The organism is Streptomyces sp. NPDC046335, assembly GCF_055587985.1.
The window spans coordinates 57672-114363 of sequence record NZ_JBVJFF010000019.1; the positions used below are offsets into that span (position 1 = coordinate 57672).

Annotated in this window: 48 protein-coding genes, 1 tRNA gene, 3 pseudogenes and 2 riboswitches (2 of these 54 only partly in view); of the genes and pseudogenes, 39 read left to right on the forward strand and 13 right to left on the reverse strand. The window is 71.7% G+C overall.

All coding sequences use genetic code 11. From position 1 onward, the window contains the following. The 8 genes from ACZ6JY_RS36155 to ACZ6JY_RS36190 all read left to right on the forward strand — a co-directional run. On the forward strand, window positions 1–2007 hold the 3' portion of the coding sequence (locus tag ACZ6JY_RS36155) for a type I polyketide synthase (RefSeq protein WP_469203025.1). 3624 nt of this gene lie to the left of the window's left edge; 2007 of the gene's 5631 nt are visible here — the last part of the coding sequence; the start codon falls outside the window, past its left edge; the stop codon is at window positions 2005–2007. Next, a complete protein-coding gene (locus ACZ6JY_RS36160; RefSeq protein WP_469203027.1) occupies window positions 1991–2947 on the forward strand; it encodes a DUF1702 family protein in 957 nt (318 codons plus the stop codon). Before ACZ6JY_RS36155 ends, ACZ6JY_RS36160 begins: the two co-directional genes overlap by 17 nt. Next, window positions 2944–3867 carry a DUF1702 family protein gene (locus ACZ6JY_RS36165; protein ID WP_469203029.1) on the forward strand — a complete coding sequence of 308 codons (924 nt, stop codon included), beginning with the start codon at window positions 2944–2946 and terminating at the stop codon, window positions 3865–3867. Before ACZ6JY_RS36160 ends, ACZ6JY_RS36165 begins: the two co-directional genes overlap by 4 nt. Window positions 3868–3973: 106 nt before the next feature. Then, window positions 3974–5281, forward strand: a complete 1308-nt coding sequence (locus tag ACZ6JY_RS36170; protein WP_469203031.1) for a cation:proton antiporter — start codon at window positions 3974–3976, stop codon at window positions 5279–5281. Beyond that, complete coding sequence (locus ACZ6JY_RS36175) at window positions 5278–6285, forward strand: DUF1702 family protein (RefSeq protein WP_469203033.1); 1008 nt, start codon at window positions 5278–5280, stop codon at window positions 6283–6285. Before ACZ6JY_RS36170 ends, ACZ6JY_RS36175 begins: the two co-directional genes overlap by 4 nt. Then, on the forward strand, window positions 6282–7208 hold the full coding sequence (locus ACZ6JY_RS36180; protein WP_469203035.1) for a DUF1702 family protein: 927 nt from the start codon (window positions 6282–6284) through the stop codon (window positions 7206–7208). Before ACZ6JY_RS36175 ends, ACZ6JY_RS36180 begins: the two co-directional genes overlap by 4 nt. A gap of 109 nt (window positions 7209–7317) precedes the next feature. After that, window positions 7318–8577 carry an NAD(P)/FAD-dependent oxidoreductase gene (locus ACZ6JY_RS36185; protein ID WP_469203037.1) on the forward strand — a complete coding sequence of 420 codons (1260 nt, stop codon included), beginning with the start codon at window positions 7318–7320 and terminating at the stop codon, window positions 8575–8577. Window positions 8578–8647: 70 nt separating this feature from the next. Next, on the forward strand, window positions 8648–8917 hold the full coding sequence (locus ACZ6JY_RS36190; RefSeq protein WP_469203039.1) for a 4Fe-4S dicluster domain-containing protein: 270 nt from the start codon (window positions 8648–8650) through the stop codon (window positions 8915–8917). A gap of 18 nt (window positions 8918–8935) precedes the next feature. On the opposite strand, the gene ACZ6JY_RS36195 is transcribed toward ACZ6JY_RS36190, so the two are convergent. Beyond that, window positions 8936–9868: a cation diffusion facilitator family transporter gene (locus ACZ6JY_RS36195; protein WP_469203041.1), complete on the reverse strand. Its 933-nt coding sequence runs from the start codon at window positions 9866–9868 to the stop codon at window positions 8936–8938. A gap of 75 nt (window positions 9869–9943) precedes the next feature. Then, window positions 9944–11035 (reverse strand): mechanosensitive ion channel family protein, encoded by a 1092-nt coding sequence (locus ACZ6JY_RS36200; protein ID WP_469203044.1) that lies wholly within the window; start codon window positions 11033–11035, stop codon window positions 9944–9946. Between the two features lie 499 nt (window positions 11036–11534). Here ACZ6JY_RS36200 and ACZ6JY_RS36205 point away from each other — a divergent pair, with 499 nt between their 5' ends. The 10 genes from ACZ6JY_RS36205 to ACZ6JY_RS36250 all read left to right on the forward strand — a co-directional run bounded on the left by ACZ6JY_RS36205 (window position 11535) and on the right by ACZ6JY_RS36250 (window position 22018). Next, window positions 11535–12632 carry an amidinotransferase gene (locus tag ACZ6JY_RS36205; RefSeq protein ID WP_469203046.1) on the forward strand — a complete coding sequence of 366 codons (1098 nt, stop codon included), beginning with the start codon at window positions 11535–11537 and terminating at the stop codon, window positions 12630–12632. Between the two features lie 186 nt (window positions 12633–12818). Then, a complete protein-coding gene (locus ACZ6JY_RS36210; protein ID WP_469203047.1) occupies window positions 12819–13952 on the forward strand; it encodes an ROK family transcriptional regulator in 1134 nt (377 codons plus the stop codon). 82 nt (window positions 13953–14034) lie between these two features. After that, a complete protein-coding gene (locus ACZ6JY_RS36215) occupies window positions 14035–15291 on the forward strand; it encodes an ABC transporter substrate-binding protein (protein WP_469203049.1) in 1257 nt (418 codons plus the stop codon). After that, window positions 15288–16232 carry a carbohydrate ABC transporter permease gene (locus tag ACZ6JY_RS36220; RefSeq protein ID WP_469203051.1) on the forward strand — a complete coding sequence of 315 codons (945 nt, stop codon included), beginning with the start codon at window positions 15288–15290 and terminating at the stop codon, window positions 16230–16232. Before ACZ6JY_RS36215 ends, ACZ6JY_RS36220 begins: the two co-directional genes overlap by 4 nt. Continuing rightward, a complete protein-coding gene (locus ACZ6JY_RS36225; RefSeq protein ID WP_469203053.1) occupies window positions 16225–17088 on the forward strand; it encodes a carbohydrate ABC transporter permease in 864 nt (287 codons plus the stop codon). Before ACZ6JY_RS36220 ends, ACZ6JY_RS36225 begins: the two co-directional genes overlap by 8 nt. A gap of 73 nt (window positions 17089–17161) precedes the next feature. After that, window positions 17162–18178 carry a Gfo/Idh/MocA family protein gene (locus tag ACZ6JY_RS36230; protein ID WP_469203055.1) on the forward strand — a complete coding sequence of 339 codons (1017 nt, stop codon included), beginning with the start codon at window positions 17162–17164 and terminating at the stop codon, window positions 18176–18178. Then, window positions 18175–19188, forward strand: coding sequence for a Gfo/Idh/MocA family protein (locus ACZ6JY_RS36235; RefSeq protein WP_469203058.1), 1014 nt, complete (start codon window positions 18175–18177; stop codon window positions 19186–19188). The genes ACZ6JY_RS36230 and ACZ6JY_RS36235 overlap by 4 nt, the downstream gene beginning before the upstream one ends. Window positions 19189–19272: 84 nt before the next feature. Further along, on the forward strand, window positions 19273–20628 hold the full coding sequence (locus tag ACZ6JY_RS36240) for a radical SAM protein (protein WP_469203060.1): 1356 nt from the start codon (window positions 19273–19275) through the stop codon (window positions 20626–20628). Between the two features lie 76 nt (window positions 20629–20704). Further along, a complete protein-coding gene (locus ACZ6JY_RS36245) occupies window positions 20705–21439 on the forward strand; it encodes an SDR family oxidoreductase (RefSeq protein ID WP_469203062.1) in 735 nt (244 codons plus the stop codon). A gap of 24 nt (window positions 21440–21463) precedes the next feature. Beyond that, window positions 21464–22018 (forward strand): GNAT family N-acetyltransferase, encoded by a 555-nt coding sequence (locus ACZ6JY_RS36250; RefSeq protein WP_469203064.1) that lies wholly within the window; start codon window positions 21464–21466, stop codon window positions 22016–22018. Window positions 22019–22030: 12 nt separating this feature from the next. Here ACZ6JY_RS36250 and ACZ6JY_RS36255 read toward each other — a convergent pair whose 3' ends face one another. Together ACZ6JY_RS36255 and ACZ6JY_RS36260 are read right to left on the reverse strand one after the other, a co-directional pair. Next, complete coding sequence (locus ACZ6JY_RS36255; RefSeq protein WP_469203066.1) at window positions 22031–23557, reverse strand: amino acid permease; 1527 nt, start codon at window positions 23555–23557, stop codon at window positions 22031–22033. Between the two features lie 62 nt (window positions 23558–23619). After that, complete coding sequence (locus ACZ6JY_RS36260; RefSeq protein WP_469203068.1) at window positions 23620–24612, reverse strand: hypothetical protein; 993 nt, start codon at window positions 24610–24612, stop codon at window positions 23620–23622. 273 nt (window positions 24613–24885) lie between these two features. On the opposite strand from ACZ6JY_RS36260, the gene ACZ6JY_RS36265 reads away from it, so the two are divergent. The 5 genes from ACZ6JY_RS36265 (at window position 24886) to ACZ6JY_RS36285 (ending at window position 31907) form a co-directional block, all read left to right on the forward strand. Then, on the forward strand, window positions 24886–26322 hold the full coding sequence (locus ACZ6JY_RS36265; protein ID WP_469203219.1) for an FGGY family carbohydrate kinase: 1437 nt from the start codon (window positions 24886–24888) through the stop codon (window positions 26320–26322). Continuing rightward, the gene (locus ACZ6JY_RS36270; protein ID WP_469203070.1) at window positions 26319–27749 is read left to right on the forward strand and encodes an FAD-dependent oxidoreductase; all 1431 of its coding nucleotides are present in this window, start codon (window positions 26319–26321) and stop codon (window positions 27747–27749) included. Before ACZ6JY_RS36265 ends, ACZ6JY_RS36270 begins: the two co-directional genes overlap by 4 nt. Beyond that, window positions 27746–28978, forward strand: coding sequence for an NAD(P)/FAD-dependent oxidoreductase (locus tag ACZ6JY_RS36275; RefSeq protein WP_469203072.1), 1233 nt, complete (start codon window positions 27746–27748; stop codon window positions 28976–28978). Before ACZ6JY_RS36270 ends, ACZ6JY_RS36275 begins: the two co-directional genes overlap by 4 nt. 142 nt (window positions 28979–29120) lie before the next feature. Beyond that, window positions 29121–30308, forward strand: a complete 1188-nt coding sequence (locus ACZ6JY_RS36280) for a thiolase family protein (protein WP_469203074.1) — start codon at window positions 29121–29123, stop codon at window positions 30306–30308. Window positions 30309–30392: 84 nt separating this feature from the next. Beyond that, a complete protein-coding gene (locus ACZ6JY_RS36285) occupies window positions 30393–31907 on the forward strand; it encodes a long-chain-fatty-acid--CoA ligase (RefSeq protein ID WP_469203076.1) in 1515 nt (504 codons plus the stop codon). A 44-nt stretch (window positions 31908–31951) separates the two neighbouring features. Here ACZ6JY_RS36285 and ACZ6JY_RS36290 read toward each other — a convergent pair whose 3' ends face one another. Both ACZ6JY_RS36290 and ACZ6JY_RS36295 read right to left on the reverse strand, forming a co-directional pair. Continuing rightward, window positions 31952–34045, reverse strand: coding sequence for an MDR family MFS transporter (locus tag ACZ6JY_RS36290; protein WP_469203078.1), 2094 nt, complete (start codon window positions 34043–34045; stop codon window positions 31952–31954). 220 nt (window positions 34046–34265) lie between these two features. Then, window positions 34266–34796 carry a DUF309 domain-containing protein gene (locus ACZ6JY_RS36295; protein ID WP_469203081.1) on the reverse strand — a complete coding sequence of 177 codons (531 nt, stop codon included), beginning with the start codon at window positions 34794–34796 and terminating at the stop codon, window positions 34266–34268. A gap of 110 nt (window positions 34797–34906) precedes the next feature. Here ACZ6JY_RS36295 and ACZ6JY_RS36300 point away from each other — a divergent pair. Next, window positions 34907–34980 (forward strand) — tRNA-Pro (locus tag ACZ6JY_RS36300). Between the two features lie 629 nt (window positions 34981–35609). Here ACZ6JY_RS36300 and ACZ6JY_RS36305 read toward each other — a convergent pair. Continuing rightward, window positions 35610–36752, reverse strand: coding sequence for an FAD-dependent monooxygenase (locus tag ACZ6JY_RS36305; RefSeq protein WP_469203083.1), 1143 nt, complete (start codon window positions 36750–36752; stop codon window positions 35610–35612). A gap of 169 nt (window positions 36753–36921) precedes the next feature. On the opposite strand from ACZ6JY_RS36305, the gene ACZ6JY_RS36310 reads away from it, so the two are divergent. After that, window positions 36922–37257: an ArsR/SmtB family transcription factor gene (locus ACZ6JY_RS36310; protein WP_469203085.1), complete on the forward strand. Its 336-nt coding sequence runs from the start codon at window positions 36922–36924 to the stop codon at window positions 37255–37257. 175 nt (window positions 37258–37432) lie between these two features. Continuing rightward, window positions 37433–37755: pseudogene (locus tag ACZ6JY_RS36315) on the forward strand (IS5/IS1182 family transposase); the annotation flags it as partial. Between the two features lie 66 nt (window positions 37756–37821). Here ACZ6JY_RS36315 and ACZ6JY_RS36320 read toward each other — a convergent pair. Next, window positions 37822–38252: pseudogene (locus ACZ6JY_RS36320) on the reverse strand (hypothetical protein). A gap of 717 nt (window positions 38253–38969) precedes the next feature. Between ACZ6JY_RS36320 and ACZ6JY_RS36325 the strand changes: the two are divergent. The 3 genes from ACZ6JY_RS36325 (at window position 38970) to ACZ6JY_RS36335 (ending at window position 42052) form a co-directional block, all read left to right on the forward strand. Then, window positions 38970–39437, forward strand: coding sequence for a MarR family transcriptional regulator (locus tag ACZ6JY_RS36325; RefSeq protein ID WP_469203087.1), 468 nt, complete (start codon window positions 38970–38972; stop codon window positions 39435–39437). A 939-nt stretch (window positions 39438–40376) separates the two neighbouring features. Continuing rightward, complete coding sequence (locus ACZ6JY_RS36330; protein ID WP_469203089.1) at window positions 40377–41336, forward strand: ABC transporter ATP-binding protein; 960 nt, start codon at window positions 40377–40379, stop codon at window positions 41334–41336. Continuing rightward, the gene (locus tag ACZ6JY_RS36335) at window positions 41333–42052 is read left to right on the forward strand and encodes an ABC transporter permease (protein ID WP_469203091.1); all 720 of its coding nucleotides are present in this window, start codon (window positions 41333–41335) and stop codon (window positions 42050–42052) included. The genes ACZ6JY_RS36330 and ACZ6JY_RS36335 overlap by 4 nt, the downstream gene beginning before the upstream one ends. Window positions 42053–42157: 105 nt before the next feature. Here ACZ6JY_RS36335 and ACZ6JY_RS36340 read toward each other — a convergent pair. Together ACZ6JY_RS36340 and ACZ6JY_RS36345 are read right to left on the reverse strand one after the other, a co-directional pair. Then, window positions 42158–42435: pseudogene (locus ACZ6JY_RS36340) on the reverse strand ((2Fe-2S) ferredoxin domain-containing protein); the annotation flags it as partial. A 290-nt stretch (window positions 42436–42725) separates the two neighbouring features. After that, window positions 42726–43715, reverse strand: a complete 990-nt coding sequence (locus ACZ6JY_RS36345) for a ferric reductase-like transmembrane domain-containing protein (RefSeq protein WP_469203094.1) — start codon at window positions 43713–43715, stop codon at window positions 42726–42728. Window positions 43716–43925: 210 nt separating this feature from the next. Further along, window positions 43926–44169, forward strand: a riboswitch (cobalamin riboswitch). A 332-nt stretch (window positions 44170–44501) separates the two neighbouring features. On the opposite strand from ACZ6JY_RS36345, the gene ACZ6JY_RS36350 reads away from it, so the two are divergent. The 8 genes from ACZ6JY_RS36350 (at window position 44502) to ACZ6JY_RS36385 (ending at window position 52600) form a co-directional block, all read left to right on the forward strand. Further along, window positions 44502–45161, forward strand: coding sequence for a GHMP family kinase ATP-binding protein (locus tag ACZ6JY_RS36350; protein ID WP_469203098.1), 660 nt, complete (start codon window positions 44502–44504; stop codon window positions 45159–45161). Next, entirely contained in the window at window positions 45158–46180 is a 1023-nt protein-coding gene (locus ACZ6JY_RS36355; protein WP_469203101.1) for a cysteine synthase family protein, read from the forward strand. Before ACZ6JY_RS36350 ends, ACZ6JY_RS36355 begins: the two co-directional genes overlap by 4 nt. Continuing rightward, window positions 46177–47415, forward strand: coding sequence for an ATP-grasp domain-containing protein (locus tag ACZ6JY_RS36360; protein WP_469203103.1), 1239 nt, complete (start codon window positions 46177–46179; stop codon window positions 47413–47415). The genes ACZ6JY_RS36355 and ACZ6JY_RS36360 overlap by 4 nt, the downstream gene beginning before the upstream one ends. Continuing rightward, entirely contained in the window at window positions 47408–48670 is a 1263-nt protein-coding gene (locus ACZ6JY_RS36365) for an MDR family MFS transporter (RefSeq protein WP_469203106.1), read from the forward strand. Before ACZ6JY_RS36360 ends, ACZ6JY_RS36365 begins: the two co-directional genes overlap by 8 nt. Continuing rightward, the gene (locus ACZ6JY_RS36370) at window positions 48639–49388 is read left to right on the forward strand and encodes a methyltransferase domain-containing protein (RefSeq protein ID WP_469203108.1); all 750 of its coding nucleotides are present in this window, start codon (window positions 48639–48641) and stop codon (window positions 49386–49388) included. The genes ACZ6JY_RS36365 and ACZ6JY_RS36370 overlap by 32 nt, the downstream gene beginning before the upstream one ends. Window positions 49389–49442: 54 nt before the next feature. Beyond that, window positions 49443–49623: riboswitch (cobalamin riboswitch) on the forward strand. Between the two features lie 30 nt (window positions 49624–49653). Then, window positions 49654–50697 (forward strand): ABC transporter substrate-binding protein, encoded by a 1044-nt coding sequence (locus tag ACZ6JY_RS36375; RefSeq protein WP_469203111.1) that lies wholly within the window; start codon window positions 49654–49656, stop codon window positions 50695–50697. Beyond that, window positions 50694–51812: a FecCD family ABC transporter permease gene (locus ACZ6JY_RS36380; protein WP_469203113.1), complete on the forward strand. Its 1119-nt coding sequence runs from the start codon at window positions 50694–50696 to the stop codon at window positions 51810–51812. Before ACZ6JY_RS36375 ends, ACZ6JY_RS36380 begins: the two co-directional genes overlap by 4 nt. Further along, entirely contained in the window at window positions 51809–52600 is a 792-nt protein-coding gene (locus ACZ6JY_RS36385) for an ABC transporter ATP-binding protein (protein WP_469203115.1), read from the forward strand. Before ACZ6JY_RS36380 ends, ACZ6JY_RS36385 begins: the two co-directional genes overlap by 4 nt. Here ACZ6JY_RS36385 and ACZ6JY_RS36390 read toward each other — a convergent pair. After that, window positions 52587–52991: a hypothetical protein gene (locus ACZ6JY_RS36390; RefSeq protein WP_469203230.1), complete on the reverse strand. Its 405-nt coding sequence runs from the start codon at window positions 52989–52991 to the stop codon at window positions 52587–52589. The genes ACZ6JY_RS36385 and ACZ6JY_RS36390 overlap by 14 nt on opposite strands. Here ACZ6JY_RS36390 and ACZ6JY_RS36395 point away from each other — a divergent pair. Then, the gene (locus ACZ6JY_RS36395; RefSeq protein ID WP_469203221.1) at window positions 52969–54135 is read left to right on the forward strand and encodes an NADH:flavin oxidoreductase; all 1167 of its coding nucleotides are present in this window, start codon (window positions 52969–52971) and stop codon (window positions 54133–54135) included. The two genes, ACZ6JY_RS36390 and ACZ6JY_RS36395, sit on opposite strands and share 23 nt — an antisense overlap. A gap of 177 nt (window positions 54136–54312) precedes the next feature. Here ACZ6JY_RS36395 and ACZ6JY_RS36400 read toward each other — a convergent pair whose 3' ends face one another. Both ACZ6JY_RS36400 and ACZ6JY_RS36405 read right to left on the reverse strand, forming a co-directional pair. Beyond that, a complete protein-coding gene (locus ACZ6JY_RS36400; RefSeq protein ID WP_469203117.1) occupies window positions 54313–54966 on the reverse strand; it encodes a YceI family protein in 654 nt (217 codons plus the stop codon). Between the two features lie 172 nt (window positions 54967–55138). Further along, window positions 55139–56275 (reverse strand): glutamate--cysteine ligase 2, encoded by a 1137-nt coding sequence (locus ACZ6JY_RS36405; RefSeq protein WP_469203118.1) that lies wholly within the window; start codon window positions 56273–56275, stop codon window positions 55139–55141. A gap of 174 nt (window positions 56276–56449) precedes the next feature. Here ACZ6JY_RS36405 and ACZ6JY_RS36410 point away from each other — a divergent pair, with 174 nt between their 5' ends. Continuing rightward, a protein-coding gene (locus ACZ6JY_RS36410) for an LLM class F420-dependent oxidoreductase (protein ID WP_469203120.1) crosses the window boundary here: on the forward strand, window positions 56450–56692 show its start. It continues 723 nt past the right edge of the window; only the first 243 of its 966 coding nucleotides appear in the window; its start codon is at window positions 56450–56452; its stop codon lies off the right edge, out of view.

The following is a 56692-nucleotide window of genomic DNA, read 5'->3' on the forward strand; positions in this document are numbered from 1 at the left end:
GACGCGGGGCAGGAGCCCGAGGGGGGCCGGGGCGACGAACCGGCCGGCACCTGGGTGCTCTTCACCGGCACCGGTGGCGTCGGCGACGAAGTGGCCCGGCAGCTCACCCTGGCCGGGCGCCGCGTCGTGACCGTGTCACCCGGCGCGGTCCCCGAGCCCGCCGGGACCGCGGAGGGCGGCTATGTGCTCGACCCCACCCGCGCCGAGCACTACCAGCGGCTGTTCGAGCGGCTCGCCCGCGATACGGACACGGAGATCGGCACGGTCGTCCACCTCTGGAGCCTGGAGGTGCCCTTCGACGAGTCCGGCTCCGCCACCGCCCTGGAGGACGGCCAGAACCTGGGCGCCCTCTCGGTCCTGCACCTCACGCAGGCGCTCGCCGCGGGCGTCACCCGGCGGCCGCCACGGCTGTGGCTGGTCACCCGCACCGCGCAGGACGTCAAGGACGCCCCGCGGCCCCTGTCCCTGCCGCAGTCCCCGATGTGGGGGATCGGCCGCGTCATCGGCCACCAGGAGTTCGCCGGAATGTGGGGCGGGATCGTCGACATCGACACCGGGCCCGCCGAGGACGAGGCGCGCCGCCTGGTCGACGAGATCACCGCCGGGCACGGCGAGGACCAGGTCGCCTTCCGGGACGGACAGCGGTACGTCGCACGCCTGGCACGCTCCGAAGACCTCACCCCGGCCTTCCCCCTGAACCTGCGCGGCGACGTGACCTATCTGGTGACCGGCGGCGCGGGGGCGCTCGGCCGCCTGGTCGCCCGGTTCCTCGTCGACCGGGGAGCACGCCACCTCGTCCTCATGGGCCGCACCCCGGTGCCGCCGCGCGACACCTGGCGCACCCTGCCCGCCGGCCACGCCCGGCGAGACCTGGTCGAGGAGCTGCTGCGGTACGAGGAGCTCGGCGTACGGGTGCACTGTGCCGCCGTCGACACCGCCGACGAGGCGGCGCTGCGGGCCTGGTTCGCCGAACACCAGCGGCTGCACCGGCCGCCGTTCGGGGGCGTCGTGCACGCCGCGGGCGTCGTCGAGGACGAGCTGACGCAGCGGATGAGCCGGGACACCTTCCGGCGCGTGCTGCGGCCCAAGCTGAACAGCGGCTGGCTGCTGCACCGCCTCTTCGCCGGCACCCCGCTGGAGTTCTTCGTCCTGTTCGGCTCGGTCGGCTCGGTCATCGCCTCCGCGGGCCAGGCCAACTACGCGGCCGCCAACGCGTTCCTCGACGCGCTCGCCCAGCACCGCAAGGCCAGGGGACTGCCGGCCCTGAGCATCGGCTGGGGCCCGTGGACGTCGGGCATGGTCGAGCGGCTCGACCTGGAGCGGATGTACACGCGGCGCGGCATCGAGCTGATCACCCCCGAGGCGGGCACGCGGATACTCGGCCGCCTCATCGGCCAGCGCCCGGCGCACGTGGTGGCGATCACGGCCGACTGGGCGACCGCGCGAGCCGCGTCGACGGCGGGGCGGCTGCCCCCGATGTTCGGTGAGCTCGGCGTCGCACCGGCAGGCCTGCCGGAAGGGGACGAGGCGGCCGGAGCCGACGCCGTGCTCCCGGCCCTGCGCCGGGCGCCGGCCGCGGAGCGGATGACCGTCCTCACCGGACATCTGCACGGCATCGCGGCGCGCGTGCTCGGACTCGACCCGGCGGAGTTCGGCGACGACGAGAACCTCAGCAACCTCGGCATCGACTCGCTCATGGCGGTCGAGGTCAAGAACCGCGTCGAGGCGACCCTGGGCACGGAGATCTCGGTCCTGGACCTGCTCCAGGGGACGACCGTCGGCGACCTGGCCGCACGGCTCCTGCCGCTCCTCGACCTGGCGGGGCCCGGCGACACCGCCGCGGCCGGACCCCCGGCGGACACCACGGGCCCGGAGCGGCGCCCCGACGACCTCGCGGAACTCCTCGCGCAGGTGCCCCCCGACGAGCTGGAGCGGCTCCTCGACGAACTGGAGCAGGACCCCACCGAGAACGCGACGGGAGCGATGAACCATGACCCAGCCGCTTAGCCGACTGCGCCGCGCCGTGATGGGCGTCCCCGACGCGGAGGCCACCGGCTTCAGCCGGGGCGACACCCCGACGTGGCGGCACCTGGAGACCGTCGTACGGACCGCGGTGGGCGGCTACCACTGTGTCCTGGACAGCAGCCGCTTCGACGAGCTGATCCCCCGCCTCGACCGCACCCCGGCGGAACTGCGCGGATACGCCTACGAGGGCGCCGCCATGGGACTGACGGGCCTCGACTGCTTCCTGCCGGGCAGGTCCCGCCTCCAGGCCTATCTGGCGGGCCCCGGCAGCCCCCACGTCTACATGGTCCACATCGGCGCGGGCGAGGCACTCGCCCGGCTGCGCCGCAGGCCCGAACCGTTCATGCGGCGCCTGACCGACCCCGCGCTGCGGTGGCTCGTGATGGACGGCTACGGCTTCCACGAGGGCTTCTTCAAGCAGCGCCGGTTCGTGGACCGCCAGCAGGTCCCCGCGCACCTGTCTCCCTTCGCCCGGCGCGTCTTCGACCAGGGCATCGGGCGGAGCATGTGGTTCACCCGCGGGGCCGACCCCCGCGAGACCGCCCGCGCCGTCGCCGCCTTCCCCACCCACCGGCACGCCGACCTCTGGGTGGGCATCGGCGTGGCCTGCGGCTACGTGGGCGGCGTCGACCGGGCGGCCGTCGAGGCCCTGCGCACGGCCGCCGGGCGGCACGTGGCACGCATGGCGGTCGGGGCGGCGTTCGTGGCCAAGGGCCGCATCCGGGCGGGCAACCCCAGCCCGGACACCGACCTGGCCTGTGAGGTGCTGTGCGGCCTCTCCGCCGAAGCCGCCGCGCTCCACGTCGACCGGGCCTTCGACGACCTGCCCGACACCCCGTCCGCGCCCGCCTACGACACGTTGCAGCGACGTCTGGAGACCAGCCTCGCCGGTGCCACCGCGACGACGGGAGACGGCTCATGACCGTGCTGGGCGCGTTGCTGCGGCCGCTGTTCGAGGTCGCGCCCACGGACCTCCCCGCCGCCGCGACGGACGGCGGAGCCGCCGCCGAGCGGCTCAGCAAAGTGGTCTACACCGTCACGGAGTGCTGCCAGACGACGCTCCTCAACCGGCGCGAGCCGGCGCTGCTCGCCCAACTCGACGCGTACCCGGAGGAGTTGCGCGGGTTCGCCTACGAGGGGGCCGGGGTGGGGCTCGCGGCCCTGGACCACCTGCTGCCGTGGCGGCAGCGCACCCGCCGCTTCGTGGACGGGCCCGCGAGCGCGTACGCCTTCGCGGTCTACCTCGGCGCGGGGATGGGGCTGGCGCGGCTGCGCCGCGACCCCGAACCGTTCCGCCGGCGGCTGCGGGACCCCGTCTTCGACTGGGTGGTCCTGGACGGCTACGGCTTCCACGAGGGCTTCTTCGCCCACCGCCGCCACGTCCAGGAGCGCGCCACGCCCCGGCACCTCAGTGGCTACGGTCTGAGCGCCTTCGACCATGGCCTCGGCCGCAGCATCTGGTTCGCGGCCGGCGCGGAGGTCAAGCGCGTCGCCGCCACCATCGAGGCGTTCCCCGAGTCCCGCAGGGGCGACCTGTGGGCCGGCGTCGGGCTCGCCTGCGGCTACACGGGCGGGGCCGACGAGCCCACGGTCCAGGCGCTGCGGGCCCGCGTCGAGGCACACCGCGACCGGCTCGCCGAAGGCGTGATCGTCGCGGCAAGGGCCAGGCACCAGGTGGGCAACGGGGCCGAGCACAACGAGGTCGCCTGCCGGGTGATCTGCGGCATCGACAGCGCCGAGGCGGCCGATGTCGCCGCGCGGGCCCTGGCCGACCTCCCGACCGACGGGGTCGAACCGGCCTACGAGATCTGGCGCCGGCGGATTCGCCACCAGTTCGCCTGACCTCCCCGGCGGCCACCGGCACGGAGCGGCCACCCGCACGAGGCGCTCACCCGCACGAGGCGCTCACCCGCTCGGAGCGCTCACCCGCACAAAAGATGGGGGAAAAGTGTCCAACTCGGAAATCGCCATCCGCTTCTTCTTACAGCTGACCGCCATCCTGGCGGCCTGCCGCCTGGTGGGGCTGCTCGTCCGCCGGATGGGACAGCCCCTGGTCGTGGGGGAGATGATCGCCGGCGTGCTGCTGGGCCCCTCCCTGTTCGGCCTGCTGATGCCGGACGTCCAGCAGAAGCTGTTCCCCACCGGCCCCGCGATGACCATGATCTACGTGGTCGCCCAGGTCGGCCTGGTCCTGTACATGTTCCTTATCGGCCTGGAGTTCGACACGAGTCTGATCAGGCACCGCCTCCCCAGCGCTGTCTCGATCTCGGTGGCCGGGGTCATCACCCCCCTCGTCCTCGGCGCGCTGACGGCGGCCCTGCTCGTACGGCAGGGCGACACGTTCTTCACCGACGGCGTCAAGTCCTGGCAGGCCATGCTGTTCATGGGGTCCGCCATCGCCATCACCGCCTTCCCGATGCTCGCCCGCATCATCTTCGAGCGCCGCCTCACCGGGACCTCGCTCGGCACCCTGGCGCTCGCGGCCGGTGCCACGGACGACGCGATCTCCTGGTGCCTGCTCGCCGTCGTACTGGCCGTGTTCAAGAACGACATGCAGATCGCGTTCCTCGCCATCGGCGGAGGCATCGTCTACGCCGCCTTCGTGCTGACCGTAGGGAAGCGGCTGCTGGCCCGCCTCGGCACCAGGGCGGAGCGGGACGGCAACGTCAGCTCCCCCGTCATGACACTGGTCCTGATGATCCTCATGCTGGCGGCGTGGTTCACCGACTACGTCGGCATCTACGCGGTGTTCGGCGCGTTCATCCTCGGCGCGGCCATGCCGCGCGGTCTCTTCGCCGACCGCATCCGCACCGCCTTCGAGCCGCTCACCACCCATCTGCTGCTTCCGCTGTTCTTCGTGTTCTCCGGCCTGAACACCGAGATCGGACTCGTCAACAGCTTCACCCTGTGGGGGGTCGCCCTGCTCATCCTGCTGGTCTCCGTCCTCGGCAAGGGCGTCGCCTGCTGGTTCGCGGCACGGCTCCACAAGGAGCCACAGCGTGAGGCCCTGGCTCTCGGCAGCCTGATGAACGCGCGGGGCCTGATGGAGCTCATCCTGCTCAACATCGGACTTCAGGAGGGGCTGATCACGCCGACCCTCTTCACCATCCTGGTCTTCATGGCCATCGCGACGACGCTCATGGCCACCCCGCTGTTCGAACTGGTCTACGGCCGGTACCGCACCCAGCCCTCACCCGTGGTCATGGCCGTCGAGGTGCCCGCGGCCGTCACCGACCCGAAGGGAAGCCGGATATGAACGTGCCTCTCGGAACGCTGCTCAAGCCGGTCTTCCCGCTGTCCGCCGACGCCTTCCCGAAGATGGCCGCCGAACGTTTCGGCGCCCAGGAGGACATGGACAAGACCTGGCAGTTGTTCGAACCGGTGGCCCGGACCCTCGTCGACAGCTTCTACATGACGCTCGACCACCCGCGGCACGAGGACCTGGTCCCACGCCTGAACGCCCTGCCGCCGGGGCTGCGCGGAATCGGCTACGAAGGCGCGGGCATGGGCCTGATGCTGCTCGACAGCCTGTTCCCGTACAAGAAGCGGCTGCCCGCCTTCCTCCACGGCCCCGGCGCGCCCTACCGCTGCCTGGTCCACATCGGCGCCGGACTCGTCCTGCCCCGCGTCCCCATCGGCCACGAACGCTTTCTCGCCCGGCAGGACCCCTTCCTGCGCTGGCTGGTGATGGACGGATACGGCTTCTACGAGGGGTTCTTCTCCTGGCGCGACATCGTCGAGCGGCACCGGACGCCGCGCGGCATCCGCGGCTACGCGGCACGCGCCTTCGACCAAGGCCTCGGCCGCAGCCTGTGGTTCTCCACGGGCGCCGACGTCGAGCGGATCATCGGCACCATCCAGGACTTCCCGGCCCCGCGCCGGCGCGATCTGTGGAGCGGCATCGGCCTGGCCTGCGCCTACGCGGCGGGGGTCATGGACCGCACGACCGTCGTCACGCTGCTGCACGCGGCGGGCCCGCACCGCGCCGACATCGCGGCGGGCACCGCGGTCGCCTCCATCTTCCGCGAGCAGTCGGGGCAGACCGCCCCCCACACCGACCTGGCGTGCGAGGTGGTCTGGGGGCAGGAGGCCGCCTCGGTCGCCGCCGTCGCCCATACGGCGGGCCGCGCCCTCGGCCGGCTGGGCCGGACCGACCCCGTGGACCACGAGCCCGCCTACGAACGCTGGCGCCAGCAGATCAAGACCGCCTGGCTGCGGACACCCGCCGCCACATCCACCGCGCAGGAGGCCCGCGCATGACCGCGACCGGAACCGTGCGCAGGCGCCTGTTCGGCATACCGTCCGCCCGGGCGGTGTTCTCCCGCCCGGGGTTCGCCCCCGAGGCATGGGAGAGGTTCGCCCCCGTCGCGTGTTCGCTCATGGAGGGCTACCACGCGGCGCTGGAGGACCCGCGGCCGCACGCCCTCACACCCCGTCTGGAGACGGTGGAGCGGGAACTGCGGGGGTTCGCCTACGAGGGCGCGGGCATGGGGCTCGCGGCCCTCGACGCCGTCGCGCCACGGCAGCGGCGGCTGGACGCCTTCGTCGAGGGCCCCGCCGCGGCCCACATCTACCCCGTCTACGTCGGCGTGGGCCTCGCCTACGCCCGGCTGCGCCGCACGCCGGAGAGCCAACTGGCGCGCCTGGACCCGCTCCTTGGCTGGGTGACCGCCGACGGGTACGGATTCCACGAGGCGTTCTTCAGGCGCCGGCGCTACGTCGAGCGGCACGCCGTACCGGCCAGGCTCTCGCGGCACGGCCGCCGCTTCTTCGACCAGGGCGTGGGCAGGGCGCTGTGGTTCTCCAGCGGCGCGGTGGTCGACCGGGTCGTCCACCTGGTCGCCGGGTTCCAGCCGGAGCGGCACGCGGACCTGTGGAGCGGTGTCGGCCTGGCGGCGGCCTACGGCGGCGGCGCCGACGAGGCCGCGCTGCGCTCGGTGTCGACCCACGCCCGCGCGTTCCGCCCGCAACTGGCCCGCGGCGCGGCCGTAGCGGCGTGGGGACGCCACGCCGCGGGCAACCCCGCCGCGCACACCGACCTCGCCTGCCGTGTCTTCTGCGGACGCGACGGCGAGAAGGCGGCCGCCGTGGTCGGGGAAGCGGCCACCGGCCTGCCGGTGATCAGCGTCGAACCGCGCCACGAGATCTGGCGCAGGCGCATCGAGGACCGGCTCGCCGGCTGAGGTCCGCGGCAGCGCCGACCGTACGCGCCGCCGCACACACATCCGCATCCACCCAGTCCGCTCCGGATCTCCCCGGAACCCCGCGCCACTCCAGGAAAGGGAATCGGCCGTGTACGACGCCATCGTCATCGGTGCCCGTGTGTCCGGCGCACCCACCGCCATGCTGCTCGCCAGGAAGGGCCACCGGGTGCTCCTGCTCGACCGGGCCACCTTCCCCAGCGACACCGTCTCCACCCACATGATCACGGTCGAGGGCAGTGCCCAGCTCAAGCGCTGGGGGCTGCTCGGCCAGATAGCGGCCTCGGGCTGCCCCGCCGTGACGAACATCGTCCTCGACCTCTGCTTCGACCGGTACGGCCACTTCGCCCTGGAGGGCTTCCCCTACCCGGACGACGACGGGTTCGCCGCCATCTACGCACCCAAGCGCACGGTCCTCGACAAGATCCTGGTGGACGCCGCGGCGGCGGCCGGTGCCGAGGTCCGTGAGGGCTTCTCGGTGCGCGAGGTGCTCACCGAGGGCGGCAGGGTCGTGGGGGTCCGCGGGCGGGGTGCCAGCGGCATCACCGTCACCGAGCGGTCCCGCATGGTCATCGGCGCGGACGGCCTGCGGTCGATCGTCGCGCAGACCGTGGAGGCACCGGAGTACCACGTCGTCCCGCCCAAGGCCTTCGGCTACTACACCTACTGGGACGAGGTACAGCTCAAGGGCCTGGAGTTCTACACCCGCCCCGGCAGCACCGTCATCGCCTTCCCCACCCACGACGAGCAGGCCGCCGTGTTCGTCGAGCGGCCCGAGCGCGACTTCGCCGACTTCAGGGCCGATGTGCGCAGCGCCTATCTGAAAACGGTGGACGACATCGCGCCCGACCTCCGGGCCAGGCTCGACGGCGGGCGTCCGGCGCACCGCTTCATGGGCGCGGGCAACCGGCCCAACTTCTTCCGCAAACCGTACGGGCCGGGGTGGGCGCTGGTCGGTGACGCCGGCGTCCACAAGGATCCGATCACCGCCCAGGGCATCACGGACGCCTTCAGGGACGCCGAACTCCTCACCCAGGCACTCGACGCCGGGTTCTCCGGGCGGATGCCTCTCGACTCGGCCCTGCGCACCTACGAGTACCGGCGCGAGGAGGCGCTCAAGCCGCTCTACGACTTCATCGTGGACCACGCCGCCATGGAGCCCTTCGACCCCGCCTTCCAGGACGTGCTCGCCGCGATGCGGGGCGACCAGGACGCCGTCAACCGGTTCTTCGGCGTCATCCAGAACACCGTTCCCTGGGGTGAGTTCTTCTCGCCCCGCAACCTCTCCGCCCTCATGGGTCTCGGCGACCCCGACCTGCCCGCCGAGCCGGAACCCGCCGACGCCGGCTGAGCCGACCGCCTCCGGACGGCGCCGAGTGCCGGGCGCCGTCCGCCCCGCCCCCCTCACACGTGGAGATCCCATGGTCTACGTGATCACCGAAGCCTGCGCGGAGAGCAAGGACACCGCCTGCTGGGAGGCGTGCCCCGTCGACGCCATCCACCCCGGCCCGGACGAGGAGTCCTTCGGCCGGCATCTCCAGCTCTACATCGACCCGACCGAGTGCATCGACTGCGGTGCCTGCGAACCGGTGTGCCCCGTCGAGGCGATCCACCTGGAGGAGGATCTCCCGGAGGAGTCCCGGCACGCGGCCGCCGTCAACCGCGACTTCTTCGCGACGCGCCCGGCGTGATCCGGACGGGAGGCGGTGCTAGCCGTGCAGCGTGCCGCCCTCTTCCCGGTGGCCCCGCGGCTCCAGTTGGAGCGTCGAGTGGCGTACGTCGAAGTGGTCGCCCGCGCATCTTTGCAGACGCGCGAGGAGTTCGCCGTAGCCGTGGGACAGGGCCGCGTCCGTCACCACCACGTGGGCGGTGAGGACCGGCATCCCGGAGGTGACCGTCCAGCCGTGCAGGTCGTGCACGGCCACGACCCCGGGCTCCGCCAGGAGATGGCGCCGGACCTCGTCCAGGTCGACGTCCTGCGGGGTCGCCTCCAGGAGGACGTGCACGGATTCCCGCAGCAGCCCGTAGGAGCGCGGCAGGATCAGCAGGCCGATGACGATCGACGCGATCGGGTCGGCGGCCTGCCACCCCGTCAGGAGGATGACCAGGCCGCCCACGATCACGGCCACCGAGCCCAGCGCGTCGCCGAGCACCTCCAGATAGGCGCCGCGCAGGTTCAGGCTCTTCTCCCTGGCGTCGCGCAGCAGCCACAGGCCCACGAGGTTGGCGAGGAGCCCGCCGACCGCCACCGCGAACATCAGGCCGCCCCTGACCTCCACCGGCTCGCTCAGCCGGCCGATCGCCGACCACAGGACCCAGCAGAAGATGGCCACGAGGAGCAGCGCGTTGAGGACCGCCGAGAAGATCTCCACCCGGTAGAAGCCGAAGGTGCGCCGGGGCGTCGGCGCCCGCTGGGCCAGGGTGACGGCGCCGAGGGCCAGGGAGACGCCGACCGCGTCCGTCAGGCTGTGCGCCGCGTCCGCGAGCAGCGCGAGGCTGCCGGAGAGCAGCGCGCCGGCCACCTGGATGAGGGTGATCGCCCCGCTGATGGCGATGGTCCACAGCAGCCGGCCACGGTACGCCCCGCTGAGAGTGCCGCTCGCCGCTGCCGTCACGGCGGGCGGGCCGTGGTCGTGCCCCATGGCGGCGAGTGGAACACGGGGGTACGCGGGCCGCCACTCGGCCGGGCGCGCCCGGAGCAGGAGCCGGAGACCGGTTCAGTGCACCCGCGGCGGCATCGAGATGTCGCGCTGGTGCGGGATGCCGAGCGGGGGCGGCAGCTCGCCCTGCTGGACGGTGACCGTGCGGGCGGGCGCGGGGACCCGGATGCCGTCGGCGCGGTAGCGCTGGTGCAGGCGCTTGATGAACTCGTGCTTGATGCGGTACTGGTCGCTGAACTCGCCGACGCCGAGGATCACCGTGAAGCTGATCCGTGAGTCCCCGAAGGTGTGGAAGCGCACGGCCGCCTCGTGGTCGGGGAGCGCGCCCGTGATCTCGGTCATCACCTCGTTCACCACCTCGATGGTGACCCGCTCGACCTGGTCCAGGTCGCTGTCGTAGCTCACCCCGACCTGCACCATGATCGACAGCTCCTGCTCGGGGCGGTTGTAGTTGGTCATGTTGGTGCTCGCCAGCTTGGCGTTGGGGATGATCACGAGGTTGTTGGAGAGCTGCCGCACGGTGGTGTTGCGCCAGTTGATGTCGACGACATAGCCCTCCTCGCCGCTGCTGAGCTGGATGTAGTCACCGGGCTGCACGGTCTTCGCGGCGAGGATGTGCACGCCCGCGAAGAGGTTGGCGAGGGTGTCCTGGAGCGCGAGGGCCACGGCGAGGCCGCCGACGCCGAGGGCGGTGAGCAGCGGCGCGATGGAGACGCCGAGGGTCTGGAGGACGACGAGGAAGCCCATCGCGAGCACCACGACCCGCGTGATGTTCACGAAGATGGTGGCCGACCCCGCCACCCCGGAGCGCGACTGCGCCACGGCCTTGACCAGGCCCGTGACGATCCGGGCCGCCGTGAGCGTCGCCGCGAGGATGAGCAGCGCGGTCAGCGTCATGGTGACGTTGCGGCCGGTCCGCGAGGTGAGGGGAAGCGCGCCCGCCGCCGCGGCGAGACCCGCGGTGATGGCCGCGCAGGGCACGAGGGTGCGCAGGGCGTCGACGATGATGTCGTCGCCGTTCCACCGGGTCCGGCTCGCCCGCTCGCCCAGCCAGCGCAGCAGCGCGCGCAGCAGCAGCCCCGCCGCGATCCCGGCGGTCACGGCGATCGCGGCCATGATCCAGTCGTGCGGTGTCAGGGCACGGGTCATCGGTTCACCTCCGTCGTACGGGCGGAGAGTGCTCGGTCCACTTGCGCCGTACCGGCGAAATGCACGCGTGCCCGGGGTATGTGATGTGACGTCACCTTGTGTTACCTGCTCGGTTCCGGGGGTTCGATCGCACCGGGCGAAGGGCCCGGCGCGGTCGTCATCCTGCCGTATCCGTGGACGGCGGGTGTGCGTACCCCTGTCCGATCTTCACGAATCGGCCATGCCGGGCGTACGAGCGTACGGGGCCATTCGGGTGACCCGCCTTCGCCGCGTGACCCCGGGGCCGGTCCACGCGCACGGCGGCCGACGACGCGCGCGCCACCTGTGGGCATGCGTTCATGGTGTAGTCGACGGTTTCTGCGATCGGGAGCGGTTCAGCATGGCGACAGCGGACAGGTCCGTGATTCCGGCGGCCGGACCCGGCCGAAACAGCCCCGTGGAATCCGTGGAATCCGTGGAATCCGTGAGATCCGTGGAATCCGGGGAACCCGTAGGGCCCATGGAAGCCGTGGAGCCACTTGTCTCGCCGGTCGACTCGCACAATGAGTGGGACCCCCTGGAGGAGGTCGTCGTCGGGCGGCTCGACGGAGCCACCATTCCCTCCAGCCACCCGGTCGTGACCTGCAACATTCCGCCCTGGGCGGCGCGCCTCCAGGGCCTCGCCGCCGGCTTTGAGTACCCGCGCAGGCTGATCGAGCCCGCGCAGCGGGAACTGGACGGATTCATCGAGCTCCTGGAATCCCTCGGCGTCACCGTCCGGCGGCCCGACGCGGTCGACCACAAGCACCGCTTCGCCACCCCCGACTGGTCATCGCGCGGGTTCTGCAACGCGTGTCCGCGCGACGGCATGCTCGTCATCGGCGACGAGATCATCGAGACCCCCATGGCCTGGCCGAGCCGGTACTTCGAGGGCCACTCCTACCGCTCGCTGCTCAAGGAGTACTTCCGGCGCGGCGCACGCTGGACGGCGGCCCCGAGGCCGCAGCTCACCGACGCGCTCTTCGAGGAGGACTTCCGTCCCCCCGCGGCCGGTGAGCCCATGCGCTACATCCTCACCGAGCACGAACCGGTCTTCGACGCCGCGGACTTCGTGCGCGCGGGGCGGGACCTGTTCGTCACGCGCAGCAACGTCACCAATCGGACGGGCATCGAGTGGCTGCGCCGCCACCTGGGCCCCGGCTACCGCGTCCACGAGATCGAGAGCCGCTGCCGCACCCCCATGCACATCGACACGACGTTCGTGCCGCTCGCCCCCGGCAAGGTCCTGGTCAACCCGGAGTACATCGACGTCGACCGGCTGCCGGACGTGCTCGGTTCCTGGGACGTCCTGATCGCTCCCGAGCCCGACCCGATCGACGAGCGGCTGCTCAAGGTGACGTCGATGTGCGGCAAGTGGCTGAGCATGAACGTGCTGATGATCGACGAGAAGCGGGTGATCGCCGAGCGGCACCACACCGGCATGCTGCGCGCCCTGGAATCCTGGGGCTTCGAGCCGATCCCGTGCGACCTGCTGCACTACGCCCCGTTCGGCGGCTCCTTCCACTGCGCGACGCTCGACGTCCGGCGGCGCGGGACGCTGGAGTCCTACTTCGACTGACGGTCCCCGCCCGCCGCACGCGAACCCGGTCCCGCCAAGGGGCCGGGTCTCGTCTTGACTCCATCGCCGTCAGGGGGGTTCCCGCGCCGCGGCAGATATGAAAGTGTCCTACCGAATTCAGCGGGCCAACAGGTGTTCGAGCCCGTCAAGTGGGCTGTTCCGGCCAGGATTCGGGGTGAAGCAGCGATGCGTAATGCGGCACGCGGGCACGATCTGGTCGCTCTGCGACGGCTCAACACCACCGTCGTCCTGCGCGCCCTGCACCGCCGCAGCCCCCAGACCCTCGCAGGACTCGCCGTGGGCACCGGCCTCTCCCGCCCCACCGTGGAAGCCGCCGTCGAGGAGCTGACCGAACGAGGCCTCGTCGGCGAGGCCGCCCACGAGGCGGGGGAGCGGACGCCGGGGCGGCCCGCGCGGCGCTTCCGCTTCCGCACCGAGGCCGGGTACGTGCTCGGCGCCGACATCGGGCTGCACAAGATGGTGCTGCTCCTCGCCGACCTCGGCGGCACGGTCATCGCCACCCACCACGCGGAGATCGACCCGGACCTCGGCGGCGGCCCCCGGCTCGACCTGCTGCGCCACGCCGTCGACACCTTCCTGGACGCCCACGCCCCCAGCCGTGCCGCCGTGCTCGCCCGCTGCGTCGGGGTGCCCGGCATGGTCGGCGGGGACGGGGTCGTCACCACCCTGGTGGTGCCCGAGTGGTCGGGCGCCGACCTGGGGCGGCTGCTCTCCGAGGACGGCCCCGACCGCACCCTCGTCGAGAACGACGTGAACCTCGCGCTCCTCGCCGAGCGCTGGCAGGGCGCCGCCACCCTGGCCCGTGACGTCGTCTGCGTGCTCACCGGGCACCGCGTCTCCTGCGGCCTCACCATCGGGGGCCGGCTGCACCGCGGAAGGCGGGGCGGCGCCGGGGAGCTCGGCATGCTGCCGCTGCTCGGCCTGAGCACCGCCCAGCAGGCCCTGGCCTGGGACGGCGCGCGGCGCCCCGGGGAGTCCGAGGTGGCAGCCCTCGCCCGCGCGGCCGACGCCGCGGACCCGCGCGCGCTGGCCGCCGTCGCGGACTTCGCCGACCGGCTGACCCCGGGCATCGCCGCGCTCGCCCTGGCCGTCGACCCGGAGCTTGTCGTGCTGACCGGCGGCGCCACCCCCGTCGGCCCGCACCTGCTGCCGCTGCTCCAGGAGCGGCTGCGCCCCGTGACCCTGCACGTCCCCCGCATCGCGCTGAGCTCGCTCGGCGAGCGGGGTGTGGCCATCGGCGCCGTACGCATGGCGCTCGACCAGGTGGAGGAGGACCTGCTCGCGGACAAGGCGCCGTAACGGCCCCGCCCGTGAACGTGCGGGCGGGGCCGTGGGGCGTCCGACGACACATCGGCCGGCACATCGGGAGGCGAAGGCGCGTATGCGCAGAAGGACTCTGCTCGGCGGGGCGCTTGCCGCCCCCTTGCTCGCCGCCTGCTCCGGCGGGGACGGCGGCACGGACGGCGGGGGCAGGACCACGCTCTCGTACGGCATCTGGGACCCGGCGCAGGCGCCGGGCATGGAGAAGATCATCGCCGCGTTCGAGAAGGAGAACCCGGGGATCTCCGTGCGGATCGAACTCACGCCCTGGGCGAGCTACTGGACCACGCTCAAGACGTCCATGCGCGGCGGCACCGCGCCGGACGTCTTCTGGATGAACGCCGTCAACTTCCAGTTGTACGCGTCGAGCGGCGTCCTCGAACCGCTCTCCGGGCACATCAAGGCCGACGCCACGCCGGTCGACCGCCACCCGGAAGCCCTGGTGAAGCTCTACGCCTACCGCGGCACGCAGTACGGCCTGCCGAAGGACTTCGACACCATCGGCCTCTGGTACAACAAGAAGCTCTTCGACAAGGCGGGCATCACCTACCCGGACGCGAGCTGGACCTGGGACGACGTGCGCGACGCCGCCGCCGAACTCACCGACCCTCGCGAACGGGTGCACGGCTTCGCCGCCGAGATGGACCGGCAGAGCAAGATCTACCCGGCCGTCTGCGGTGCGGGCGGCCACATCCTTCAGGACGGACGGTCCGGCTTCGGCGACGAGCGGTCCATCGAGGGACTGCGCTTCCTGACCGACATGATCGACCGGGGCTGGTCACCGCCGCAGAGCGCGATGACCGAGTCCACGGGGCGCGTGCGCTACTGGTCGGAGAAGGTCGCCATGAACTACGACATCTCCGCGATGGCCGGCCAGATGTACGCCGTGCCCGCGCTCAAGGACCACGGCGGGATCGCCGTACTGCCCAAGGGCCGCCGACGGGCCACCATCATCCACGGCCTCGCGAACGTCATATCCGCCAAGAGCCGCAAGAAAGAGGCCGCCTGGAAATTCGTGCACTTCATGGCGGGACGCCAGGCCGCCGAGATCCAGGCGCAGGCGGGCGCCACCATCTCCTCGTACGAGGGCACGCAGGACGCCTGGCTGAAGTCGATGCCGGAATTCGACCTGAAGAACTTCATCGACATGCAGGAGTACGGCGTCCCCTACCCGAGCTCCCGGAACACCGCGGTCTGGGAGAACATGCAATACCCGCTCCTCGGCGCCGCGTTCAGCGGAAAGGGCGGCATCGAGAGCGCCGCGCGGACCCTCGGTGAACAGATGGACCGGGCCCTGAAGGAGGAGAGCGGCTCATGAGTGTCTTTCCCGCCACGGCTGCCGCGAAGACGGCGGAACGCCGCACCACCGCCTCAGGGTCACGTCCCCGGCCCCGCAGCCAGCGCGCCGCGTACCTCTTCATCGCACCGCTCGGCATCGGCTTCGCCGTCTTCTACTTCTGGCCGCTCCTCCAGACGTTCTACTTCAGCTTCACCGAATTCGGGGCGTTCGGCGGCCACACCTTCATAGGCGGCGACAACTACGCCCGCGTCATCAAGGACGTCACCGTCTGGCAGGCACTCGGCAACACCCTGATATACAGCGCCATCGGGCTCACCGCACTGCCGATCGCGATCGTCGTCGCGTCGCTGCTCAACCGGCGCGGACTGCGCGGCGTCGCCCTCTACCGCGCCCTGTACTTCGTGCCGTTCGTGACGCTGCCCGTCGCCGTGGGCCTCGTCTGGAACTGGCTCTACAACGGCGACTACGGCCTCTTCAACGAAATGCTCGGCTGGTTCGGCATCGACCGGAACTACTGGGTCTCCGACCCCTCCACCGCCGTCTACGCCATCGGCACGGTGATGGTCTGGTCGACCACCGGCTACTACCTCATCATCTTCATGGCGGGCATCAAGGGAATACCGCGGGACTACTACGAGGCGGCGGAACTCGACGGAGCAGGGCCGCTGCGCAGGTTCTTCACCATCACCCTGCCGCTGCTGAGCCCGACCCTCTTCTTCGCCTCCATCATCTGCATGATCAATTCACTCCAGACCTTCGACCTCATCTACATCATGATGGCCGAGAAGAACCCCGCGATCGGCGACACCCAGTCGGTCGTCGGCCTCTTCTACAAATGGGCCTTCATCGAGAACGCGCAGGGCGCCGCCGCCGCGCTCGCCTTCCTGCTCATGCTGCTCATCGCCGCCCTGACGTATCTCCAGTTCCGGCTCCAGAAGAGGTGGGTGCACTATGCCTGAGACGCCAGGGACACCCAGGACGCCCGCGACGCGGCGGCGCGTGAACGCCGGATCCGTCGCCACCCACGCCGCGCTCTCCCTCGGCGCCCTCGTGATGGTCTTCCCCTTCCTGTGGCAACTGCTCACCGCGCTCAAGACCCTCGCGGAGACATCACGGGTGCCGCCCACCTTTCTGCCCGACCGCTGGAACTGGTCGAGTTTCGAAGAGGTCTTCACCGCACTGCCGTTCCGCGAAATGCTCACCAACAGCGCCATCAACACCGTCGGGCGCACGCTGGGCCAGCTCGTCTTCTGCTCCCTGGCCGCCTATGCCTTCGCGCGCCTGCAATTCAGGGGACGCGACGTCCTCTTCGCGCTCTTCCTCTCCGTCCTGATGGTCCCGAGCTCCCTGCTCGTCCTGCCGCAGTACGACATCATCCAGCAGCTGGGGCTGCTCAACTCCGCGCCCGCGCTGTTCCTGCCGGGCATGTTCAGCGCCTTCGGCACCTTCATGCTGCGCCAGTTCTTCCTCGCGCTGCCCAAGGAGCTCGAAGAGGCCGCCCGCATCGACGGCGCGGGCCCCTTCCGCATCTTCTGGTCGGTCATGCTGCCGCTGATCAGGCCCGCCCTCGCGGCCCTCGCCGTGATCACCGCGATGTGGTCCTGGAACGACCTGCTCTGGCCCCTCATCGTCAACACCGACCCGCGGGCCATGCCGATCAGCGCGGGACTGACCTCGCTCGAAGGGCAGTACGAGACCAACTACCCGGTGATGATGGCCGGTTCGCTGATCGCCAGCCTGCCCATGCTGCTCGTCTACGTCTTCCTCCAGCGCCACTTCGTCCAGAGCGTCGCCCTCTCCGGCTCCAAGAGCTGATCCCGCGATGCCCGACGCCCCACAACGCCTTACAACGCCCCACGACGCCCCCTACGAAAGGCAGTCCCTCTCCATGCCTCCGCTCCACATCGGCATGCTCGGCGCGGGCGGCATCGCCCGCGCCCACCTGCCCGGCTGGCTGGCGCTCGGCGCCCGCGTGAGCGTGTACACCCCCGACGGCTCCGCGCGGAAGCTCGCCGCCGAGTACGCCGGACGCGGCCACGACGTACGGGCCGTCGACGACCTCCGCGCCCTCCTGCCCGAGGTGAAGGCGGTCGACGTCTGCACCCCCACCCCGACCCACAAGGAGCTGGCCCTCGCGGCCGTCGCCGCGGGCCGGCACGTCGTCTGCGAGAAGCCGCTCGCCCTCACCGCCCGCGACGCCGAGGAGATGGCCGCCGCGGCGGCCACGTCGGGGGTGCGGCTGCACCCCGCCCACGTCGTGCGCTACTTCCCGGCCTACGCGGCGCTGCGCACGGCCGTGGCCAGGGGCGACCTCGGCGAACTCGCCGTGCTGCGCTTCACGCGCGGCGGGGCGCGCCCGCAGTGGGCGCCCTGGTTCGGGGACCCCACGCAGTCCGGTGGCGTGATCATGGACCTGATGGTCCACGACATCGACATCGCCCGCTGGCTCGCCGGCGACGTCGTACGGGTGCACGCGCGCACCCGCGGCGTCGAGCACGCCACCCGCACCCCCGCCGAGGTCGTCACCGCCACCGCCGTCCTCACCCACGCCTCGGGCGCCGTCAGCCACATCAACGGGCTCTGGGGCCTGCCCGACCAGCAGTTCCGTACGACGTTCCGGATCGCGGGCGCCGACGGGCTGCTGCACCACGACTCCACGGCCGTGCCGGGCTTCCGCATCTCCGCGCAGGGCGTGCGCGCGGCGAACGAGGGGATACCCACAAGCCCGATGACCGAGAGCCCCTTCCTCGCCGAACTCCGCGACTTCGTCGCCTCCTGGCGGCCCGGCGGACCCGAACCACGGGTGAGCACCCGCGACGGCGTCGAAGCGGTACGGATCGCCGAGGCCGCCGTGGAGTCCAGCCGTACCGGCCGCGTCATCGAGATCGAGGAGGCAGCGCGATGAAGGTCGCCGTCCTGTCGTTCGCCCACGTCCACGCGGCCGGCTACCTGCGGCTGCTCTCCCGGATGCCGGGGGTCGAGGTCCTCGGCAGCGACCCCGACCGGGACCTCGCGGCCCCCGGCGAGGTGCGGGGCCGCGCCCTCGCCGACGAACTGGGGGTCGCGTACGCGCAGACGTACGAGGAGGCCTTCGCCTGGGGCCCGGACGCGGTGATCGTCTGCTCCGAGAACGCCCGCCACCGCCCGCTCGTCGAGCGCGCCGCGGTGCACGGCGTCGACGTGCTGTGCGAGAAGCCGCTGGCCGCGTCCGTGGCGGACGGCGAGGCGATGGTCGAGGCCTGCCGCGCCGCCGGGGTGCGGCTCGCGGTCGCCTTCCCGGTCCGCTTCAGTCCCGCGTACGCCGCGGTGAAGGCGGCCGTCGCCTCGGGTGAGGCGGGCCGCGTGCTCGCGGTGTCGGGCGCGAACAACGGCTCGATGCCGAACCGCGCGCGCCGCTGGTTCGCCGAGCCCGAGCTGTCGGGCGGCGGGGCGCTGATGGATCACACCGTGCACATCGCCGACCTGCTCGACGACCTCTTCGCGGGCGCCCGCCCCGTCGAGGTCTACGCGCAGACCAACAACCTCATGTACGCGGACGAGGTCGCCGTCGAGACGGCCGGTCTCGTCAGCGTGACCTACTCCGACGGGGCCGTCGCCACGATCGACTGCAGCTGGTCCCACCCGCGCTCGCACCACTCCTGGGGCGGCCTGGAACTCACCGTCGTCGGTGAGCGGGCCACCCTGGAGATGGACGCCTTCGACCAGAAGGTGCACGGCTTCGACGAGCGCCGCGGCAGCGGCACCGAGCTGTCCTTCGGCGCCGACCTGGACGAGCTGATGCTCCGCGCCTTCCTGTACGGACCGGGGGATGGCGGCATGGACGTCGCCGACGGCGAGGGCGGCCTGCGGACGCTGCGGGTGGTGGCCGCGGGGTACGCGTCGGCGCGCGGCGGAGTGCCGGTGGCGGTCGACTGAGACGGGGCGGCGGGGGCCGGTCGGCGGGCGGGTATTAGCGTGGGCGGGACAGATCGATCGATTCAGATCCGAGGTGCCCGGTTCATGACAACCCGAAGCGAGAGCCGTACCCAGCTCATCGAGTCACTCATGGAGCGGTTCCCGAACGTGCCGCGGGAAGCCGTCATCAAGGAGGATCTGCTGCGCGGCGGCATGGCCTTCGACGAGTCGGCGCTCAGTGACAACGAGGGCGGCGAGGTCAAGCCGAAGTCCTACTTCATCTTCTCCTTCGACCACAGCACGCTCCCCGAGCTGGGCGCCGCCGCCCTGCGCCGCCCGCCCGAGGAGATCGTCCTCACCGGCGGCCCCTACGGACTGCGCCGCACCGTCGTCTCGGTCCGCGTGAACCCGTCCTCGCCCTACCGCGTCGCCGCCGACGACAACGGCGTGCTCGGCCTCTACCTCGACGGCGCCCGGATCTCCGACGTGGGCCTGCCGCCGATGCCGGACTACTACCGGCACACCCTGGAGAACGGCAAGTCCGTAATGGAGGTCGCGCCCACCATCCAGTGGGGCTACCTCATCTACCTGACGGTCTTCCGCGTCTGCCAGTACTTCGGCGCCAAGGAGGAGTGCGGGTACTGCGACATCAACCACAACTGGCGCCAGCAGAAGGCGGCAGGTCGCCCCTACACCGGCGTGAAGCCGATGGACGAGGTCCTCGAAGCCCTCGCCATCATCGACAAGTACGACACCGCGAAGTCCTCCACCGCGTACACGCTGACCGGCGGCGCCATCACCTCGCACATCGGCGGCAAGGACGAGGCCGACTTCTACGGGCAGTACGCCAAGGCCATCGAGGAGCGCTTCCCCGGCCGCTGGATCGGCAAGGTCGTCGCCCAGGCCCTGCCCAAGGCCGACGTGCAGCGCTTCCACGACTACGGCGTACGGATCTACCACCCCAACTACGAGGTGTGGGACCCGTACCTCTTCGAGCGCTACTGCCCCGGCAAGGAGCGCTACGTCGGACGTGACGAGTGGCACCGCCGCATCCTCGATTCGGCGGACGTCTTCGGGCCGCGCAACGTCATCCCCAACTTCGTCGCGGGCGTCGAGATGGCGGAGCCGTTCGGCTTCAAGACGGTCGACGAGGCGATCGGCTCCACGGTCGAGGGGCTCCAGTACTTCATGTCCCGCGGCATCACGCCCCGCTTCACCACGTGGTGCCCGGAGCCCACGACGCCGCTGGGCAAGGCGAACCCCCTGGGGGCGCCGCTCGAATACCACGTCCGCCTCCTGGAGGCCTACCGCGCCACGATGGAGGCCAACGGCCTGTCGTCGCCCCCCGGCTACGGCCCCGCGGGCCCGGGCAACGCGGTCTTCTCCGTGAGCAGCTTCATGGACAGCCTGCCGGCGGAGGCGGCGGCCCCGGAGGACGCGGTCGTCTCCCCCCAGGGGTAGCCGGGCTGAACCCTGAGCGCCGCTTCGCGGCGATTTTCCCACTCGCCCGCCCGTTGCCCCACAGCCGGAGGCCCCCGTGCAGAACACCCCCGTCACCGTCGTCACCGGCGGCAGCCGCGGCATCGGCGCCGCCGTCGGCGTCCGCCTCGCCGAGGACGGCCACGACGTCGTCATCGGCTACCGCTCCGACGAGGCCGCCGCCGAGAAGACCGCGGAGGCGGTGCGCGCCGCCGGGCGGCGTTGCGTCACCGTCCAGGTCGACACCGCCGACGAGGCGGACGTGGAGCGCCTCTTCGACACGGCCGCCGAGCGGATCGGCCCGGTCACCGGCCTGGTCAACAACGCCGGGGTGAGCGGCCCCGTCGGCCCCCTCGCCGAGGCGGACGCCGAGGGCATGCGCAGGGCCCTGGAGGTGAACGTCCTCGGGTACCTGCTCTGCGCGCGGCGCGCCGTACGGGACATGAAGGCGAGCGGCGGCGGCGCCATCGTGAACATCAGTTCGGTGGCCGCCACGCTCGGGGGCCCCGGCGAGTACGTGCACTACGCCGCGGCCAAGGGCGCCGTCGACACCCTGACCATCGGCCTGTCCAAGGAGGTGGCCGCCGACGGCATCCGGGTCAACGCCGTCGCCCCCGGCGTCATCTGGACCGACTTCCACGCCGACCCCCAGCGCCCCGCGAAGCTCGCGTCGGGCATCCCCATGGGCCGCTCGGGACGGCCCTCGGAGATCGCGGGGGCCGTCTCGTGGCTGCTCTCGGACGACGCCTCGTACACGACGGGCACGATCCTCAAGGTCTCCGGCGGCCGCTGAACCGGGCTTTCGTACGCTGGGGGCATGGTTCTTGGAGAGGTCCCGCTCGCCGCGGATGTGCTGGTACGCCCCGTCGTCCTCGACGACGCCCCCGCGCTCGCCCGTGCCTACCGGCGCAACCGGGCCCACCTCGACCCCTGGGACCCGGACCGGCCGGAGGACTTCTTCACCGAGGCCGGACAGGCCGAGCGGGTGCGGGGGCAGCTCGCGGACGAGAAGGCGGGGCGCTCCGCGCACTGGGTGCTGGTGCGCGGGGACGAGATCATCGGTCACGCCGCCCTGTCGAACATCGTGCTCGGACCCGCCCGCAGCGGCAACCTCGGCTACTGGATCGACGCCGGGCACCAGGGCCGCGGCCTCGCCTCCGCCGCCGCGCGGCACGTCTGCGCCGAGGCGGACCGCGGGCTCGATCTGCACCGCGTCGAGGCGGGCACGCTGCTGCACAACACCGCGTCGCAGCGCGTGCTGGCCAAGTGCGGTTTCGAGGAGTACGGGGTCGCGCCGCGGCACCTGTTCATCAACGGCGCCTGGCGCGACCACCGGCTCTTCCAGCGCATCCTCAACGACCGCCCCGCGTAGCGGCACAGCAGCTCAGACGATGTTCTCCGCCACTTCCGCCTGCTCGCGGTCCGACCCGTACGCCTGCGGTGTGCTGTACGAGCGGCGTGCCACGAACCACCACACGGTGGCCAGGATCAGCACCGCGGCCAGCGCGATCGACGCGTAGTTCATCGAGTCGACCGTGACCGGCGATGCCTGCGGCAGGCAGAAGAGGACCGTCACGAACGCGACCCAGACGACGGCGATCCAGCCGACGGGCTTGGACCAGCGGCCCAGGTTCCAGGGCCCCTGCTCGAAGCGGTCGCCCGCGCGCAGCCGCAGGAAGATCGGGATGGCGTAGGCGGGCGTGATGCCGATGACGTTGATGGCGGTCACGGCGGTGTACGCGGTCGTGGAGTACAGCGAGGGCAGGGCGATCACCGCGGCCAGGCCCACCGAGAGCCACACCGCGGGCACCGGCACCTGGGTGCGGGAGCTGACCTTGCGCCAGATCGCCGAGCCGGGCAGCGCGTTGTCGCGGCTGAAGGCGAACACCATCCGGCTGGCCGCGGCGGTCTCGGCGTTGCCGCAGAAGAGCTGGGCGACGATCACGATGAGCAGCAGGGCCGTGGCGCCCGACTCGCCGATCGCGTCGATCATGATCTGCGCGGGCGGCACCCCGGTGGCGGTCTCCTGCGTGCCCACGTAGTCCTGGATGGCGAAGGTAAGGCCGGCGAGCAGGACGAAACCGGCGATCCACGACGCCCAGATGGCGCGCACGATGCCGCGGGCCGCGGAGACCGAGGCGTTGGAGGTCTCTTCGGAGAGGTGCGCGGACGCGTCGTACCCGCAGAACGTGTACTGCGCGAGGAGCAGGCCGATCGCCATCACGTAGAGCGGGTTGTCCCACCCGGTGTCGTTGACGAACTCACCGAAGACGAACGACGGCGACTGGTGGTGGTCCGGCACGATCGCGAGGACGCCCACGATGATGGTGACGCCCGCGACGTGCCACCACACGCTGATCGAGTTGAGGAGACTGACCAGCTTGACGTTGAACAGGTTGAGCACGGCGTGCAGGAGGAGGATGCAGAGAAATATCAGGAAGGTCTTCTCCGGTGTCGGCGTGAAGCCGAACCGCAGGTTCAGGAACGCCCCGGTGAAGAGCGCGGCGCCGTAGTCGATGCCCGCGATGGCGCCGAGCAGGCCGAGGAGGTTCAGCCAGCCCGTGTACCAGCCCCAGCGGCGTCCGCCGAGCCGGTCGGCCATGTAGTACAGGGCGCCCGACGTCGGGTAGGCGCTGGTGACCTCGGCGAGCGCGAGGCCCACGAAGAGCACCATCAGGCCGACGCCGGCCCAGCCCCAGAGCATGACGGCGGGGCCGCCGGTGCCGAGGCCGAAGCCGTACAGGGTCATGCAGCCGGACAGGATGGAGATGACGGAGAAACTGATGGCGAAGTTGCCGAAGCCGCCCATGCGGCGGGCGAGCACGGGCTGGTAGCCGAGGTCTCTGAGTCTCTGTTCCTCGTCCTGGTGTGGCGCCGGGGCGGAGCTCGACGACCAGGTGGTGCGCGACACGGGTGTACCTCCGGGGGATGAGCGGGGTGGTGGGGTGCGTGGGGTGCCGGGTCGGGTCGGGTCTAACCCGGTCCGCCGGATGCCGCGGCGCAGCGGGCGCGGGCCTGGACGAAGACCTCGGCGGCCGCGTCCGTGTCGCCGGGGGAGCGGGTGCGGTACGTCCACGGCACGATCGTGAAGAACGGGTCCAGCGCCTTGAACACCCGTGCTCCGTCGTGGAACTGGTGGGCACCCCAGAGCGCGTGCGCCAGGTGGTTGAGGTCGAGGAGCGAGGCCGCCCCCGGCCGCGAGTGGTCGAACCACAGCTCCAGGGCGCGCAGCGCGCCGCGCGTGGCGTCCTCGGAGATCCAGTGCAGGTCGAGCGCGCGCTCGTTGCCGGCCTCCCTGCGGTAGCGCTCGACGCGTACGTAGAGCGGCAGCAGGTGCAGCGGTGAGCCCGCGGGAGCCGAGGCCGACGCCCACTGCACGAAGTTGTACGCCTCGGTGAGCGGGCCGCGGGCGCGCCGCGCGTACACGAACTGGAGCATCCGGTGGTAGGCCTCGCGGTTGCCCGGGTCACGCTTGTCCGCCTCGGCGAGGAGCTGCCAGGGGCCGGGGAAGAGCATCGGCTCGGGAGGGGCCACGCGGTGCTCGTCCCAGCGCTGGCCCTCGTCGAGCTGGGCCAGGGAGAGCAGGCAGATCCAGGGCACCGGGTCCTCGGGCGAGAGCGCGGACGCGGTGCCGCACGCGCCGACCGCGTCACGCCAGAAGTCGTTGGTCTGGCGGTGCCCCGCGCGGTACGCGCGCAGCGCCCGCTCCACGAGGACACGGGCGTGCAGCACGGCCGCCGACGCGCTGTGGGGCTCCTCGGCGCGCCAGGTCCGCACCACGTCGGAACCGGCGACGGCGGCCGCCAGTATCTGCGTACGTTGTGTCCACAGCCCCCAGTCGGGTGTCTCGGTCAGCAGGTTGCGCGTGGAGACCCAGCGACCGGCCTTGAGGTCCTGGAGCACCGCGCGCAGCGCTTCGTCGTGGCCCGCCGGGTGATACACCGGGCGGCCTAACGGCATGGACATGAGACCTCTGTTGGGGGAAGAGGGCGGAGAACGTGCGGGAACTAATGCGTGTGTGGCGGAAGTTGACGGAAGTTGATCGAGTTGCTCGGGCGACAGTGTAGATCCGGCCGTTCCTGATGCAGGGCAGTTCATCGATCTTTTCTGGCAAGGTTTTGTCAACACGGCGCGCCGCAGCGACATTTGGTACGTCCTGACGGCGGTACGCGTCCCTTGACGCCTTCCGTGCGCCTGTAGCAGTCTGCCGCGGTGATCACCTATGAGCGGTCCCCGGCGATGCGGCCCGTACTCGCCGTCGACCAGGGCACTTCAGGGACGAAGGCCCTCGTCGTCTGCCCGGAGCGCGGGGTGATCGGCTCCGGCGCCGCCGAGGTGCGGCCCCGTTTCCTGCCCGGCGGCCTGGTGGAGGCCGACCCCGCGGAGCTGCTCGCCTCCGTCGTCGACGCGGGCGTGCGGGCGCTGGCCGACGCGGGTGAACCGGTCGCCGCCGTGGGGCTCGCCAACCAGGGCGAGACGGTCCTGGCCTGGGATCCCGACACGGGTGAACCGCTCACCGACGCCCTGGTCTGGCAGGACCGCCGCGCCGAGTCGGTGTGCGCGGAACTCGCGCCGCACGCGGATGAGTTGCGCCGGATCACCGGGCTGCCCCTCGACCCGTACTTCGCCGCGCCCAAGATGGCCTGGATACGCCGCAACCTCACCCGCCGGGGCGTGGTGACGACCAGCGACGCCTGGCTGGTCCACCGCCTCACCGGAGCCTTCGTCACCGACGCCGCGACGGCGGGCCGCACCCAGCTCCTCGACCTCGACGACGTCGCGTGGTCGCCGCGCGCCCTGGAGATCTACGGCCTCGCCGACGAGCGTCTGCCCCGCGTCGTCGACGCCGCGGGGCCCGTCGGCACCACCACCGCGTTCGGCCCCGAACTCCCGCTCACCGGGCTGCTCGTCGACCAGCAGGCCGCGCTGCTCGCCCAGGACGTCACCGAACCCGGCAGCGCCAAGTGCACCTACGGGACAGGCGCTTTCCTGCTCGCCCAGACCGGCGGGCGGCCGGTGCGCGGCGACTCCGGCCTGGTGGGCTGCGTGGCCTGGCGGTTCGACGGCAGGACCAGCTACTGCCTCGACGGGCAGGTCTATACGGCCGCGTCCGCCGTCCACTGGCTCACCGGCCTCGGCGTGATCGAGGGCGCCGCCGACCTCGACCCCGTGGGCTCCACCGTCCCGGACACCGGCGGCGTCACCTTCGTCCCCGCCCTGGCCGGGCTCGCCGCGCCCTGGTGGCGCGGTGACCTGCGGGGTTCGCTGACCGGCCTCGGCCTGGACACCACCCCGGGGCACCTGGTGCGCGCCCTGTGCGAGGGCATCGCCGCGCAGGTCGTCTCGCTCGCCGACGCGGTCGCCGCCGATCTGGGCGAGCCCCTGAAGAGCCTGCGCGTCGACGGCGGCCTGACCCGCTCGGCCCTGCTCATGCAGACCCAGGCCGACCTGCTGCAACTGCCCGTCGAGGTGTCGGCGCTGCCCGACGTCACCGCGCTCGGCGCGGCGGCCGTCGCCCGCATCGGCCTCGACCCCACGCTTCCGCTCTCCGCCGCGGTCCCCGCCCGGCGCCCCTCCGCCGTCTACGAGCCCCGCATCGACGCGGCGCAGGCGGCCGAACGCCTCGGGGGCTTCCGGTCGGCCGTGGCGGCACTCATGGAACGTACGCCCGGATGACCGGCCGCGAGGGGCGTGCGCTGCGGCGGGGCGCGCTGCCGGACGTCACCTACGACGTGTGCGTCATCGGCGCCGGAGTCGTCGGCTCGGCCATCGCCCGTGAGCTGGCCGGGCACCCCGGGCTGCGCATCGCCCTGGTGGACGCCGCCGACGACGTCGGCGAGGGCACGTCCAAGGCCAACACCGCGATCCTGCACACCGGTTTCGACGCCGTGCCCGGCTCCCTGGAGGCCCGGCTCGTCCGCGAGGGGCAGCGGCTCCTCGCCGCGTACGCCGCCGAGTCCGGCATCCCCGTGGAGCCGGTCGGCGCGCTGCTCGTCGCCTGGGACGAGGAGCAGCGGGCCGCGCTGCCGGGCCTCCTTGACAAGGCCGTCCGCAACGGCTACGACGCCGCCCGGATCATCGGCGACGCGGAGCTCAGGGCCCGTGAGCCGCACCTGGGCCCCGGCGCCCTCGGCGCGCTCGACGTCCCCGGCGAGAGCATCATCTGCCCCTGGACGACCACCCTCGCGTACGCCACCCAGGCGGTGCGGGCAGGCGTCGACCTGCACCTCGGCTGCCGTGTGGAGCGGGTCGACGAGGCGGACGCACGACATGTGCTGCGCACCGGCCGCGGCGTCCTGCGCGCCCGGTACCTCGTCAACGCGGCGGGGCTGCACGCCGACGCCGTCGACCGGCTCCTCGGCCACGACGACTTCACCGTCACCCCGCGCCGAGGCCAACTCCTCGTCTTCGACAAACTCGCCCGCGGCCTGGTCAGCCACATCCTGCTGCCCGTCCCGACCGCGCTCGGCAAGGGCGTCCTGGTGGCCCCGACCGTGTACGGCAACATCCTGCTCGGCCCGACCGCCGAGGACCTCGACGACAAGACGGCCACCGGGTCGAGCGCCGAGGGCATCGCCGGACTGCGCGAGAAGGGCCGCCGCATCCTCCCCGAACTCCTCGACGAGGAGGTCACCGCGGTCTACGCGGGGCTGCGCGCCGCCACCGAGCAGGATGACTACCGCATCAGCGCCCACAAGGAACAGCGCTACGTCACGGTCGGCGGCATCCGCTCGACCGGCCTCACCGCGTCCCTCGCGATCGCGGCCCACGTCACCGAACTCCTCGGCGGCGCGGGCCTCGCTCTCGGGGACGCCAGGGAACTGGAGCCCGTCCGCATGCCGAACCTCGGCGAGGCCTTCCCCCGCCCCTACCAGCGCGCGGACCTCATCGCCGCCGACCCCGCGTACGGCACCCTGGTCTGCCACTGCGAGCGCGTGACGCGCGGCGAGATCCGCGACGCGCTCGCGTCGACGGTGCCGCCCGGCTCCCTTGACGGACTGCGGCGCCGCACCCGGGCGCGCGGCGGACGCTGCCAGGGGTTCTACTGCGGCGCCGAGGTGCGCTCGCTCTTCGAGCAGGGCGGGGGGCCGGTGTCCCGGTGAGCGTGGAGCGGTTCGTCGACGTACTGGTCGTGGGCGCGGGCCCGGCAGGCCTCGCCGCCGCCGCGGGGCTCGCCGCGGCCGGCGCGGGCGAGGTCGAGGTGGTGGAGCGCGACCAGGAGGCGGGCGGGGCCCCGCGGCACTGCCCGAACAGCGGCTTCGGGCGCTTCGGGATGACCGGACCGCGGTACGCCGAACGCTGTGTGAGCGCGGCGGTGAACGCGGGCGCGGTGCTGCGGACCGGGGTCACCGTCACCGCGTGGGCGAGCCCGCTCACCCTGGACGCCACCAGCCCCGGGGGTCTTGAGCGGATCACCGCCCGTGCGGTCGTCCTCGCCACGGGGGCCCGCGAGCGGCCGCGCGCGGCGCGCCTGGTGCCGGGCACCCGGCCCGCGGGCGTGTTCACCACGGGCGAGCTGCAGCGGTCCTTCCACCGCCACGGGCAGTACATCGGCACCCGGGCCGTCGTCGTCGGCGCGGAGCCGGTGAGCTTCGCCGCCCTTGACACCCTGCGGCAGGCGGGCGTCGAGGTCGCCGCCCTGGTCACCGAGCACCCGCGCCACCAGGCACCGCGCGCCCGCGCCGCCGAGGCCCGGCTGCGGCACGGTGTCCCCCTGCTCACGGACGCCACCGTCACCGAACTCCTCGGGCGAGGACGCCTGTCCGGGGTGCTGCTGCGGCACAGGGACGGCAGGACGGCGCGCCTCGCCTGCGACACCGTCGTCTTCACCGGCGACTTCGTCCCCGACCACGAACTGGCCCGGCGCGGCGGCCTCGCCATGGACCCCGGCACACGCGGCCCCGCGGTCGACAGCGCCTTCCGCACGGCCGAGCGCGGGGTCTTCGCGGTGGGCAACGTCCTGCACGCCGTCGAACCGGCGCGGACGGCCGCGCGTGAGGGCTCGCTCGCCTCGGCTGCGGTGCTGCGCCACCTCTTCGACGGCGACTGGCCGTCGGCCGCGGTGCCGGTGCGGGTCACGCCCCCGCTCGCCTGGGCGGCCCCCAACCGCCTCACGGTGGACGAGCCGGACGGCGGCTTCACGCTCCGGGTCACGGATTTCGTCCCTTACCCGACGCTGACGGTGACGCAGGACGGCAGGGAGCTGTTCCGCGCCCGCCGACGGCGTCCGGCGGTGCCCAACCGTCCCTTCCGCGTGCCGGGGCGGTGGACCGGACGGGTGGACCCGCGCGGCGGCGCGGTGCGGATCGCCCTCTCGGCGAGCCGCGGCTGACCCCCGTCCTCCCTGCCGCGCGGGGAGTGGGACAGGGCACGGCGGTGGGCCCTTCCCCAGAACGCGCCCTCCGCCTAGACTCCAAAACTAGCAGCGCTAATTTATGCGCAGCGAGACCCGAGCAACGATCCGGAGCCGTATCGTGCGCACCGTCCACTTCGCCGCCGCCCGCCGCACCCCCATCGGCAAGCTGCGCGGCGCCCTCTCCTCCGTCCGCCCCGACGACCTCGCCGCGGGCGTCGTACGAGGACTGCTCGACGACATCCCCGGACTCGACCCCGCCAGGATCGACGACATCTACTGGGGCGCCGCCAACCAGGCGGGCGAGGACAACCGCAACGTGGCCCGCATGGCCGCCCTCCTCGCGGGCCTGCCCGACTCGGTACCCGGCGCGACCGTGAACCGGCTCTGCGCCTCCGGCCTCGAAGCCGTCACCACCGCCGCCCGCACCATCGCCGCGGGCGAGGCCGACATCGTCCTCGCGGGCGGCTCCGAGTCCATGAGCCGCGCCCCCTTCGTGCTGCCCCGCCCCGACGAGGCGCTGCCGCACCGCATGGAGACCGCCGACACCCGCCTCGGCTGGCGCCTGACCAACCCACGGATGAAGGACCTGCACGGCGTCCTCGCGATGGGCGAGACCGCGGAGGAGGTCGCCGAGCGCCACGGCGTCCCGCGAGAACGGCAGGACGCCTTCGCGCTGCGCAGCCACCAGCTCGCGACGGCCGCCCGCAAGAACGGTCACTTCGACGACGAGCTGCTCCCCGTCACCCGGCCCGACGGCACCGTGGTCGACGCGGACGAATGCGTGCGCGAGGACACCTCGTACGAGAAGCTCAGCGGCCTCAGGCCCGTCTTCCGCAAGGGCGGCACGGTCACGGCCGGCAACGCCTCGCCGATGAACGACGGCGCCGCCGGACTGCTGCTCGTCAGCGAGGAGGCCCTGAACGACCTCGGCCTGGAATCCCTCGGCCGCTACGCCGCCGGCGCCTCGGCGGGCGTGCACCCCGACGTCATGGGCCTCGGCCCGGTCCCCGCCACCCGCAAGGCGCTCGACCGGCTGGGCTGGAGCGTGGGCGACATCCAGGAGGCGGAGTTCAACGAGGCGTTCGCCGCACAGGCCCTCGCCTGCGTCGACGCCCTCGGCTTCGACCCCGACCTCGTCAACCCCTCCGGCGGGGCCATCGCCCTCGGCCACCCCCTCGGCTGCTCGGGCGCCCGCATCCTCACCACCCTGCTGCACCGCATGCGCCGCACCGGCGCCACGCGCGGCCTCGCCACCATGTGCGTCGGCGTCGGCCAGGGCAGCGCGCTCCTCGTCGAGCGCGGCTGAACCGGCGGGCGCACCGATCCGTGCGCCCGCCCCCGCAGCAGTCGGAACCACCGCAAGGCCGCACGGAAACGGAGCACCACCGCCATGGCAACGCTGTCCCTCGCCGCGATCCTCGCCGAGCCCGCCCGCCGCCACCCGGACCGCACCGCCCTCGTCGAGGGTGACCTGCGGATCACCTTCGCGCAGCTGTGGCGCGAAGCCCGTGCGCAGGGCGCCGCTCTCACGGAACTCGGCGTGCGGCCGGGGGACCACGTGGCGTTGATGGCGCCCAACACCGCCGAGTTCCCGAAGGCCTACTACGCGATCCTCGCCGCGGGCGCGGTCGTCGTCCCCGTCCATCTGCTGCTCTCCGCCGAGGAGGTCGAGCACGTCCTGCGGGACAGCGGCGCGACCCTGCTGCTCTGCCACCCCGCGCAGGCGCCGACGGGGGAGATCGCGGCCAAGGCCACGGACGTGCGGATGCTGCGGCTCGGTGCCGGGGGAGAGCTGGAGGCCCTGGCGCGGGAGACCGAACCCCTCGCCTCGTACGTCACGCGCGACGCCGACGACCCCGCCGTCGTCTTCTACACCAGCGGCACCACCGGCGTGCCCAAGGGCGCCGTGCTCAGCCACTTCAACCTCGTGATGAACGCCACGGTCAACGCCTTCGACGCCAACGACGTCCGCCCCGACGACGTCGCCCTGGGCGCGCTGCCCCTCTTCCACGCCTTCGGCCAGACCGTCTCCATGAACTCGACCTGGCGCGCGGGCGCCACCCTCGTCCTGCTGCCCCGCTTCGACGCCGCCCGCGCCATCGAGCTGATGGTCGAGGAGGGCGCGAACACCTTCCACGGCGTGCCCACCATGTTCGTCGGCCTGGTCGCCGCCGCGGCCGGCGCCGCCGAACTGCCCGCGCTGCGCCTGTGCGTCTCCGGCGGCGCCTCGCTGCCCGTCGCCGTCCTCGAACGCTTCGAGAAGACCTTCGGCACCCCCGTGTACGAGGGATACGGGCTCTCCGAGACCTCCCCCGCGGCCTCCGTCAACCAGCCCGGCTTCGGCACCCGGGCGGGCACCATCGGCCACCCGCTGTGGGGCGTGGACGTCGAGATCGCCCGCGCCGAGGTCGAGGACCGTGTGGAGCTGCTCCCCGAGGGCGAGCTCGGCGAGGTCGTCATCCGCGGCCACAACGTCTTCTCCGGCTACCTCGGGCGCCCCGAGGCCACCGCCGAAGCCCTGGTCGACGGCTGGTTCCGCAGCGGCGACCTGGGCACCAAGGACGCCGACGGCTTCCTGACCATCGTCGACCGCAAGAAGGACGTCATCATCCGCGGCGGCTTCAACGTCTACCCGCGCGAGGTCGAAGAGGTCCTCATGCGCCACCCGGACATCGCCCAGGCCGCGGTCATCGGCCTGCCCGACGCCCTGCACGGCGAAGAGGTCTGCGCCGTCGTCGTCCCGGCGCCCGGCGCGGTGGGCGACCCGGACGCGATCATCGCCTGGTCCAAGGAGCACCTCGGCCGCCACAAGTACCCGCGCCGCCTGGAGCTCACCGCCGAACTCCCGCTCGGCCCCAGCATGAAGGTCCTCAAGCGCGAACTGCGCGCCCGCTACGCCGCGTAGAAGGTACCCGGGGCCGCCGGGAGACGGGCGCGCAGGCGCCCGCCTCAGCGGGACGCGACCGTGGCGCCCGCCGTCTCGGGGGAGAAGCCCTGCTCCAGGTCCTCGGCGAGCAGCCGCTTGGCGATGGAGTCGACCGCCGCGGTGAGCTCCTTGTCCGGCGGCCGCCCGAGGTCCTTCTCGACCTCTTCGCCCAGCCACTTCGACCACGCCGCGGAGATGGCCTCGGCCTCGCGCTCCCCGGCCGCGGTGTGCGAGAAGTACGTACCCGTACGGGTCAGGAAGCCCTCCTCCACCATGCGGTCGAAGACGGGCACGAGGACCTCGGCCGGAATCCTGCGCCGGGCCGCGATCAGACCGAGGCTCGCGTGGCCCACCATGCGGGTGAAGAGCGAGACCTGCATCACCGCCCACGCGCCCGCGATGTCGAGGCGGGTGTCGGAGTCCCTGATGATGCCGCGCGCGGTGCTCATGCCGACGTTGCGGACGATGTGCGCGACGCTCCGCTCCAGGTGGACCCCCGAATCCGAGGTGGTCGGCTGCCCGAAGCCCTCGCCCATGTCGGGCGCGCTCTCGCGCGCGCTGTCGCGCAGCCGCACCTGCTTGAGGAACAGCGACACGAGAAACCCGAGCAGCGCCACGGGGACGGTCCACAGGAAGACCGTGTGCAGGGTGTCCGCGTACGCCTTCACGATGGGCGCCGCCGCCGCGCCCGGCAGCTCGTGCACCCCCTGCGGGCTCTGCGCCGCCTTCGTGACGGCCGCCGGGTCCGCGGTCCCGGTCCGCGCGGCGTCCGCGATGCCGTCCTTGAGGTTCGGCGCGAGGGTGTTGGCGTAGATGGTGCCGAACACCGCGGTGCCGAACGAGCTGCCCAGCGTGCGGAAGAAGGTGACGCCCGAGGTGGCGGTGCCCAGATCCGTGTACGGGACGGTGTTCTGCACGGCGATGGTCAGCACCTGCATGCACAGGCCGATCCCGGCGCCGAGTACGAACATGTACAGCGACTCCAGCCAGGTGCTCGTGGTGTCGTCCATGAGGGAGAGCAGGAAGAGCCCGAGCGCCATCACCAGCGAGCCGACGACCGGGAAGATCTTGTACGTGCCGGTCTTGCTGACGACGTTGCCGCTGAAGACGGAGGCGATGAGGAGGCCGATCACCATGGGAAGCGTCCGCACGCCCGAGGTCGTGGCCGAGTCACCGTCGACGTACTGGAGGTACGTCGGAAGGAACGTCATCGCGCCGAGCATCGCGAAGCCCACGATGAAGCTGAGGATCGAGCAGACCGTGAAGACGGGGTTGCCGAAGAGCCGCATCGGCAGCATCGGCTCCGCCGCCCGGTTCTCCACCACGCAGAACAGCGCGAGGGCGACGAGGCCGCCGACGAAGAGGACGAGGATCGTGGGGGAGCCCCACGCGTACTGGTTGCCGCCCCAGCTCGTGGCGAGGATCAGCGCGCTCGCCCCGATCGCGACCAGCGCGATGCCCATGTAGTCGATCACCGGGCGCACCGCCGACTTCACGACGGGGATGGTGCGGGCCGCGGCGATGACCACGACGATCGCGATGGGCACGTTGACGTAGAACGCCCAGCGCCAGCTCAGGTGGTCGGTGAAGAGTCCGCCGAGCAGCGGGCCGATCACGGTGGAGACGCCGAAGACGGCGCCGATCGCGCCCTGGTACTTGCCGCGCTCGCGCAGCGGGATGACGTCGGCGATCAACGCCATGGAGGTGACCATCAGACCGCCCGCGCCGATGCCCTGCATCGCCCGCCAGGCGATGAGCAGCATCATGTTGGTCGACAGGCCGCACAGGAACGAACCGGTGATGAAGATGACCGCGGAGATCTGGAAGACGACCTTGCGGCCGAACAGGTCACCGAACTTGCCGACGAGGACCGTGGCGACGGTCTCCGCCAGCAGGTACGACGTCACCACCCACGACATGTGCTCCGCGCCGCCGAGGTCCGACACGATCGTCGGCAGCGCGGTGCCGACGATGGTCTGGTCGAGCGCGGCGAGCAGCATCCCCAGCATGATCGTGACGAAGACGACGTTGCGGCGGCGCCGGTCGAGGAAGGGCGGCGCCTGGGCCTGCGCGGCGGCGGGGGCGGATTCCGGTGCCGGCTGCTCGGTGGTGGTCACACGGTCACCCTCACATCGGGTCGCCCCGACTGCATGCGGGACGAGCCCGCTCCGGTGACGGTTCTGGCCCCTGGGCCCTGGGCCCGGCGGCCCTCGCCCGCGCTTGCCCGCGCTTGCCCGCGGCCGACGGCGCTCGTGGGCTGGGCTTGGAGCCGTGGCTGCCGGGTGCCTGGTGGTGTTCGGGCGCGAGGCGCGAGGCGCGAGGCGCGAGGTCCGTCGGCTACTCCGTCGAGTCGCTTCGCAGGCGTGGCGCGTGGGTGGCTGCTTCCACCGGCTGCCGCTCGCGTTCGAGTTCTTCCGCCAAGGCCGTCGCCCAGGTGTTCAGCTCGGGTACGCGGATTCCGTACGGCCGGGGCCGGTCCGTCTGCTCGCTCCAGGCGGAGATCGCCGCCGCCCCGCGGAGCAGCAGCCGGGCGCCGCCCGTGATGTTGCCGCGGGCCGCGTGGGTGAGGCCGACCGCGAGCTGGGCCAGGCCCTGCCACAGGCCGCGCTCCGCTTCCGGGCCCGATTTCCACGCGTCCTCGAAGACCTCGTGCGCGTGGAACGGCCGCCCCGCGTCGAGCAGCTCCTGCGCTTCGGCGAGGGACTCCCCGGGCGTGCGCACGACGCCCTCGGGCTGCCGGGCCACGCCTTCGGTGCCGTAGGGGAGCGGCCTGCCGAGGCCGTCGCGCGGGCGCTGGCTGCGGGCGCGGCCCTCGGCGTCCCGATCCCGGTCGCGGTCATCTTCGTACGGTCGCGGTGAAGTGCTCATAGAGGGATTGTCGCGCGTACCTGACGGCGGTCACCGGGGAACGGAGCACCCTCGGCCGTGGGGTAGAGTTCTTCTTGTGATCACGGCGGGACACCGCGGCGGACACACACCGGGACGTGGCGCAGCTTGGTAGCGCACTTGACTGGGGGTCAAGGGGTCGCAGGTTCAAATCCTGTCGTCCCGACTGGAGACAGTCGCAGGTCAGGGCCGGTTTCGGAGAAATCCGAAACCGGCCCTGAGCCGTTTTTGGGAGCGCGGTGCGCGGAGCGCGCTGAGGTGTGCTGCTATTCGCGGCGCGAGGGTGGAGTGGACGTGGTGGTCGGCGGTCTCGCGTGCGCGGTCAGTGAGCTTTTTCCAACCTCAGGTTGAGGCGTGACGAAGGCCGGGATGGTCTTCACGATGGCGGTGACCCGGTTGGTGCTACAGCGGAGTTTCCGCGGAAGGCACCAGCCCTTCAGGGCGGCCAAGGCTTGCTGGCCGAGGCAGCGGATCCGGGCGTGGTGCTGTTGTGCCGACGTTGCCGCGGCTTGAGACGCAGGCTGCGGAAGGGCACCGGGGTGATGCCGTCGCCGCCTTGATACGCCTTGTCCGCCCAGCACTTCACCTCCGCGTCGAGGGGGCGTGGTCACCGGCAGTCCCCATGTCGTGGCGAGCGTCGGGAACGGTGGGTGAGGCCCACAGCAGCCGACCTGCCGCATAGGTGATGACCTGCCGCCACTCCGAGCCGGGCTTGTCGGACATGGCGGCGCCGACCCGGCTGAGAGCTACCGCGGAGCTGCGCGCCGACCGGTGACCGGTCGGTGCGGATCCGGTCTACCGGTTCGCGGCTTCGCGAGAGGCGATCCGGTTCGTGCGACCGACCGCGCGGCCCACCGCGTTGCGCGCCTCGAGGCCCGTCCGGGTGCGGGGCACCATGAGTCTGGAGAGCAGACCGACGCGTCGCTGCCGCGGGCCTACCTCACGGCGGAGCCGCGACTCGTAGGCGGCGAAGGCGCGGGCGTGATCACCGCGATGGGCGGCGAGTTCTTCTGCGAGGGCGTACGCGCCCGCCATCGCCATGCTGGACCCGTCACCCAGCAGGGCCGTCGCCGCCGCCGCGTCCCCGAGCAGGACGACCCTTCCGCGGGACCACGAGGGCATCCGGAGGGTGGTCAGGGGGTCGAAGAACGGAGCCGGGTGGTCGAGGAACGCCGCCACGAATTCCGGTGCCCGCCACCGCACGTCGGCGTAGGCGTCGGCCACGGTCTGCTTGTGCAGGGCGATGTTCTTGCGGTCGTGGGGCGCCGGCTGTGCGGCCCGGAAGGTGAAGATCGCAAGCGGGGTGGTCCGCGAGGGGTGGAGGACCAGCATCCGGTTCGGCACGGTCAGCATCGTCATCTCGGTCGGGTCCTCGATGGCGTCGGGTTCCAGCGGGACGGTCGCGCCGTACAGGCCCAGGTCGCTCGTGAACTGCCGCTCGGGCCCGAATACCAGGCGCCGTACGGTGGAGTGCATCCCGTCGGCACCGACCACCAGGTCGAAGCGCCGTGGCGCGGACCGCCGGAAGGTGACGTCCACCCCGCCTCCGTCCTGGTCGAGAGCGGTGACCGTGTCGTCGAACAAGAACTCGGCCTCGGCCTGCGCCGACCGGTGGAGCACCTCGGACAGGTCGGCTCGGGTCACCTCGACCGTCGGCGCCTTGTCCGAGGTGAGCGGGAGTTGCAGGATGCGCCTGCCGTCGGGATCGAGCAGGGTCAGTGACCGATTGCGGGTGGCGAGCTCGCGGAGCTGCGGGAGGATGCCCATGCGCTCGGCGACCGGGATCGCGGGCCCCTTCACGACGATCGCGCTACCACCGGAGCGCAGCTGCCGGGCGTGTTCGACGACCGTCGGCCGGTATCCATTCCGGGAGAGCCAGTACGCGAGTGCGGGCCCTGCGATTCCGGCACCGACTATCAGCACCTCGGGCTTCTTCATGACGATGACCTCTCGGAGTGTCGATGACCAGGTCCCCGGCGAGTGCCGTGCCGGGTCTGCGGGAGCGGCGGCACGGGCGGTGCGACCGGACCCAGGTACGATCAATTTCGTACCTCAGGGAAGCACGCCCTTCAGGTACGATGCAAGTCGTACTTGAAGGAGGTGCCGCGTGGCCAGGAGGAACCTGGACGGCCCGGAGGCCGATGCACTCGATCTGGGTGCGGTGTTTCGTGCACTCGCCGATGAGCACCGTCGTTCGGTGATGACGGAGTTGGCCACCGACCGCAGCGACAGCGAGCGGGGCTGCAACTCGTTCGATCTTCCGATCTCGAAGCAGACCCAGACCCACCACTTCCGGGTCCTGCGCGAGGCAGGTCTCATTGACGAGGTCGACTACGGCAACCGCAAGGGCATCCGACTACGACGTGCGGACATCGAGAAGAGATTCCCCGGGCTCCTCGCGCTCCTGGGAGCAGGGCCCCCGGCCGATACCGCTCCTCGCTGAGCACAGCTGAGCACACCGGAGGGGAGTCCGATTCGGCCGCCCTGAGCCGCGAGCTCTGTTTCCTCAACCTGCGTGCGGAGCGGGGCCACTGGGGTGAGGGCGGGGTCCGGGCGTAGAGAAGCTCCTGGTAGACGGGTGCGTGTCGAGTCCAAGGCATCCTGCCAGGAGCTTCCGCATGCTCGTCTACCCAGCCGGGGTCGATCTGTCCACCTCCGCTCTGCGCTTCCTCGCCCGTGAGCTGACCGCACGTCGACTTGCGCAAGGGACACGATGGCGCCGGCCGGCATCCTGGCTGCTCTGGCTCCAACTCTCGCCGAGGCGGTGAGGACAGCCTCCGGCAAGGCGTTCGTGATCCTGGACAGTACGTTGCTGCCGATCGACCGGCCGACCCGGCGGGGACGATTGCTGTGGGCGTCGCCCGCGCTGCCCGGATCTGTCCACGACATCAAGGTCGCGCGAACTCACGGCATCACCGGTGCCCTGGCGGGGGCAGCCGTATCACCAGCCTCGTCCAGGCCGTCCTCACCCTGGACCTGACATGCTCAAACTGAGGTCGGAAAAGGCTCAGTGGCCGAGGTGGCGTAGGTAGTCCTCAAACGTGGCGTGCGTTGCGTCCGCCGGCCCGAAGTTCCGGTTGAACCAAGCGGTGTCGAGCCGGGTCTCCCGCTGCTGGTGGCCGATCCGGCACGCGGAATCAGATGTGGTCGCGCGTGGAAAGGATGAGCCAGTCCCGGTATGCGCCACACTCGGAGCGGGTGACCATCTCACCGTCGAGGACGACCGGCTGCTTCCACGACATCATCCTGCCGTCGAGCTGATCGTGGCTGGGTACCCGCAGCTCCGGCGGAAGGGAGTCGTCCACCGCGGTGGCCTGCTGGGTGCGCTCCGGCTTGGCCGGGGGCACCCCGAACCCAGGCCGGATGGTCCTGCAGCCGCGCATGCAGCTCGGCAAACTGGCGCTGCGCCCCGCTGAGTTCCGTGGCGCGGCGGCGTATTCGGTGGAACGCCCTGGCGTTCTCCTTTGCCTCGTCCTGCTCGCTTCATGAGCGTGGCCATGGCCTACGCCCTTGGTGGTTTCAATTCACAAAGTCACAGTCACCTGCGGCCAGGCCGTGAGGTGTTTCCTCGCTTCCTGGGCTGCGTTCGAAATGAGGTTGGTGAAATCTCTCCCGGCTACTCGGCAGGCCGCCGTGGGAGCGGCCGAGCGTGTGGTCGTCCGGCTCGGCCGCCAACCCGTCGGTACCTGTCCGGCCCGTATCGCGAGCCCCCTTTTCCGCGCTCCGCCAGCGTGCTGGTGGGCTCGGCAGAGGGGGAGTCGACTGACACCTCCCACTCGATGTGCCCGGATACGTCGACTTTGGCCTGCATCTTCTTCAGGGCGTGTGCCCCAGGTTCCGTCGATTTGCCAGCGCCGGAACACCAAGTACGCGGTCTCCCGCGGACCATACCGGTCGGGTGCATGCATCCCGCCAGGGCGCCCCCGTTCTGGCCTGCCACCAGATGCCGTCGAAGACCTGCCGCCGATCCCGCGTGCACGTCCCATCTTCGGCAGTCAGCTCCGATCCTGGGGGCTGGATTTCTCGCCTTCGCGCCGACGGCGTCCGGAAGGTCACCCGTTTGACCTCAACTGAACTTGAGATCCTACGGTCTTCGCATGACCTGCAACAGCGTGCAGGCTCCGCACCGAAGTACCGAAGCACCAGGAGGGGACTATGACGACCCAGCAGAACTCCGACGCCGAACTCGCCGGACAGCCCGCCGCGTACTGGACCGGTGTCGCCTACGAGGCGCTCATCGCATGCACCCGGGCCCAGCAGGCCGAAAGGGGCTATACGCAGCCCCAGTTCTGGCTGTTGCGCAATCTGTCCGTGAACGACCTCTCGCCCGACGGCGAGGGGATGACGCTGCCCGAGCTGAGGAAGGCCATGGCCTCCTACCTTCGACCCGAGGACGATCTGGCGGCGGAGGCCGAGGTGCTCCTGCAGCGCGGCTGGCTGACCAGGGACGCCGAGGGTCAGCTGTGGCTCACCGAGGAGGGTGAACAGGCACGCGTCGACCTCGCGCGCAACGCCCCCGCGATCCGGGCCGCTCTCCACGAGGGCATCGACGACGCGGACTACGTCACCACAGTGAAGGTGCTACAGCGGCTGATCCGCAATGCGGGCGGGACGGTCGCCTGACAGGCCAACGGCCCGGGCATCTGCCCCGGGGGCCCGGGCAGATGGCGGCAGACCAGTCGGCGTGATCTTCCAGCGAGGTCATGCCGCCCTCCAACTCGCCACCGTGCGGCAAGCATCTGCGACCACATCTCAAACACGCCCAAGGGCCGAGACCTGCTTTGGGCGAGGCGCTTCCAGCGCCGTGAGGTCCGTCTACAGTGGCATGCCAAGGCTCTCCTCATCGTGGGCGGCAGCGGGTTCCTGGGTACTGAGCTGGTCCGCCAGGCATCTGCCGCCGGGCTGCCTCGCTCGCTCGCCCCTGCCCGGTTATCAACGCGATGAGCGGTAGCGCCAGTTGTTCGCTGCGCCGTACGGGGTGACGGGTTGGCGAGGCAGGATTCGTCGTAGTGGGACGTGGATGCCGGAGTGTACGGCGTCGCTGGCTTACGTGAACGAGGCGGCAGTTGTGCTTCGCTGCGGTCATCGCCAGGCGGACGGCACCTTCAGCCGTGTCTGCCAGGACGCGGCGAAGACCGGCACCCGGCTTCTGGCCTCAGACGGCGCCATCGCCCGTCCCCACGCGGTCCAGTTCGTCAGAGTCGATCAGAGCGTGGAGACGTTCCGCTCGGCGAGTAGACGAGCGACCATCCACCAGGCATTTTCCTAGCGGTGACGGGCAACGTCGGCTGTCGATGCCGAGGGTGCGGGCGAGGACCGCGGCGGGCAGTTCGGTGGCGAGTTGGAACAGGGCGGTTGAGCGGGCTTCTGCGAGCCGGCTGCCGAGTTTGCGGAGCCGTTCGCGGACCTCGACCTGCTGGCGGGCCAGTTCAGCGACGGGTGCGGGAAGCTCGACCGGACGGCACCGAAGCCGCTCCGGCCTTGCGTTGCTGCTGGTCAGGGAGCCTAAGGCGTGTCATGTCCACCGGGAATGTCAAACGGAACGGCCGGTGCAAGGCGCCGGTGAGAACCAGGAAGTACTCCGCACGGGAACTCACCAAGCGATACGGCGACAGGACAGCCGTCGACCACCTGTCCTTCACCGTCCGGCCGGGCCTTGTCCCCGGCTTCCTCGGACCGAACGGCGCCGGGAAGTCAACGACCATGCGTATGGTCGTCGGCCTGGACACACCCAGCTCGGGCTCGGTCACTGTGGGCGGCCGCTCCTACGCAAGGCTCCCTGCTCCGTTGCGGACGGTCGGCTCGCTGCTCGACGCCGAGTCCGTCCACGGCGGGCGCACCATACGCAAGCACCTGCTGGGCCTCGCCCGCAGCAACGCGATCGGGCGCCGCCGCGTGGATGAGGTCCTGGAACTGGTCGGTCTGGCGGAGGTCGCCGACCAGCGGGCCAAGGGACTGTCGCTCGGCATGGGGCAGCGGCTCGGCATCGCGGCCGCCCTGCTCGGCGACCCGGAGGTGCTGATCCTCGACGAGCCCGTCAACGGCCTGGACACCGAGGGCATCCGCCGGATCCGCGATCTGCTCAAGTCCCAGGCGGCACAGGGCCGGACGGTGTTCCTGTCCAGCCACCTGATGAGCGAGATGGAATTGACCGCCGACCACCTGATCGTGATCGGGCGCGGCAAGCTCCTCGCGGACACCGCCATGCGGGACTTCATCGAGACGAATTCGCAGGGCGGCACCCTGCTGCGCGTGCCCGACGACGAAGCGGGACGGATACGCGCCCTGCTCGAAGCACACGGGGCGACCGTCAACCTGGACGCTCGCGGAGCCTGGCGGGTCACGGGTCTCACCCCGGTGGAGATCGGCGAACTGGCCCGGGGTGACCAGCTGGCGGTCCATGAACTGACCCCGGTCCTCTCCTCGCTGGAGGAGGTCTACATGAACATGACCCGCTCCTCGGTCGAATTCCGGGGCGGTACGGCGGACGCCGGTCACGAGACGAAGGAACTGGTCCGATGAGAACGCCCCCCACCACGACGCGAGTCGGCACCGCCGGCGCCTCACCGACACCTGGCTTCGGCACTGCGCTCGCATTCGAATGGACCAAGTTCACCAGCCTCCGCTCTACTCGCTGGACCACGGCGGCAGTCGGCCTGCTGATCGTCGTCGGCGCGGTGTTCGTCGGGCTCAGCGGCAGTCTCCAGCCCGACGACACGGTGCTCGGCGGCAGTCTCACTCTCAGCGTCGTCTCCTTGATGATCGCGGGTGTGGCGGGATCGCTGACCGTGTGCGGCGAGTACTCCAGCGGCACGATCGGCTCCACTCTGGCCGCGGTGCCGCGCCGTGGCAGGGTCCTGGCCGCCAAGGCGGTCCTGCTCGGAGCGCTGCTGTTCGCGATCGGCCTGGTCGCCTGCTTGCCGGCTTACGTCCTCGGCGACGCGATCCTCGAGGACGGCGAGCACGCCCAAGGCGAGCGTCACTCGGCGGGAGCCGTCACGGTGGTCGTCGCGGTGATGCTGCTGCCCTCCCTGTTCGGCCCGCTCTTCGGCGACCTGCAGCGGTGGATCGCGGGCGCGCCCCCTACCGCCGCTCTGGAGAAGCTCACCCAGACCTCGGACGCGAGTCACGAGGTGGTCGGCTCGCTGGGCGCGTGGCCGTCGCTGGGCCTGGTCGCCGCGTACAGCGTGGCGCTCCTCGTGCTCGCTGTTTCGCGGTTGCGCCGGCGTGATGTCTGACGCCATCGGACGCTGAGGCCGGCCGAAGGGGGGACGGCCGACGTCTGCCGGCCGGCGGGAGCGGGCTGCTCGGCCGGCCGGCTGGAAGCGGCGGATCGCGAGGGAGGGTGGGCTGAACGTGTACAGGTCGAGGATCTCCGGCCGGGGTGCGACGCCGGGGCCGCCCGCCTGACCAGGCGGCGATGTCCTCTATCGCGTCCGGGTCGTTCACCAGGCCGAACCGCACTGGCCGTGCTCCGGCCGCACGCCCGGCGGACGAGGGCCGCACGACAACCACGCCTGCCTGGTCACACGCGTCCAGGCAGGCGGAGATGCGTACGGGCGCCTCCCCACGCAAACGCGCGGCCTGCGCGGTCCCGGCACGCGACGACCCGGCACGGCAGCCGCCCACTCACCTACCCACCCACCAGTTGCGCAGTCACCTCAGTGCCCTACGCCTCACCGTCCGTTGTGTCGGACACGCCGAAACGCTCCCTCTCCGGGGAGATCCGCCCCGGGGCTCCGTCGAGGGGGCGGCGGCGTGGGGCTCCTGGCTCTCGGGGCGCAGCTCCTCCCGGCCTTACCGTCCCTCGTGGGGCAAGTGGCCCGTTCGGGATCCGCTCACCGGTCACAGTGGCGGGACTCTCCCTCGCTCGGGTGCCCGTGTCGGTCTGGTCCGGATGGCGGCCGGGGATCACTCGGGCTCGTGTGCATGCGGACTCGTCGTGGGTGGCTCGTCCGGGCGTTCCCGGCCACCGTCATGGCCGGACGCCACCACGAGGACGAGACCCACCACGACGGCCCCGGCAGCCACCCGGCCAACGACCCGCACCGTCCAGCTCGGAAGCGACACGCCCGCCCGCCGCGTCGGTGCGCCCAGTCGCTCGGCCCGCCGGGCGGGCCGCAGCAACCGGGCCAGCAGTAGCGCCGCGACCGGGAGTTGCAGCAGCCACAGCACGGTACGCGGCCACTCGCCGTACCAGACGTTCGTGCCGTACAGCAGGGTGTGCCACACGCTCAGCACGTAGACGACGATGACGAAGCGGTGCAGCCGACGCCAGGTGTTCGCGCCGATGCGGTGACGGACGTAGAACAACAGGCCCAGCGGGACGGCCAGATACAGAGCGCCCTGCCCCAGCGGAATGGCGATCCGACCGGTGCCGGAGTCGTACCAGCCGGGCACGAACGTGTCCGCGAACCCCGCCCACAGCCGCCCGGCCCACGCCAACTGGGCCTCGTAGCGCACGAGTTCGGCGGCGAACAGCAGTGCGTGTGCGGACATCAGGGCGATCGTGGTCAGGCTCGTGGTGCGGTGCCAGCGTTCCAGGATCTGCCGGGACACCGGCAGCCGGGCGGGGCGCGGCCCCGAAAGCAGGAGACCGAGCATGACCGTGCCCCAGGCCCACAGCAGGCCCGACCAGCCGAACGCCTGGCTGAGGAGGTACATCCAGTAGGTACCGGCGTCGTCCATGAACGGCATGACCGCGACCGTCGCCGAGTTGCCCGACTCCATGCGGGCGTACAGGAACGCGAAGACGGCCGCCGTGACCAGGACGGCGGCGCCCGCGTCGGGGAGCGCGGCGCGCAGGTCGGCGCGCAGCACGACGCGATCGGGCGGACGCCGCTCACGGGCGGGCGGCGGGGATGTCGTGCCGTCGTCCTCCGGGGTCGTCTCTGGCAGCATCCTGGGCCTTCCGGGCGCGGTACTCCGAGGGGAGGTGCGGGTGACGTCGACGCACCAGTGTGACCGGCGTGGCCGGAAATACGGAGGACACATTCGGCCAGAGTGTTGTCCGGGTCGGCCGAGTCGTCTCAAGGCTCCGATGCCGCCGCCCGGACGATCGCATCCGGACAACTGACGCCGCGCCCCTCCCGCAGCGGCGTGAGCCGCCCTACGCTCATGCCCGCAGTCGGTTCGCGTCTCCTGTCCGACCAGGTATTGGCGGCGCGACGCAAGAGGGAACCCGGTGGGAATCCGGGACTGTCCCGCAGCGGTGAGTGGGAACGAAAGCCGTCATCAGCACTGGCCCGAGTCGGTTCGGGGCCGGGAAGCGACGGCCGGTAGATGCCCGCCGGTGACCGGTGTCCCCGGTGAGCGAGCCCACGAGTCCGAAGACCTGCCACTGCGCCCGTACGTGCTGTGCGGGTGGTGCGCGGTGACCTCGAGGACTGGGTCGGCGGTACGGACGGGATACCCGCGGGGCACGCCCCGCACGGCGCCTCCTCCCCGGTCGCATTCCAGGACGCGGACAGGAGGAGGGGTTCGTGACGGGCCGTACCGTCTCCGGTGTCTGCCACGGCACCCTGGGCGAGCTGTACCAGGGTCCGCTGCGGGCAGGCCCCGATCCGGCCATCGCCGTCGTGTCGTTTCCCGTGGGCCGCCGTTCCCGGGTGACTTTCACCCACGGGACGGATCCGCCGGACCCGCTGCCGCTCGGGGAGAAGTCCGCGATCGCGGGCCCGGCTCTTCGTGGAGCACTTCGGGCTCACGCTGCCACCGGGCCGTTGGAGCGCCCACTCCGACCTTCGGGTGGGCGTGGGGATGGCGAGTTCGACCGCCGACATCGTGGCGACCCTGCGCTGCCTGTTCCGGCTCTTCGCCCTGCCGTATGACGCGGACGTGGTCCTCGGCGTCCTGGCGGCGATCGAACGGGCGGACAGCGTCTTCCTCGACGAGTTCGCCCTGTACCTCAGTGGCCGGCACCGGGTGGTGCGGCGGCTGGGCACGGACATCGGCTTCCACACCGCGTACATCACCGAGCCCGGGACGGTGGACACCGCCGCCGTCACCGACCTGCTGCTGGCGCACTACCGGCGGCACGGGGAGGAGTACGAACGGTGCCTGACCGACTTGCTGAAGGGATTCGTCTCCGGTGATCCGGCCGCGGTCGCACGGGCGGCCACCGCCAGCGCCGCCCTGTCACAGCGGGTGCTGCCCAAGGCGGCATTCGACAGCATGCTCGCCCACCAGGAGCGGTTCGGCGCCGACGGCGTCTTCGTCGCCCACACGGGCTGTCTGATCGGCTATCTCTTCCCCGGCCGCCCCGACGCCGCCCTGAAGTCCGAACTGTCCGCCTTCTTTCATTCGCTCGGCCAGCAGTGTTCCTTCGCCCAAGGAGGCTACGGGTGATCCACCCTCACATCGCCGACGCCCTGAAGGTCCCCGATCTCGTCCGGCTCTGCGACGGCCTCGTCCTGATCCGGTTCGAGTCGATGAAGATCTACTCCGCGCTCGCCGCTGTCCGCCACCTGCTGGAACGGGGCACGATCCGTCCGGGACAGACCCTGGTCGACAGTTCCAGCGGCATCTACGCCTACGCCCTGGCGCTGGCCTGTCACCGCTACGGCATGCGCTGCCACATCGTCGCGTCCACCACCGTGGACATCACCACCCGCGCCCAGCTGGAGATCCTCGGCGCCACCGTGGAACAGGTCCGGCCCTCCGAGAACCTCAAGCTGGACCAGGAGTTACGGGTACGGAGGGTGAAGGAGATCCTGGCCGACCACCCCGCCTGGCACTGGATGCGCCAGTACCACGACGACGTCCACTACCTCGGCTACCACGAGGTCGCCGACCGGATCACCACCGCGTTCCCCGCGACCGCACTGACCGTCGTCGGAGGGGTGGGCTCCGGAGCCTCGACGGGCGGCCTCGTGGAACGCCTGCGCGCCACCGACCCCTCGGTGCGGCTGGTCGGCGTCCAGCCCTTCGGCAGCCTCACCTTCGGCAGCCAGGACCACCACGACCCGGAAGCGATCATCGCCGGCATCGGGTCGTCGATCGTCTTCGACAACGTCCGCCACACCCTCTACGACGCCGTGCACTGGCTGGACTTCACCCACGCCATGTCCGGCACGGTCGCCCTGCTGCGCGACCACGCCGTCTTCGCCGGGCTGTCCACCGGCGCCGGATACCTCACTGCGATGTACGAGGCCCGCCGCCATCCCGACCGGCTGCACCTGGTGATCGGCGCCGACACCGGACACCGCTACGTCGAGCGCGTCTTCGCCCGGCACACCGAAGCCCTGGACCCCGCCGCCCTGAAGCCGGTCGAGATCTCAGCCCCCGAGGAGATGTCCATGCCCTGGTCCAGGATGGCGTGGCGGCGCACCGCCTGCCCAGCCGGCCGGAAGGAGCGAGCCGCATGACCGTCGTCTGCCTCGAATCGCTCACCTTCGGCCTCGGACACCTGGTGCGCGCCGCCGACGCACTCGGCGAGCGGCTCACCCTGCTCACCCGCGACCGCGCCTACTACGCCCACGAGTTGGAGAGGCTTCCGCCGGACGCCCTCGACGTCGTCGTCACCGACACCTTCGACGTGGAAGGGCTCGCGGACCTGCTGCACCGGACGCCTCGGCTGCGCGGCCTGATCAGTTCCACCGACACCTGGACCCTCGCCGGCGCCGAACTCACCGACCGCCTCGGCCTGCCCGGCCTCGACCCGGCCGTACTGCGGCTGACCCGGGACAAGGCGGCCGTACGCAACCGGCTGCACGCTGCCGGGCTGACACGCGGGCGCGCCGTGGAGGCGACCGGGGCGGAACTGAGGGACGTGCTGCTCAAGGAGGCCGGTCTGCCCGCCGTACTGAAGGACACAGCGGGCACCGGCAGTCAGAACGTCTGGCTGGTCCGCGACGAGCCGGAACTGGACGCGGCCCTGGCCGAGGCGGCCGGGCGGCAGTTGAAAGGGCGGCTGTTCGCTGAACCGTACTTCAGCGGACCGGTGTACAGCGCCGAGACCCTCACCTGGGCCGGCCGGACCCGGCTGCTGGGCGTGTCCAGCCGGCTGATGTCACCCGAGCCGTACTTCCGGGAGGAGATCACCGCGTTCCCCGTGGCCTTCCCCGAGGCGCGGCGGGCCGTGCTGGAGCGGTGGCTCGGTGAGGTGCTCGCGGCGATCGGCTACACCGACCGCTTCGCGCACGCGGAGTTCGTCCTGACCACCGGCGGCCCGGAGGTCGTGGAGATCAACCCCCGGATCGGGGGCGCCCTGGTCGGGGTGGGCATGTGCCGGGCGCTCGGAGTCAACGTGTACGAGGCGATGATCGAGGCCGCGCTCGGGCGCCGTCCCCGCCTGATGGACGCGGACCTGCCCGGCGGCCCGGCGGTCGCCTTCGTCCTGGGCTACCCGGCCGCGCCCGGCGTGTTCACGGGCGTCGCCGGTCTGGGGCGGCTGGCGGAGATGCCGGGATCACCGGCCTGGTACCCGGTCAGGTCCGTCGGCGACCCCGTCGAGCACCTGGGCGACAGCCGCGGTTACGCGGGCATCGTCTACGCGGAGGCGGAGACCGCCGAACTGGCCACGCACCACGCCGTGGCCGCCGCCAACGCCGTACGGGTGCTTACCGAGCCGTTCCAGCGGACCGGGGACGCCGGTGGCTGACCACGCACCGGGCGGGAGCGGCCTGCAAGCCGCGCTGTCCACGCTGAACGGTCCGCTGCGTTTCCTGCTGCTCTGCTCGTTCCTCATCCCGCTCGGCAGCTTCATGATCCTGCCGTTCATGGCGGTGTTCCTGCACGAACGGCTCGGAATGGGGCTCGGCACGGTCGGCGCCGTGCTGGCCGTGGCGTCCCTCGTGCAGTTCTCCGGGGGGATCGTGGGCGGCGCCCTGGCGGACGGCTTCGGGCTGCGCCGCACCATGCTGTGGGCGCTGATCATCCGCACGGCCGGGTTCGTGGGCCTCCTGCTGGCACTGCGCTGGCCACCCCTGGCCGTCGGAGCACTGGTCCTCACCTGCTGCGGCGCCGCGCTGTACCTGCCCGCCAACAAGGCGTACCTCGTGCACGGCGTGGACGACGAACGCCGCCCCGCGTTCCTGTCGGCGGGCAACGCGGCGCTCAACGCGGGGATGGCGGTGGGACCGCTGATCGCGGGGCCGTTCGTGCTGTCCTCGCCCGGCTGGCTGTTCGTGGCCGTCACGGCGCTGTTCGTCCTGGTCACCGCAGGCCACGCACGGCTCCCCGACGCGAAGGCCGAGCGGGAACCGGGTCCGGAAGCAGGGGGGAAGGGCCTGCTCGCCGGGGTGGCGGTCCTGCCGTTCGCCGCCAACGCGCTCGCCTTCTACCTCTACTTCCACTTCCAGCACTTCCTGGCGGTGTACGCCGTCGAGCGGGCGTCCAGCGCGTTCTACAGCCTGGTCCTCCTGCTCTGCTTCACGCTGGTCATCGTCGTCCAGCCCCTCGCGTCCGGTCTGATCCGGCGCATGCCCTACGCGACTGCCCTCGCGGTCGGCTTCACGGGCCTGGCCGCCGGGCTGGCCGTCCTGGCGGCGGGCACCCGGCCGGCGCTGCTGGCGGGCGGGGCGCTGATCACGTTGGGCGACATCGTCCTGTTCCTGAAGAACGACCTGGAGGCCCTGCGCCGCAGCCCGCGCTCGGACGCCGTGGTCTTCGGCCGGCAGCGCCTGGCCGCGGGCCTCGGCGCCTGCGCCAGCGGAGTGCTGGGCGGGCAGTTGTACGGCATCACCGAACACACCGGGGGCACCGGCTTGTTCTGGCTGCTGTCCGCGGCGCAGTGCCTGTTGCTGCCGCCACTGCTGGCACTGCGCGCTCCCCGGGCGAAACACCTCCACCCGCACGATCACGACGAAGGAGCACTGACACCACATGACACGGACGGGCGGGTTCCAGGACGATGACTTCTGGACCGAGTTCCACGACTTCCTCTTCTCCGAGCAGCGCCACACGCAGGCCGAGGAACTGCTCGGCACCTCTCCCTTGCTGTCCTTCCCCGCCGGAGCCCGGGTGCTGGATCTGTGCTGCGGCCCCGGTGTGTTCACCGTCCCGCTCGCCCGCCGCGGCCACGACGTCACCGGGGTGGACCTGAGCCCCGCCATGCTGGACCGGGCGCGCAAACGGTCGGCCGACGCGGGCGCCCAGGTCACGTACGTGCGGGCCGACGCACGCGAGTACGAGGCCCCGGGCGCCTTCGATGTGGTCCTCAACATGTTCACCTCGTTCGGCTACTTCGACGACCCCGCCGACAACGCGCGCGTGCTGCGCACCATGTACGCCTGCCTGGCCCCCGGAGGCACCCTCGTACTGGACCTGGCGGGCAAGGAACTGCTGGCCCGCAAGGTCACCCCGCCGAAGGTGGTGAAGCGGGGCGAGGACCTGATGGTGCAGACCGACACCGTGCTGGACGACTGGGCGCGGCTGCGCAGCGACTGGGTCCTGGTCCGGGGCGAACGGGTGACGCGGGCCACCCTGGTGTGGTTCGTGTACAGCGCGGTGGAGCTGCGGCGGATGGTTCGGGAAGCGGGGTTCGGGCGGGTGGAGGTCTTCGGCGGTTTCGACGGCCGCCCCTACGACGAGAAGGCCGACCGGCTGGTGCTGCGGGCGGTGCGCGAGACATGAGGGCCGGGCAAGGGCGCTCGGGCACTTGCGCACGCCCTTATGGCCGCTTCCCGGCAGACCGTAGTATCAGCGGGTCATCACCGCGACGGGAGACAGGAAGCCGGTGCGAATCCGGCACGGTCCCGCCACTGTGACCGGGGAGTGCACCCTTCGACACGCCACTGCGCGCCGCGTGGGAAGGCAGGGGGAGCGGCGATCCGGGAGTCAGGACACTGGCCGGTCGCGGGCCCGTTCCGAGGAGCGCGGACTCCCCAGGAGGCTTCACGTGTACGACGGCACGTCCCGTCCCCCGCTGTTCACCCCTGCCCGCAGGCGGCATGCCCGGCGCGCCATGGCCGCGGCCGTCGCCCTGTCGGCGGCCCTGCTGACCGCCGGCTGCGGATCGTCGCAGGACACCGCCCAGGACGCGAAGGCCACGGCCCCGCCGGCCAAGGGCTTCCCCGTCACCATCGACAACTGCGGCGTGAGGACGACGTACGAGAAGGCGCCGGCCCGCGTCATCACCATCCACCAGCACCCGGCGGAACTCCTGCTCTCCCTGGGCCTGAAGAACCGTATGGTCGGCACCGCCTTTCCCGATTCCGCCGTCCTGCCCAAGCTGAAGAAGGACTACGAGTCGGTCCCGGAACTGGCGAAGAGGGAACCGTCCTTCGAGACGGTCCTGGAGGCCGAGCCGGATCTCGTCTACGGCGGCTACGGCAGCGCCTTCGCCGAGAACGAGGGCCGCTCCCGCGAGGCGTTCGCCGACGCCGGCATCGACACCCACCTCAACCGCGAGTACTGCGGCGAGAAGCGCGTGACGATGAAGGACGTCTACGAAGAAGTCCGCACCGTCGGCAAGATCTTCGGCGTGCCCGACCGCGCGGACAGGCTGGTCTCCGACCTCCGGTCACGGGTCGGCAAGGCCACCACCGCCGTCGAGGGCAGGCCCCAGGTACCCGTCTTCGTCTACGACAGCGGCGACAAGACCGCCTTCACCGCGGGCGGCAAGAGCCTCGGCACCGAACTGATCCGGCTGGCCGGCGGCAAGAACGTCTTCGCCGATCTCGACGACGTCTTCGGCGACGTCTCCTGGGAGCAGGTCGTCGAACGCAAGCCGGAGGTCATCGCGATCTACGACTACGCGGACGCCGGGAGCGTGGAGCAGAAGAAGAAGTTCCTGCTCGCCCAGCCCGCCCTGAAGGACGTGCCCGCCATCAGGAACAAGCGGTTCGTGGTGCTGCCGCTGACCGCCACCCTGGTGGGCGTGCGGTCCGCGTACGCGGTGGAGGATCTGGCGCGCGGCATCCACCCCGAGGGCTTCCGGTGACGGCTCCGGTCACCGACGCCGCCCCCGGGCAGGCCGCACGACCGGGGAAACAGGACGACAGACGACGGGCGGGCCCGGCCGGTCTCGCCGTCACACTCGTCGTCCTGGCCGTCCTGCTGGTGCTCTCCGCCACGGCGGGCCTGGCGATCGGCTCGGTCCATGTGCCGCCCGGACAGGTGTGGGGCATCGTGACGCACGCGCTGGGCGCCGACTGGGCAGAACCGGACTGGTCCCGCGCGCGCGAGACCATCGTGCTGGACGTCCGCGCGCCCCGCGTCCTCCTCGGGGCCGTGGCCGGCGCCGGGCTGGCGGTCGTGGGCACCGCCCTGCAGGCCCTGATCCGCAACCCGCTCGCGGAGCCCTACCTGCTCGGAGTCTCCTCCGGGGCCTCCCTGGGCGCCGTCGTGGTGATCGTCTTCGGTGTGACCCTGCTCGGACCGGTGTCACTGTCGGCCGCCGCGTTCGCGGGCGCGCTCGGAGCGCTGCTGCTCGTCTACGCCACCGCGCGCACCGGTGGCCGGATCACCTCCGCACGGCTCGTCCTGTCCGGTGTGGCCGTCGCCGCGGTGCTCACCGCCCTACTGCACCTGCTGTTGCTCACCGCCGACCGGGGCAACGAGGCCCGCGCGGTCCTCGCCTGGACCCTCGGCGGCCTCGGCGGAGTCAACTGGGACACCCTGTGGCTGCCCGGCGCCGCCCTGCTCATGGGCATCGCCGTCCTCATGGCGCAGGCCCGCAACCTGAACGTGCTGCTCGCCGGTGAGGAGGCCGCCACCACGATGGGGCTGGACGTGGCCCGCTTCCGCGCCCGTATGTTCGTCCTGCTCTCCCTCGTCACCGGCATCCTGGTCGCGGCGTGCGGACCGATCGGCTTCGTCGGCCTGATGCTGCCGCACATCGTCCGCCTCGTCGTCGGCGGTGACCACCGCCGCGTCCTGCCGACGGCCGCGCTCGGCGGCGCGGTCTTCCTCATCTGGGCCGACATCGCCGCACGTGTCGTCGCCGCACCCATGGAGATCCCCGTCGGCGTGCTCACCGCACTGTGCGGCGGACCGTTCTTCCTGTGGCTGATGCGCCGCGACGCCCGCAGGACCACCGACCGAGGAGGGGCATGACCGCCACCGAACTCGTCGTCGACGGCGTCACCCTCACCGCCGGCGCGCACCGCCTCGTCGAGGACGTCTCCCTGACCGCCCGCCCCGGCGAGGTCATCGGCCTCGTCGGCCCCAACGGCAGCGGCAAATCCAGCCTGCTGCGCGCCGTCTACCGGGTCCTGCGCCCCGCCACCGGCCAGATCAGCGTCGACGGCACCGACGCCTGGTCGCTGCCCGTGCGGCAACTGGCCCGGACCGTGGCGGCGGTGGTGCAGGAGTCGGGCGCCGACTTCGACCTCACGGTCCGCGAGGTCGTCGCGATGGGCCGCACCCCGCACAAACGGCTGCTCGGCGGGGACACCCCTGAGGACGCCGAACTGATCGAGACGGCCCTGGGCGCGGTGGACGCCACCGGCCTGGCCCACCGCCCCTTCGACCGCCTCTCCGGCGGCGAACGCCAACGCGTCCTCATCGCCCGCGCCCTGGCCCAGCAGCCGTCCCTGCTCGTCCTGGACGAGCCCACCAACCACCTCGACATCCGACACCAGCTGGACATCCTGAACACGCTGCGCCGCCTGTCGGCCACGGTGCTCGTCGCCCTGCACGACCTCAACCTCGCCGCCTACTACTGCGACCGCCTCTACGTCCTGCGCGACGGTACGGTCACCGCCTCCGGACCACCCGCCGACGTCCTCACGCCCCAACTACTGGACGACGTCTACGGCGTGACGAGCGAGGTCATCATCCACCCGCGCACGGGCGCACCCCAGGTGACCTTCCTCCCACCCACCCGCCTCACGTCGTCTTGACCGGCGGCGCGCTCAGGCCCGCCGTGACGAAGGCGATCACGGTGGAGGTGGCCGGCAGGGGGTGGGCCGCCGACGGGGCTCCGGCGAGGGGGCGGCCGTAGGTCTCCAGGAGGAGGCTGAAGGCGAGCCGGCGGCGTTCGGTGACTTCCTGGACGGACAGCTCGGGCAGCAGCCGGCCGAGCATCACCTCGAACGGCGTGGGGCTGAACAGCGTGGACACGTCGGGGAGCTGCCCGGTGGGCAGGGCGCTGCGGGCGAGCAGATGGCACAGCACCCGGCCGTCCGGGCTCGCAGCCAGCTCGGCGAACGGCTCGACCACGGCGGCCACCAGGTCGCCCACGCTCAGCCCCGCCTCGGGGCTCGGACCGCTGACCCTGCGCAACCGTGTCATCAAGGCCGCCACCTTCGAAGGCATGACCAAGGGTGCCCAGGTCAGCGACGAGCTGATCGAGTTCCACCGTCGGTACGCGTCCGGCGGCGTCGGCATGACCACCGTCGCCTACTGCGCCGTCGCCCCCGAGGGCCGTACCGAACGCCACCAGATCTGGATGCGGCCCGAGGCCCTGCCGGGACTGCGCCGGCTCACCGAGGCCGTGCACGCCGAGGGCGCCGCGATATCCGCGCAGCTCGGACACGCCGGACCGGTCGGCGGCAGCCGTTCCACCGGGCTTCCCTCGCTCGGCCCCTCCGGCGCGTTCAGCGCCCTGGCCGTCGCCCGCACCCGCCCGGCGAGCCACGCCGACATCGAACGGATCACCAAGGCCCACGCGGACGCGGCGCTCCTCGCCGCCGAGGCCGGGTTCGACGCGGTCGAGATCCACCTCGGCCACAACTACTTCGCCAGCTCCTTCCTCAGCCCCAAGCTCAACCGCCGCAAGGACGCCTACGGTGGCTCGCTGGTCAACCGCGCGAAGGTGGCCCGCGGGACGGCGCGCGCGGTGCGCGAGGCGGTGGGTGACCGGCTCGCGATCCTCGCCAAGCTGAACATGGACGACGGCGTGCCGGGCGGGCTGTGGCTGGACGAGAGCCTCCAGGTCGCCTCCTGGCTCGAATCCGACGGCAGCCTCGACGCCCTCGAACTGACCGTGGGCAGCTCCCTGCTCAACCCCATGTACCTGTTCCGGGGCGAGGTGCCGGTCCGCGAGTTCGCCGCGGCGATGCGCAGCCCCGTCGTAGGGCTGGGGGTGAAGGCGCTCGGCGGCAGGTTCCTCCGCTCCTACCCGTACGAGGAGGCGTATCTGCTCGACAGCGCCCGCCAGTTCCGCGCCGCCCTCACCCTGCCGCTGGTGCTGCTCGGCGGCGTGTCCCAGCGCGCGACCATGGAGCGGGCGATGGCGGAGGGCTTCGAGTTCGTGGCGATGGCCCGGGCGCTCCTGCGCGAGCCCGACCTGATCAACCGGATGCGGAAGGAGGAGACCACCCGCTCCTTGTGCATCCACTGCAACAAGTGCGTGCCGACCATCTTCTCCGGCACGCGGTGCGTCCTGACAGGAGCGATGGGCGACGAGGCCGGAGACCCCTCCGGTACCACCTGACGTACGCGTGGTGGCCTACCGCGGACGGCGGCGACGGCGGACGGAAAGGGGTACGGCCGCGCGGGCCGGCCTGCTCCGCGGCCGGTTTCGAGGGGGATCACCGTGTTCGAGATTCTGACCGATTCGCTGGACTCACTCGACGAAGTCACCGCCTCCGCGCACCCGGTACAGCTCCGGCTAGGCCACGGGCGTGGCCCGGATCGCGGAGATGTCGAACTGTAGGCGGACCTTCTCGCTCACCATGGTGCCGCCCGCCTCCAGACGCTGGTTGTAGACCAGGCCCCACTCGGTGCGGTCGATCGTGGTGGTGCCGTCGAAGCCCGCCCGCTCGAAGCCGAAGGGGTCCACGACCGAGCCGAGGTAGTCGAGCTGCAGCTCGACCGGCCGGGTGACGTCACGGATGGTCAGATCCCCCGCCATGCGGAAGCTCTCGCCCCCCTCGTGCAGCGCGGAGGTGCTGCGGAACGTCATCTCCGGATGGCGGCGCGCGTCGAAGAAGTCGGCGCCGACGAGATGCGCGTCGCGCTGCTCGACGCCCGTGTCGACGCTGCCGACCCGGATGGCTATCTCGGCCCGCGACTCGGAGGGCCGCGCGCCGTCGAAGTAGAGCGTGCTGTCGTAGTCACCGAAAGCACCGCGCACCGTCGTGACCATCGCGTGCCGCACCGAGAATCCGATGCGGCTGTGCGGGCGGTCGATGGTCCACTCCCCGGTCAGCGCGCGCAGCGCCGGGTCGAGCGCGGCACCGGCGGCCGACGAGGATGACGCACCGGAGCGGGCATCCCGCGTCCGCTCTATGGTCGCCGTCTGGCGGCGGCTGAAGATACCCATGATGTCCGTGGTCTCCTTCGGAATTGATCACTCCGTGCTATCACGCCCGCCGCTGTGCGTGAGCCGCGAGAGGGGGAGCAGGGCAAAGCTCTACGAGATCAGCACGGATGTGGACGCACGTCCGGCCGACCCGGCGTTACGCACGGTCACAGCGGCGGCGGGATGCTCCTGTCTACGAAGCCTGCGTGCGGCGGACGCACTCGGCGACCATGGCGCTCAGGCTGCCCGTGCGGTCCAGGAGCCCGCGCTGGACGCGGGCTCCGTTGCCGTGTTCGAGCAGGCCCGCGGCCGTGCCGCGGGCCATGTCCAGGTCCCCGGCGTCGGCGAGGGCGTCCCCGACGTGGTCGAGGAGCGCCCGCACCACCTCGGCGGCGGGCGTGGGCCGCATGGTCACCGGGTCGAGCAGGACGTCGTCGATGCCGGACCGCGCCGCCCGCCACGCGGCGAGCCGCAGCAGGCTGACGCCGTGCGGCAGCGGCGGCCGGCCCGCGCGGTGGTCCCGCGCGGCCGTCTCGACCAGCGCCCTGGCCAGCGCGGCGACCAGGATCGTCGTCGAGGCCTCCAGGCAGACGTCGGCCACCCGGATCTCGACGGTGGGATAGCGGTGGGAGAGCCGGGCGTCGAAGTAGACCATCCCGCGGTCCCGCAGGACACCGCTGGTGACCATGGCGTCGACCTGCCGCTGGTACTCCTCGGCCGAGCCGAACAACTCGGTGGGTCCTGCCATCGGCCAGCGCCCCCACACCCGGTTGCGGTAACTGCTGTACCGGCTGTCGTTCCCCTGCCAGTAGGGCGAGTTGCCGCTCAGCGCGAGCAGCACGGGCAGCCACGGCCTGACGCGGTCGATGACGGCCACGCCCTCCTCGTCCGACTCGACGGACACGTGGATGTGGCAGCCGCAGGTGAGCTGCTCCTGGGTGGTGAGGCCGAACTGCTCGTCCATCCACCGGTAGCGCGGTCCCACGTTGAGTTTGGGGCTGACCGGCAGGGGAGAGGTGGCGAGGGCGGCGACGGCGGCTCCCACGTCGCCCGCGTGCCGGTCCGCGTCCGCGCGCCACCTGACGACCTCCTCGAGAAGGCTGTCCATGCTCGTACGGGGCTGCGTGGCGAACTCCAGCTGCTGTCCCTGGAGCTCCTTCTCGAACGTCTCCTCCTCGGGAGCGCGGTAGTCGGAGTCCTGGGGTTCGGCGCAGGTGTTGTCGCCGGTGTCCCTGGCGGCCCGTGCCAGTACCGCCGAGGACAGTGCCCTCGGTTCGCCGCTCTCGCGGTCGATGAGGAGGAGCTCCTCCTCCACTCCTACAGTGCGCACGCTGCCCGTCCTTAGAACTCTCCGCACCGGTGGCGGGCGCCACCGGACCCTTCTCACGTGTGGCGGGAACCACCGTGGACGTGCGTGTACCCCGAAGCCGGGACCGCAGCCGCCGTCAGAGGGCTACGGGCGGTCGAATGTTTCAGCGAGAGCATTTCGGCAAAGCGATGTTTTATGGTGCAAATCGGCTACACAATGATGACTGAGCAAGCCGGGCCCCGCGCTCTGGTCGACGATGTGGTCGCGGCGGAGCGTGCCGGTTTCGACTTCTCCGTCACCTCCGACCACTACTTCCCGTGGCTGGAGTCCCAGGGGCACTCGCCGTACGCGTGGAGCGTCCTCGGCGCGGCGGCGCAGGCGACCTCGCGCATTCCCCTCATGACCTACGTGACCTGCCCGACCGTCCGCTACCACCCT

What these genes read in the sequence shown, in the direction of transcription:
- ACZ6JY_RS36325 (WP_469203087.1), top strand. Translation starts at nt 38,970, where the DNA reads ATGACGACCCAGCAGAACTCCGACGCCGAACTCGCCGGACAGCCCGCC.
- ACZ6JY_RS36400 (WP_469203117.1), bottom strand. Translation starts at nt 54,966, where the DNA reads ATGGGTATCTTCAGCCGCCGCCAGACGGCGACCATAGAGCGGACGCGG.
- ACZ6JY_RS36165 (WP_469203029.1), top strand. Translation starts at nt 2,944, where the DNA reads ATGACCGTGCTGGGCGCGTTGCTGCGGCCGCTGTTCGAGGTCGCGCCC.
- ACZ6JY_RS36360 (WP_469203103.1), top strand. Translation starts at nt 46,177, where the DNA reads ATGACCGTCGTCTGCCTCGAATCGCTCACCTTCGGCCTCGGACACCTG.
- ACZ6JY_RS36215 (WP_469203049.1), top strand. Translation starts at nt 14,035, where the DNA reads ATGCGCAGAAGGACTCTGCTCGGCGGGGCGCTTGCCGCCCCCTTGCTC.
- ACZ6JY_RS36235 (WP_469203058.1), top strand. Translation starts at nt 18,175, where the DNA reads ATGAAGGTCGCCGTCCTGTCGTTCGCCCACGTCCACGCGGCCGGCTAC.
- ACZ6JY_RS36305 (WP_469203083.1), bottom strand. Translation starts at nt 36,752, where the DNA reads ATGAAGAAGCCCGAGGTGCTGATAGTCGGTGCCGGAATCGCAGGGCCC.
- ACZ6JY_RS36180 (WP_469203035.1), top strand. Translation starts at nt 6,282, where the DNA reads ATGACCGCGACCGGAACCGTGCGCAGGCGCCTGTTCGGCATACCGTCC.
- ACZ6JY_RS36265 (WP_469203219.1), top strand. Translation starts at nt 24,886, where the DNA reads ATGCGGCCCGTACTCGCCGTCGACCAGGGCACTTCAGGGACGAAGGCC.
- ACZ6JY_RS36385 (WP_469203115.1), top strand. Translation starts at nt 51,809, where the DNA reads ATGACCGCCACCGAACTCGTCGTCGACGGCGTCACCCTCACCGCCGGC.
- ACZ6JY_RS36295 (WP_469203081.1), bottom strand. Translation starts at nt 34,796, where the DNA reads ATGAGCACTTCACCGCGACCGTACGAAGATGACCGCGACCGGGATCGG.
- ACZ6JY_RS36390 (WP_469203230.1), bottom strand. Translation starts at nt 52,991, where the DNA reads ATGACACGGTTGCGCAGGGTCAGCGGTCCGAGCCCCGAGGCGGGGCTG.
- ACZ6JY_RS36195 (WP_469203041.1), bottom strand. Translation starts at nt 9,868, where the DNA reads ATGGGGCACGACCACGGCCCGCCCGCCGTGACGGCAGCGGCGAGCGGC.
- ACZ6JY_RS36370 (WP_469203108.1), top strand. Translation starts at nt 48,639, where the DNA reads ATGACACGGACGGGCGGGTTCCAGGACGATGACTTCTGGACCGAGTTC.
- ACZ6JY_RS36240 (WP_469203060.1), top strand. Translation starts at nt 19,273, where the DNA reads ATGACAACCCGAAGCGAGAGCCGTACCCAGCTCATCGAGTCACTCATG.
- ACZ6JY_RS36225 (WP_469203053.1), top strand. Translation starts at nt 16,225, where the DNA reads ATGCCTGAGACGCCAGGGACACCCAGGACGCCCGCGACGCGGCGGCGC.
- ACZ6JY_RS36270 (WP_469203070.1), top strand. Translation starts at nt 26,319, where the DNA reads ATGACCGGCCGCGAGGGGCGTGCGCTGCGGCGGGGCGCGCTGCCGGAC.
- ACZ6JY_RS36345 (WP_469203094.1), bottom strand. Translation starts at nt 43,715, where the DNA reads ATGCTGCCAGAGACGACCCCGGAGGACGACGGCACGACATCCCCGCCG.
- ACZ6JY_RS36220 (WP_469203051.1), top strand. Translation starts at nt 15,288, where the DNA reads ATGAGTGTCTTTCCCGCCACGGCTGCCGCGAAGACGGCGGAACGCCGC.
- ACZ6JY_RS36260 (WP_469203068.1), bottom strand. Translation starts at nt 24,612, where the DNA reads ATGTCCATGCCGTTAGGCCGCCCGGTGTATCACCCGGCGGGCCACGAC.
- ACZ6JY_RS36230 (WP_469203055.1), top strand. Translation starts at nt 17,162, where the DNA reads ATGCCTCCGCTCCACATCGGCATGCTCGGCGCGGGCGGCATCGCCCGC.
- ACZ6JY_RS36285 (WP_469203076.1), top strand. Translation starts at nt 30,393, where the DNA reads ATGGCAACGCTGTCCCTCGCCGCGATCCTCGCCGAGCCCGCCCGCCGC.
- ACZ6JY_RS36190 (WP_469203039.1), top strand. Translation starts at nt 8,648, where the DNA reads ATGGTCTACGTGATCACCGAAGCCTGCGCGGAGAGCAAGGACACCGCC.
- ACZ6JY_RS36210 (WP_469203047.1), top strand. Translation starts at nt 12,819, where the DNA reads ATGCGTAATGCGGCACGCGGGCACGATCTGGTCGCTCTGCGACGGCTC.
- ACZ6JY_RS36160 (WP_469203027.1), top strand. Translation starts at nt 1,991, where the DNA reads ATGACCCAGCCGCTTAGCCGACTGCGCCGCGCCGTGATGGGCGTCCCC.
- ACZ6JY_RS36205 (WP_469203046.1), top strand. Translation starts at nt 11,535, where the DNA reads ATGGAAGCCGTGGAGCCACTTGTCTCGCCGGTCGACTCGCACAATGAG.
- ACZ6JY_RS36250 (WP_469203064.1), top strand. Translation starts at nt 21,464, where the DNA reads ATGGTTCTTGGAGAGGTCCCGCTCGCCGCGGATGTGCTGGTACGCCCC.
- ACZ6JY_RS36175 (WP_469203033.1), top strand. Translation starts at nt 5,278, where the DNA reads ATGAACGTGCCTCTCGGAACGCTGCTCAAGCCGGTCTTCCCGCTGTCC.
- ACZ6JY_RS36335 (WP_469203091.1), top strand. Translation starts at nt 41,333, where the DNA reads ATGAGAACGCCCCCCACCACGACGCGAGTCGGCACCGCCGGCGCCTCA.
- ACZ6JY_RS36200 (WP_469203044.1), bottom strand. Translation starts at nt 11,035, where the DNA reads ATGACCCGTGCCCTGACACCGCACGACTGGATCATGGCCGCGATCGCC.